20 protein-coding genes are annotated in these 43,616 nt (G+C 70.2%); 14 read left to right on the top strand and 6 right to left on the bottom strand.

All coding sequences use genetic code 11. The features are described from left to right. The 6 genes from HNV26_RS22315 to HNV26_RS22290 form a co-directional block, all read left to right on the top strand. On the top strand, positions 1 to 3,463 hold a 3,463-nt coding region (locus tag HNV26_RS22315; RefSeq protein WP_171452867.1), incomplete at its 5' end, for a type I polyketide synthase. Between the two features lie 18 nt (positions 3,464 to 3,481). Further along, positions 3,482 to 6,562 (top strand): type I polyketide synthase, encoded by a 3,081-nt coding sequence (locus HNV26_RS22310; RefSeq protein ID WP_366816921.1) that lies wholly within the window; start codon positions 3,482 to 3,484, stop codon positions 6,560 to 6,562. A 34-nt stretch (positions 6,563 to 6,596) separates the two neighbouring features. Beyond that, positions 6,597 to 7,874 (top strand): glycosyltransferase family 4 protein, encoded by a 1,278-nt coding sequence (locus HNV26_RS22305; protein ID WP_171439462.1) that lies wholly within the window; start codon positions 6,597 to 6,599, stop codon positions 7,872 to 7,874. Next, positions 7,871 to 8,623: a thioesterase II family protein gene (locus tag HNV26_RS22300; protein WP_171439461.1), complete on the top strand. Its 753-nt coding sequence runs from the start codon at positions 7,871 to 7,873 to the stop codon at positions 8,621 to 8,623. Before HNV26_RS22305 ends, HNV26_RS22300 begins: the two co-directional genes overlap by 4 nt. A 25-nt stretch (positions 8,624 to 8,648) precedes the next feature. After that, complete coding sequence (locus HNV26_RS22295; RefSeq protein ID WP_140862772.1) at positions 8,649 to 8,972, top strand: hypothetical protein; 324 nt, start codon at positions 8,649 to 8,651, stop codon at positions 8,970 to 8,972. Between the two features lie 22 nt (positions 8,973 to 8,994). Then, on the top strand, positions 8,995 to 9,861 hold the full coding sequence (locus tag HNV26_RS22290) for a cupin-like domain-containing protein (protein WP_141588874.1): 867 nt from the start codon (positions 8,995 to 8,997) through the stop codon (positions 9,859 to 9,861). Positions 9,862 to 9,876: 15 nt separating this feature from the next. On the opposite strand, the gene HNV26_RS22285 is transcribed toward HNV26_RS22290, so the two are convergent. Then, complete coding sequence (locus HNV26_RS22285) at positions 9,877 to 11,316, bottom strand: hypothetical protein (RefSeq protein ID WP_171439460.1); 1,440 nt, start codon at positions 11,314 to 11,316, stop codon at positions 9,877 to 9,879. Between the two features lie 56 nt (positions 11,317 to 11,372). Beyond that, the gene (locus tag HNV26_RS22280; RefSeq protein WP_171439459.1) at positions 11,373 to 13,637 is read right to left on the bottom strand and encodes a lantibiotic dehydratase; all 2,265 of its coding nucleotides are present in this window, start codon (positions 13,635 to 13,637) and stop codon (positions 11,373 to 11,375) included. A 143-nt stretch (positions 13,638 to 13,780) separates the two neighbouring features. Between HNV26_RS22280 and HNV26_RS22275 the strand changes: the two genes are divergently transcribed. From HNV26_RS22275 to fdhF, 4 genes are all read left to right on the top strand, one after another. Continuing rightward, positions 13,781 to 14,467 carry a glutathione S-transferase gene (locus HNV26_RS22275; RefSeq protein WP_171439458.1) on the top strand — a complete coding sequence of 229 codons (687 nt, stop codon included), beginning with the start codon at positions 13,781 to 13,783 and terminating at the stop codon, positions 14,465 to 14,467. A 32-nt stretch (positions 14,468 to 14,499) separates the two neighbouring features. Next, a complete protein-coding gene (locus tag HNV26_RS22270; RefSeq protein ID WP_171439457.1) occupies positions 14,500 to 15,738 on the top strand; it encodes a GNAT family N-acetyltransferase in 1,239 nt (412 codons plus the stop codon). 281 nt (positions 15,739 to 16,019) lie between these two features. Further along, positions 16,020 to 17,471, top strand: coding sequence for a complex I 51 kDa subunit family protein (locus tag HNV26_RS22265; RefSeq protein ID WP_216612604.1), 1,452 nt, complete (start codon positions 16,020 to 16,022; stop codon positions 17,469 to 17,471). Further along, positions 17,459 to 20,200 (top strand): formate dehydrogenase subunit alpha, encoded by a 2,742-nt coding sequence (gene fdhF / locus HNV26_RS22260; protein ID WP_171439455.1) that lies wholly within the window; start codon positions 17,459 to 17,461, stop codon positions 20,198 to 20,200. Before HNV26_RS22265 ends, fdhF begins: the two co-directional genes overlap by 13 nt. 83 nt (positions 20,201 to 20,283) lie before the next feature. Here the strand turns inward: fdhF and HNV26_RS22255 are convergent, their stop codons facing one another. After that, positions 20,284 to 20,706, bottom strand: coding sequence for a CBS domain-containing protein (locus tag HNV26_RS22255; protein ID WP_171439454.1), 423 nt, complete (start codon positions 20,704 to 20,706; stop codon positions 20,284 to 20,286). A 129-nt stretch (positions 20,707 to 20,835) separates the two neighbouring features. After that, positions 20,836 to 23,418: a cation-translocating P-type ATPase gene (locus tag HNV26_RS22250; protein ID WP_171439453.1), complete on the bottom strand. Its 2,583-nt coding sequence runs from the start codon at positions 23,416 to 23,418 to the stop codon at positions 20,836 to 20,838. Between the two features lie 223 nt (positions 23,419 to 23,641). Here HNV26_RS22250 and HNV26_RS22245 point away from each other — a divergent pair, with 223 nt between their 5' ends. Both HNV26_RS22245 and HNV26_RS22240 read left to right on the top strand, forming a co-directional pair. Beyond that, a complete protein-coding gene (locus HNV26_RS22245; RefSeq protein WP_171439452.1) occupies positions 23,642 to 26,497 on the top strand; it encodes an ELWxxDGT repeat protein in 2,856 nt (951 codons plus the stop codon). Between the two features lie 220 nt (positions 26,498 to 26,717). Then, positions 26,718 to 28,175, top strand: a complete 1,458-nt coding sequence (locus HNV26_RS22240) for an ELWxxDGT repeat protein (RefSeq protein ID WP_171439451.1) — start codon at positions 26,718 to 26,720, stop codon at positions 28,173 to 28,175. Between the two features lie 288 nt (positions 28,176 to 28,463). Here HNV26_RS22240 and HNV26_RS22235 read toward each other — a convergent pair whose 3' ends face one another. Both HNV26_RS22235 and HNV26_RS22230 read right to left on the bottom strand, forming a co-directional pair. Continuing rightward, positions 28,464 to 31,661: a type I polyketide synthase gene (locus HNV26_RS22235; RefSeq protein ID WP_171439450.1), complete on the bottom strand. Its 3,198-nt coding sequence runs from the start codon at positions 31,659 to 31,661 to the stop codon at positions 28,464 to 28,466. A 55-nt stretch (positions 31,662 to 31,716) separates the two neighbouring features. Beyond that, positions 31,717 to 36,240 (bottom strand): type I polyketide synthase, encoded by a 4,524-nt coding sequence (locus HNV26_RS22230; protein WP_171439449.1) that lies wholly within the window; start codon positions 36,238 to 36,240, stop codon positions 31,717 to 31,719. A 515-nt stretch (positions 36,241 to 36,755) separates the two neighbouring features. Here HNV26_RS22230 and HNV26_RS22225 point away from each other — a divergent pair. Beyond that, positions 36,756 to 41,336: a type I polyketide synthase gene (locus HNV26_RS22225; RefSeq protein ID WP_253816904.1), complete on the top strand. Its 4,581-nt coding sequence runs from the start codon at positions 36,756 to 36,758 to the stop codon at positions 41,334 to 41,336. Between the two features lie 59 nt (positions 41,337 to 41,395). Then, on the top strand, positions 41,396 to 43,616 hold a 2,221-nt coding region (locus tag HNV26_RS22220), incomplete at its 3' end, for a non-ribosomal peptide synthetase (RefSeq protein WP_171452866.1).

Below are 43,616 nucleotides of genomic sequence, written 5' to 3'. Positions count from 1 at the left end.
CATCCCCCCCACCCTCCACTGCCGCACGCCCAACCCGAACATCGACTGGGCGCGCAGCCCCTTCTTCGTGAATGCCGCGTTGAGGGACTGGCAACCGCACGACCACCGGCGCCGCGCGGGCGTGAGCTCCTTCGGCATTGGTGGCACCAACGCCCACGCGCTGCTGGAGGCGCCGCCGCCCCCAGCGCCCTCCGGTCCGTCACGGCCATGGCAGCTGCTGGTGCTCTCCGCGAAGAAGCCGGCCGCGCTCGACGCGCTCACCCAGAACCTGGGCACGCACCTGGAGGCGCACCCCGAGCAGTCCCTGGCGGACGTGGCCTACACCCTCCAGATTGGCCGCAAGGCCTTCCCGCACCGGCGCGTGGTGGTCTGCGAGAGTGGCGAGGACGCGGCCACGGTGCTGTCCGAGGTGAACCCCGAGCGCGTGTTCACGGACGTGGCCAAGGACGGTGGCCGTTCCGTCGTGTTCCTCTTCCCCGGCGGTGGCGCGCAGCACCTGCGCATGGGGCAGGAGCTGTACGAGAAGGAGCCCGCCTTCCGCGACGCCTTCGACGCGTGCGCCGCCATCTTCCAGCGCCGCGGCGGACCGTCGCTTCGCACGGTGCTGTACCCGGCAGGCGACGCGGACGCGGGCGCGCCCCTTCCCCGTCCCTCCGTGGGCCTGCCCGCGCTCTTCACGGTGGAGTACGCGCTGGCCAGGCTGTGGGAGTCCTGGGGCATCCAGCCCGAGGCGATGATTGGCCACAGCATGGGCGAGTACGTGGCCGCCTGCCTCGCGGGTGTCTTCTCGCTGGAGGACGCGCTGGCGTTGGTGGCCGAGCGTGGCCGCCTCTTCGAGCAGCTTCCCTCCGGCGCGATGGTGAGCGTGGCCCTGTCCGAACAGGAGCTGCTGCCGATGCTGGGCGAGCACCTGTCCCTGGCCGCCGTCAACGGACCATCGCAATGCGTGGTGGCCGGCGACACCGCCTCGGTGGATGCGCTCTCCGCCGACCTGGCGACGCGGGGCATCGAGCACCGCCGCGTCCACATCGACGTGGCCGCGCACTCCCACCTCATCGACTCCATCCTGCCGGCGTTCGCGGCCTTCGTCGGGCGGCTGAAGCTCCAGACGCCGACGCAGCCCTTCGTCTCTGGCGTCACGGGGACATGGGTGACCGAGGAGGAGGCCACCGACCCGAGGTACTGGGTGCGCCACCTGCGGCAGACGGTGCGCTTCGGTCCAGGCGTGCGTTGCCTCCTGGAGAACCCTTCGCGCGTGCTGCTGGAGGTCGGTCCCGGGCGGACGCTGGGCTCGCTCGCGCGCCTGCAGGTGGAGCGCGGCCAGCCCACCGTGGTGCTCACGTCGATGCGGGCGCCTCGTGAGCCCGGCTCCGACATGCGCTTCGTCCTCACCACGCTGGGCCGGCTCTGGGCGGCGGGCGTGCCCATGGACTGGCGGCGTCTCCAGGCCGGAGAGCAGCGCCGGCGCGTGGTGCTGCCCACCTACCCCTTCGAGCGCAAGCGGCACTGGCTGGAGCCGAACGCAGCCGGCATCGCGATCGCCAGCGACGTCTCGCTCGCCCGGCGCAAGGACGCGGCGGACTGGTTCTATCTGCCCTCCTGGAAGCGCACGCTCGCACCGCGCGCGAGTACCGCCGCGCCCCAGAACTGGCTCGTCTTCACCGACACCGGTGGGCTGGGAGACGCCTTGGCGACACGGCTGGCGGAGAGCGGCGGCCGGGTCATCCGGGTGTCGCAGGGCTCCGACTTCCGCCGAGTGGATGACGGCGCCTTCGAGGTGGACCCCGCCCGACCGGAGACCTACGCGGCGCTGCTGAACGCGCTCGCCGAGGACGCCTGCCGGCCCGAGCGCATCGTCCACCTGTGGAGCGTGGACTCCGCGGGAGAAGGACTGGCGGGCGTGGATCACGCCCAGCGCACCGGCTTCTTCAGCCTGCTCTTCCTCGCACAGGCCCTGGCTGGCCATGGCGCGTCCGGGCCCGTGCAAATCACGGTGGTCTCCAGCGGCGTGCAGGCCGTCACCGGGAATGAGGTGCTGGCTCCGGAGAAGGCCACGCTCCTGGGCGCCTGCCGCGTGCTGCCACACGAGGTGCCGGGCCTGTCATGTCGGTCGATCGACGTAGAGGCCCCGAGCTGTAGCAAGACGCTCCAGGCCCTGGTGACACGGCTGATGGGTGAGCTGGCCACGAGCTCCTCCAGCGGCGCCGTGGCGCTCCGAGGCCCGAACCGCTGGGAACAGTCGCTCGAACAGGTGCGCATCTCCGCGCCCGCAGCGGATGCGCCGCCGCGCCTGCGTCCCCGAGGCACGTACCTCATCACCGGCGGCCTGGGCGGCATCGGCCTGGTGCTGGCGGAGTCGCTCGCGCGGCAGGTCCAGGCCCGGCTGGTGCTGGTGGGCCGCAATGCCCTGCCGGAACGTGACACCTGGGACACCTGGCTCACCGAGCACGGTGAGCAGGACCGGGTGAGTCAGCGGATTCGCCAGGTGCGGGCCCTGGAGGCGCTGGGCTCCGAGGTCCTGGTCCTCTCGGCGGACGTTGGCGACGCCGAGCAGATGGCCGAGGTGCTGCGCCGGGCGCGTCAGGCCTTTGGCGAGCTCCACGGCGTCATCCACGCCGCGGGCGTGCCCGCGGGCGGCCTTGCCCAGCTCCGCACCCAGAAGGCCGTGGAGGACGTCCTGCGCCCCAAGGTGTCGGGCACGTGGATCCTCCACGCGCTGCTGCGCGACACGCCCCTGGACTTCTTCGTGCTCTGCTCGTCTCGCACCGCCTACACGGCGGAGCCCGGGCAGATTGACCACTGCGCCGCGTGCGCCTTCCAGGATGCCTTCGCGCACCAGGCCGCGGCGACGGGGAGCCTGCCGATCATCTCCCTGGGCTGGGACACCTGGCGCGAGGTGGGCCAGGCCGTAACGACGCAGATGCCGGACGGCGCCAACCCGATGCGGGAGGCGATGCTGGCCCATGCCCTGACACCGGCCGAGGGCGTGGACGTCTTCGAGCGCGTGTTGGCGCAGGCCCCCACCCACGTCGTGGTGTCCACCGAGGACCTCCGAGCGGCCATGGCGCGCAGCGCCTCGCTGCTCCAGGACTTGATGGGCCCCATGGAGACGGACGCCGCGCCGGCGGCCGAGCGCGCGGCGCCGGCCAGCATGGACGAGGCGGAGCGCGAGCTGGCGGACATCTGGCAGCGCTTCCTGGGCGTGGAGAGCGTGGCGCTGCATGAGAATTTCTTCGAGCTCGGCGGGAACTCGCTGATTGGCCTGAAGGTCATCAACGAGGTGAAGCGCCGCTTCGGCAAGGAGCTGCCGGTGGTGTCGCTCTTCGAGAACCCCACGCTCAGCGCCATGGCCCGGCTGCTGACCCGAGGGCAGGAGCAGGCCTCGGCCACCACCAGTGACCGGCGAAGCCGTGGAGCCAGGCGTCGGGAGCTCATCCAGCAGCGGCGCCAGTCGGGGAACTGAGCGCAAGAGGGGGACAGCGTGTCGGACAGCAACACGGGGATGGAGATCGCAATCACCGGCATGGCCGGGCGCTTCCCAGGCGCGCGCAACCTGGAGGAGCTGTGGCGCAACCTCTGCGACGGCGTGGAGTCCATTGAGCCGCTTTCGGACGAGGCAGTCCTCAAGGCGGGCCTGCCCTCCGAGGTGCTGAAGGATCCGCACTTCGTGAAGGTGGCCTCACGGCTGGACGACGTGGCGGGCTTCGACGCGGCCTTCTTCGGCTACACGCCGCGCGAGGCGGAGGTCATGGACCCGCAGCAGCGCCTCTTCCTGGAGTGCGCGCTGGAGGCGTTGGAGGACGCGGGCCATGGCGCCCCGCCTCCCGAGCTGCTGGTAGGTGTCTTCGGCGGACAGGCCCTGAGCACCTACCTGCTGCTCAACCTGCTGGGGAACGCGGAGCTGATGCGCACGGTGGACCCGCTCCAGCTCAACCTGGGCAACGCGGGCAGCTTCCTCACCACGCGGGCCGCCTACAAGCTGGACCTGCGCGGCCCCAGCTTCAACATCGAGAGCGCGTGCTCCACGTCGCTGGTCGCGGTCCACGTCGCCTGTCAGAGCCTGCTCAATCAGGAGTGTGACCTCGCGCTCGCGGGCGGCGTGTCCATCAACCTCCAGATCCAGGGCGGCTACCGCTACGTGGATGGCGGCATCCTGTCGCCGGACGGACACTGCCGCCCCTTCGACGCGCAGGCCAAGGGCATCGTCTTTGGCAGCGGCGCGGGCGTGGTGGCGCTGCGCCGCCTGGAAGATGCGCTGGCGGATGGCAGCCCCATCTACGCAATCATCAAGGGCTCCGCGGTGAACAACGACGGCGCCGCGCGCGTGGGCTACACCGCGCCGGGCGTCGAGGGCCAGGCCGCCGTCATCTCCGAGGCCCTGGGCAGCGCGGGCGTATCGGCCGGGAGCATCGGGTACGTGGAGGCGCACGGCACCGGCACCGCCCTGGGAGACCCCATCGAAGTGCAGGCCCTCATCCGCGCCTTCGGAGACGAGGCGGCCGGACCGCGCACCTGCGCCCTGGGCTCCATCAAGCCCAACCTGGGCCACCTGGACGCGGCGGCGGGCGTGGCGGGCCTCATCAAGACGGCGCTGGCGCTGAAGCACCGCAAGCTGCCCCCCAGCCTCAACTTCGAGACGCCGAACCCCAACATCCCCTGGGACGCGAGCCCCTTCTACGTCAACACGAAGCTGCGCGAGTGGAAGGCACCCGCCCGCGAGCCTCGGCGTGCCGGCGTGAGCAGCTTCGGCATGGGCGGCACCAACGCCCATGTCATCCTGGAGGAGCCGCCCGCTCGCGCCCCGGTTCCGTCCACGCGCCCGCACCAGTTCCTGGTCCTGTCGGCGCGCACGCCCACGGCGCTCGCCGCGCAGGCCTCCCGGCTGGAGGAGCACCTCCGCGCGCACAAGGGCCTGGAGCCCGCGGACGTGGCGTACACGCTCCAGGTGGGCAGACGGCGCCACCCGCACCGCCGCGCCATCGTTTGCCAGGGGCGTGAGGACGCGCTCACGGCGCTGGGCGACATCAGCCGGCAGCTCTCCGCCACCGAGGAGCGCACCAGCCGCCCCACCGTGTTCATGTTCCCTGGCCAGGGCGCGCAGTACGCGGGCATGGCGCAGGGCGTGTACGAGAACGAGCGTGGGTTCCGCGCGGACGTGGACGACTGCGCCACCCGGCTCATCCCGCACCTCAAGCTGGATCTGCGCGACGTCCTCTTCCCCCCCGCGGACCGCGCCGAGGAAGCCCAGCGGCAGTTGCAGCAGACGCGGTTGGCCCAGCCGGCCCTCTTCATCATCGAATACGCGCTCGCGCGGCTGTGGATGTCCTGGGGCGTGCGGCCCGAGGCCATGGTGGGCCACAGCATCGGTGAGTACGTGGCCGCGTGCCTCGCGGGCGTCTTCACCTTGCCGGACGCGCTGGCCCTCGTGGCCGCGCGAGGCCAGCTGATGCAGGACCTGCCGCCGGGCGCCATGCTCTCCGTCGCGCTGTCGGAGGCGGAGCTGGTGTCGTCGCTGGACGCGCGGCTGTCCGTGGCCGCGGTGAACGCGCCGTCGATGACGGTGGTCGCCGGCCCCGACGACGCCGTGGACGCGCTGAAGGCCCGGCTGGACGCACGTGGCGTCCAGTCGCGTCGCCTGCACACCTCGCACGCCTTCCACTCGGCGATGATGGACCCCATCGTCGCCCCCTTCACCGAGCAGTTGCGCCGGATGAAGCTGTCCGCGCCGCAGATTCCCTTCCTCTCCAACGTCACCGGCACGTGGGTGACGGCCGCCGAGGCGAAGGACCCGGCCTACTGGGCCCGCCACCTGCGTCAGCCCGTCCGCTTCGCCGCGGGGCTCGCGCAACTGCAACCCGCGCAGGTGCTCCTGGAGGTCGGTCCCGGCCGCACGCTGACCACCTTCGCGTCCCAGCCTGGCGCGCTCCGGCAGGCGCCCACCACGGTGACATCGCTCCGTCATCCGGACACGCGGCAGGCGGATACGGCCGTGCTGCTCGGCGCGCTGGGACAGCTCTGGCTGTCCGGCGTGGATGTGGACTGGGAAGCCTTCAACGGCGAGGCACGGCGCCAACGCGTCGGGCTGCCCACCTACCCCTTCGAGCGCAAGCGCTACTGGGTCTCCCCCGACGGGCACCGCGCCCTGGCATCCGCGCCGTCCGCGGAGCGCGCCCCCGAAACGGCGGAGCCCGGCGAGGCCCCCGCCGCGGGCTACTCCCGCCCGGCGATGGCCGTGGCCTACGTGGCGCCCGACACCGAGGACCAGCAGGTGGTGGCGCGCATCTGGGAGGACGTGTTGGGCGTGCGGCCGGTGGGCGTCCACGACGACTTCTTCGCGCTCGGTGGACACTCCCTGCTGGCCACCACGGTGGTGGGACGGCTGCGGGACACCTTCGGCTTCACGGTGCCGTTGCAATCGCTGTTCGAGGCGCCGACGGTGGCTCGACTGGCGGCCCTGGTGGCCGAGCAGCGCAAGAGCCCCGGGCATGACGACCCGGAGGTGGAGGCCCTGCTGCGAATGCTGGCCGAGCTCACCGCCAAGGAGGGCGCGGTCAGCCGTTAGCCGCGCGCCTACACCCCTTTTGAGAGACAGCCCCATGGCACCTCCTATCTCCCCACCCCTGAAGGCGCTCCTCCTGGCCATGGAGTACACGCCGAACGTGGCCGGCGGTGTGGGCACCTATGTCTACGAGCTGGCCCGCGGGCTGGCGCGGGGCGGGTGCAAGGTCACCGTCCTGGCGTACACGCCCGGCGAGCCCGCCGTGCTCCGCGAGCCCAACCTCACCGTGCACATGATGCCGCCCAGCCGCGGCAGCCTCTCCCAGGCGGGAAAGCTCTCCCTGGTGGGCGGCATCCGCGTCTTCAACGACGACCTGATTCACCGGGGCCGCGAGCTCATCCACGAGGAGAAGCCAGACCTCATCCACTTCCACCAGTGGCACACCCACCGCGCCGCGCGAGCGCTGGCCCACGAGGCCGGTGTGCCGGTGCTAGGGACCAGCCACTACATCTCCGAGCCCGCCGAGCGATGGTGGGGACAGACGCCCGACCCGGAGATTCTCGAGGAGGAGCGCAGCTTCTACGACGGGTCGACAAACGTCATCTCGGTGAGCGACTCCATGAGCGAGCTCATCCGGGAGACGTATGGGATGCCGGCGTCGCTGCTGCACACCATCCACTGCGGCATGGACGCGGGCCCATTCCTCCAGCCCTCACACGCCCCGGAGGACTACGCCCGGCTGCGCGCCACGGTGGCCACGCCGGAGGACCCGGTCGTCCTCTACACGGGCCGGCTCCATCCCATGAAGGGCATCAGCGCCATCTTCGCCGCCGCCGAGCGCGTGCTCGAACGGCGCCCCAACGTGCGCTTCCTCCTGGCCGGCGGCACCGACTCGCGTGAGTCCACGCAGATGGTGCAGACGCTGACCCAGCGCTACGCGCACCTGCGCCACCGCATCAAGCTGCTGGGCAAGCTGCCACGCCAGCAGCTCGGGCTGCTCCATCGAATCGCGGATCTGGCGCTGGTGCCGTCGCTCTACGAGCCCTTTGGCTACACGGCCATCGAGGCCATGGCCTCCGGCCTGCCGCTGGTGGCGACGCGCTCCGGAGGCCCGTCGGAAATCGTGGACCACGAGAAGACGGGCCTGCTGGTTCCCGTGCTCCCCGGCGCACCGGGAGGTCCGCGCGAAGTGGACGTCGAGTCGCTCGCCGCCGCACAGCTCAACCTGCTGGAAGACCGTGAGCGCGCGCGGCGCATGGGGCTCGCCGGCCAGCAACGCGTGGTGGAGCTGTTCAGCCTTCCGCGCATGGTGGCCGCCAACCTCGCCGTGTACCAGAAGCTCGTCGGCGGACAGGGTCGCGAGGTGCGGTCATGACGGATTGGTTGGCCTTCCACGTCCCCGCACCGGCGTCCTGGGTGCGGCTGTTCTGTCTGCCTCACGCGGGCGGCAGCGCCTCCCTGTTCCGCACCTGGCAGGCGGAGCTGGGGCAGGACATCGAGGTGTGCCCGGTGCAGTTCCCCGGCCGGGAGAACCGCCTTCGCGAGCCGCCCCTGCGCGCGCTGCCGGACGTCATCGCCCCCCTGGTGGACGTGCTGGCGAAGCACACGGACAAGCCCTATGCCCTCTTCGGACACAGCATGGGCGCGCTGCTCGCATACGAGCTGACGCGGGCCCTGCGCGAGCGCGGGCTGCCAGCGCCGCTGCACCTCTTCGTCGCCAGCTACCGGGCGCCGCACACGCTCCAGGTCCACACCCCGGCCACAGCCACCCATGACATCGACGCGTCCGAGGCCCGGCGCCTGGGTGAGTCACGCGCCGTCTCGGGCGAGATGGCGGAAGAGCTGCTGACCTTGATGCGCGCCACCATGCTGGCGGACACGGCCGTGTGCGAGGGCTACTCGTGGAAGCCGGGCCCCGTCCTGGCGTGCCCGCTCTCCGCCTTCCGCGGCTTCGACGACTACGTGCCCGATGACGCGACGGAGGCGTGGCGCCAGCTCACCTCCGGTCCGTTCGCCACCCAGACGTTCCTGGGGGACCACTTCTTCCTGCGACAGACGCCGCGCGGCCTGCTGCAGCACATCCGCCGGAGCCTCACCAGGCTGCGGCCCGCATCGACTCGCTGACCCCATTTTCAAAGGAGTCTTCCCGATGAAGTACCTCGTCTACGTCAAGGATCGCACCTCGGGCCCCCAGCCCCAGGACCCCATCGCCCTCAACCGCGCTGTCCGTGACTGGGTGGGCGCGCGCCTCCAGGACGGCACCTTCGACTGTGCCTACTACGTCCTCCCGAAGATGGGCCTCTGTATCCTCAACGCCGACTCGCATGAGTCGCTGCTGACGCTGCTGCGCGCCTGGCCGTCCTTCCCGTTCCAGGAGTTCGAAATCCACATGCTGGCGGACGTGCGCCACGGCATCGACAACAACTTCGAGCGCCTGCAGAAGGCTCAGGGCCAGAGCGAGAGCGCGGCCTGACGCACCACCCGGGAGAGCTGCCATGAGCACCGCCACCGCCCAGAAGGGCGCAGAACCCCTGGTTCCTGAGCGCATGCCGCTCGACAACCGCCGGGCCTTCTACGAACGCATCGAAGCGAACAACAAACCCGTCATCCTCACCGACGCCATGAAGGGCTGGCCCGCGGCCGAGCGGTGGACCTTCGACTACTTCGCCACGAAGTACCGCGACGTGAGCGTCCCCGTGGAGTGGCTGCAATACAACGCCAAGGACACGGGCGGCGTGGAGCGCGTGGGCCGCGTGCGGAAGATGAGCATGCAGGAGTACGTCGACACGCTGAAGGCGAAGGGCGGCGAGACGCCGGGCTACCTCATCGGCAATGACCTGTTCCGCACCCTGCCGGAGCTGCACAAGGACGTCCGCTTCGACGACTACGCCGTCCAGCGCAAGCTCACCGAGCAGCTCTTCTTCATGGGCCCGCGTGGCACCTTCACCCAGCTCCACCTGGACCGCGCCCACAACCTGCACGCCGTCATGGTGGGCCGCAAGCAGTGGCAGTTGTATTCGCCTAAGCGGGACGCGGAGCTGAGCCCGGCGAAGCTCAGCCACCCGTGGTCCGTCGTGAGCGCCCACGACCTGACGCCCCACGGCGGCAAGGCGGACCAGCTCCCCGGCGGCCTCGTCCCGGACTACGACTTCGTCCTGGAGGCTGGGGAGATTCTCTACCTGCCCTATGGCTGGTGGCACCGCGTGTACACGGTGGAGGACGCCATCGCCACCAACTACTGGTGGTGGACCTGGTCGATGCTGGCCAGGCTGGGCCCGAAGCTCATCCCCTCCATCGCCCTGAGCGCGGTGGGCCGCATCCGCAAGCAGCAGAAGCTGGGCCGCGAGTACCGAGAGCAGTAACGCGGCCCCGCGGCCTCACTCCAGTTCGATGAGGGCGCCCACGATGGCGCCCTGCGCGACGTTCACCACGCCGGTGCCCCGCTGCATGGGGCACATGCGGAGGAAGTGCCCGCCGTAGGTCTCTCCCAGCACGAAGAGCCCCCAGACGGCGATGTGGGGAACCACCGTGCCTTCCGGTCCCAGCGCGTGGAGGGGCATCGGGTGCACGCGCTCCTGCACCACCCAGCCGCCCACGTCGAGCGCCTTGCGCACGGCCGTGTCCCAGTCTGCGGCGGAGGTCGTCCCGCCCACCAGAACGGACTCGCCGCCGTAGTCCCGGCCCGGCTTGAGGACCAGGGACTCGCGTTGCGAGGCCAGCAGCTCCGGAACCAGGTACCGCGCCCCGTCCCGCTCGACGTGCGTCCGTTCCACCCGGCAAGACCAGGGCACGTTCCGGCGCACCAACTCCTGCTCCGCCTCGGACAGCGCGGGCGACGTCACGTGCTCCCAGAGCAGCGCGAGGTTGCGCTTGTCGTCGAGCACATCCTGCGCCGGGCCGTTGAGGAGGCTGACCGCCCGGGCATCGAACGCGGCCTGGGCTTGCGTGACGTAGGTCGCTCCCGCCATCGCCAGCCTGTCTCGCGCGTCGTACTCCACGACGGCGTGCAGCCGCTTTCCCCGGAGCGTGAGGTGGGCGCCGGCCTCTGACGCCACCGAGCCATAGGCGGCCAGGAGAACCTCGCCGCGCGCACCTTCGGGCTGGAGGAGTTCCTGGAGCTGGGCGGTGAAGAACCGGCTCACCTGCTCCGCCGGGCCTGCTTCCGGCAAGGTGCTGGGGGAGAAGAGGATGCCGATGTTGCACTCCCCTTCCCAGTCGATGTCGCGCCGCACGGTGTCGACAACGTTGGAGAAGAAGTCGCGCAGCGTCCGCGGCTGCCGGACGCGGAGCCGCTGCTCCATGGCGAAGCGCTGCATCGCGGGCTGCGCCAGCACCTGTTGGACGTGGATGGCCGTCTCCCAGCCTCCGACACCCGCGGTCAGGTTGAACTCCACGCACTTGAAGGCCGTGCCGTCATGAATGAAGTCACCACGGCCAATGGCTCCGCGGGCGTCATCCGTCCGCGCCAGCGCCTCGAGCGCCGCGTGCGCCCGCTCATGCGGCAGCCCGTAGAACGCCGCCGCGCGATCCGTGGCCCCCAGCAGGCGCCGGGGGGCTCGCTTGATGAGCCGGCAGAGCGCCGGGGCGACCTCCCGCATCTGTCGCGCGAACGGGCCCTCCACGAAGGTGGGCCATGCATGCAGCTCATAGGTGATGAACGGCGACGCCTCGTGCGGCTTGAACTTGTGGCGCGACAGGGCCTCGGGGGCGCGCTCCGTGAACTCCAGGAACGCAGCGGCGGCAGGGGAAAGCTGGCCGTGCAGCGCTTTGACGTCTGGAGGGAATGGTCCGCCGGGAATCGGCTCGGGCGCGCTCATGGGCGTACGGCTCCTTCAATGAACAGGGGTGAGACCGTTGAAAGACCGCGGGCTGGTCAAGACATCTCGCAGACCAGCCGCAGCTCGCTCGTGTAGCGGCGCTGAGCCGCGTCGGTGAGCCAGAGGTGCTCGGGGTCCGGAAGCATCTCCGAGAACTGGACGCGTGAAGCCGGCGACTCCTCCGCCGTGCGCCGCACCAGCTTCGCCATCATCTCCACCAGCAAGGGGCTGTCGAAGTCCACGAAGCACGGCTTGCGCTCCGTCGCCACCTTGAAGAACGCGAAGCGCGGAATGCCCAGTCGCTGCTGCCAACGCCGGGCCTCCAGCCATTGCGTCATCGGGTCCGCGAGTCCGGCGAAGCCCAGCTCGGAAGCAGGCGCGCTCCAGCGCTCACGGGCGACGACCACGCCATCCACCGTCACCCGAGGCGAGTAGTCATCGGCCAGCGCCAGGTCGAAGATGCTGGCGCAGCGCTGCTCCAGGAACACGGCCATGAACTCCATCAGGCCGAAGCGGCGCCCACTCACGCGGTCGAGGACCTCCAGCGTGCCGGCACGCCGCTCCACCACCATGTCCCCCACGCGGAGCGCGCGAGCACCCGGCTGGGGCGGCGGCTCCTGCCCGGAGAGGTAGTAGAGGCTGTCTCGCGGGAAGAGGCACGGCAGCGTCCGCTGGCTCCACTCGGACTTCGGGAACACGGGCACCACGTCGGCCCCGGTGGAACACCGCTCCGCGAGCGCGAAGAGCTCCTCGGGCGCTGGGTGCTGTTCCACGAAGAGCGAGGAGATGCTGTTGCACAAGTGCAGTTCGCCCAGCACCAACTGGTAGTCCCCGGCGCGAACGGCCTCCTCGCTGGCCGCGTCAATCATCACATCCGGCGAGGCGTGCCAGCGGCTTCGCCACGCCGGGCCCGCCTCGCCGAAGGCCTCGAGCACGCGGGGCCGGAGCGAATCGACGGTGCGCGTCTGGCGGCGGACCTCCGGCTCCAGGGCAAAGAGCTCACGCCAACGCCGGCGATGCTCGGCGACGGCCTTGGCCACCGGCATCAGCTCCGCTTCAGAGGCCGGGTCCTTGAGACCCTGAACGAAGGCGAGCTGGAGCGCCGTGAGCGACACGGGTGCGCCGCCTTCGGACAACCGGTCGAAGAGCGCATCCAGGCCCGCGCGCGTCCCCCGTGTCACCTCCCCCACCAGCCACCGCGCTCCGGTCAGCACCAGCTCCAGCACGGCTCCGAGCCGGCCAATCACCGGGGCGCCCAGCGCCAACGCGCCATCCCGCTCACAGTCCTCGTAGATGAGCGTCCGCGAGGCATACGTCTGGCCCGCCGCGCGCGTCGGTGGCGCCCCCGTCACCTCTTGAAACACAGCCTCCAGCTCCGCGACCGCGGCATCCAGGGCCGCGGGCGTCCCCGCCGCGGCTTCGACAGCGGCTCGCGCGCGCTCCAGGCGCTCCAGCGGCGCCAGCGCACGGGCTCGCGCGTCTGCATCCTCGATGGCCATCAACGCACCGCGCAGCACCACCTCGGGCCGGATGACGAGCGGCACCTCCCAGCCCCAGACCAGGACACCGAAACCCACCGCCTGTTCCAGCGCCGTGAAGATCTCATCCTGCGAGGCGAAGACGGGCGAATCACCGGCCGTGAGCTCCCGCGCGATGCTCACGGCGCTGGCCGAGCCATCACACCGAGACAGCAGCAGCGCCTGCTCCGGGCCCAGCTCCACCGGCGTCGGCATGGGGCCGTGAAGCACGTGCCCCTCCAGCCGGAAGTAAGGCAACAGCCGGGGCGGCGCCCAGCAACGCAGGGACGCGTCGCGCGCCAGGGCGGCGCTGAGCGCATCCAGGCACCACGTCTCGAAATAGACCGCGCGCCGGGAGACGAGCCGCGGTCCGGGCGTCCAGCGCAGCCCTTCATTCGACGGCGTGAGCCGGGCCCAACCCACGGGACCAAAGAAGCCGATGGTGTCGTTCTTGGTGCTGTAGCGCTGGACGTAGGAGGCCACCAGCCGCTCACGCTGCCGGGCCTTGCTGTTCCGAGCGGTGGCGGGAAGGCCCGCCAGCGGCTCCACGCCCGTCTTGTAAGCATGGCGGTTCTGCCACAGGAGGGCCTCGCGCAGGTGGGACTCCCCCGCCAGCGAGCGCAGCGCCGCGCTGATACCCAACAGGTCCGAGTCGAACGCGGTGCGCAGTGCGTCACCGGGTGTCTCAAGCCCTGACGCGAGCCATGTATCGGCGGCGGAGGCCGCCGTCGGCGCCGCGAGCCGAAGCGCATCCTGAGCGGGGAAGCCGGCGCCACGCAGCGCGGCCCACGGCCACAGGGCCATTCCTGGTGCAAGGGAGACGAGCGCGGGTGCTTCGGGCTTCGCGGAATCCAGAGGCTCGGATACACCAGTCAAGGAAGTCTGCCCCTTCCGAATAATACGTTTACTCTAGTATAGAGCCTCTCCCTTCCAACCACGAACCCTGTATGAACGCTCAATCATCATTGCCGCGCCTGTCGTATTTCACGGGCCGAGGCGTCGCTGAGAAGATCCGCCTGCTGCTCGCCGAGTCCGGAACGGAGTACGAGGACATCGACCTGGGCACGTATGACGTCAAGGCCAAGGAGAAGACACCGGCCTTCGAGGCCATCAAGGCGGCTGGAATGCTGGCCTTCGACAAGGTGCCGCTGTGGGAGGAGCCGGACGGCTTCCGCGTGGTGCAGAGCCTGGCCATCATGCGTCACGTCGCGCGCACCCGCGGCCTCTATGGGAAGGATGCGCGGGAGACCGCCGCCTGCGACATGATCATCGACGGCGTCGAGGAAGTGACGGCGCGTGCGCGCAGCCTGACCTCGCTCACGCCGGAGCAGCTCTCCGAGCAGCTCCCCATCATCCTGGGCGAGGAGCTGCCGCAGTGGCTCGGGCACTTCGAGCGGCTCTTGAAGAGCAACGGCAGCGGCGACGGCTTCTTCGTCGGCCCCTCCCTCACCGTGGCGGACACCAGCGTCTTCGGCTTCCTGGAGCTGCTCGTGGACAACGGCCTCCAGGATCTCCTGGAGAGCACCTACCCTGGGCTGTTCGGGTTCTTCGAGCGCATGAAGCAGCGCCCCAACCTCGCGCGGCACCTCGCCAGCCCCAAGCGGCACCCCGCCGTCCAGCTCCTCAACGGCTGAGCGGATCCGCGCCCGACGAAGCCCCCCCGGCCATGACGCTTACCCTGAAATTCCACGACTCCGTCAGCCACCTGAGCGACGCGGAGCTGGATGCCCTCACCTCCGAGTCGAGCGTCTTCTTCGGCCGGCGCTGGTTCCGCATGCTGGACGCGGTCGACCTGTCCGCCATGGCCCGGGGGGAGCTGTCCCTGCGATATGCCATTGCGTATCAGCAGGGCACTCCCGTCGCGCTTTGCCCATGTTTCATCACCCGTAGCAAGACCATCTACACGCCCTACTCGCTGGAGCATTTCCTCTTCACCAGTTGGAAGAAGGGCTTCGCCAACGGGCCGGCCTGGAGCCGGGTGGCCATCGCAGCGGCGGACCTCTACCGCAACGTGGCCTGGCGCACGGGAGCAGGCTTCGATGGCGGCGTTTTCGTCACCAGCCCGCTCAGCATGCGGAGCAGCATCCACTGCGCCGCGCAGCCCGTGGACATCGCGAAGCAGGCTCGCGAGCTCATCCTCCAAGGGCTCCGGGAGCTCGCCACCAGCGAACGGCTGCCGCTCTATTTCTACGGCGTGGAACGGGATGACACGACGCTGAGAGAGGCGCTCACCTCCGCGACGTTCCAGGAGATCTTCATCTACGACGACAACGTCATGGACGTTCCAGGGGACAGCTTTGACGCCTACCTGGGGCAGTTCAAGAGCGACGTCCGGCGGGTGCTCAAGAAGGAGATGGCGCACGCTCGGGATGCGGGCGTTCGCTTCGAGCGCGTCTCCCGAATGGGTGAGATGGCGGAGCAACTGGAGCGGTTCTACGAGGTGACCTACTCCAAGTACGGCAGCGAGCACCTCCGCCACCCTTCCACGTTCTGGGCGGCGCTCGACCAGCACGTCTCGCCCGAGGCCGAGGCCGTGGTCGCCTACCAGAACGGCGACCCCATCGGCTTCTCCCTGCTGCTCCACAAGAACGATGAGATGTGGTTCTACCGGGTCGGCCGCGCCGAGGCCGGGGCCTCCGAGACGCCGCTGTACTTCAACCTCGCCTTCTACGAGCCCCTGCGCCGGGCCTATGAGCTCGGCGTCAAGAAACTCTGGCTGGGAGCCAGCGGGTACGAGACGAAGCGGCGCCGTGGCGCGCGCAGGCATGGGCTGTACAGCTACCTGTGGATTCCGGGGCGCTGGTCACGCACGGTGCTTCAGCCCTACGTGTCGGCCTACTCCCGCGTGGCCATGGCCATGGCTGCTGGTGGCACGCAGAACGGTCGCATCCGCAAGACGCCCTGAAACCTGGAGGCGCGGTGGTCCCGGGTGCGGGAGCGGCCTCAAGCGGGAGCAGCGAAGGGCCGTCCCGGCCGCGCCCTGAATCTGGGGGCCAGCCTGGGCCACGGCCGTCTCCGACACGAGGGTGAGGGGCCGTCCTCTTCTGCGCGGCGCGACGGAAGAGCTTCCGGTGATGGACGTGGCACCGCGCCCGCGAGAGCGGCCGGGTTCCCGCTCCCCTAGCCTGCCCCGCGGCGCGCGGCGCCATCACGCGCCGCACCGGGGAGACGCGCATGCGGCCTGGAATGGCAACGCCCGATCTCGAGTCCTTCTACCACCTGGGGCACGAGCCCCTGGGCGACCGGGCCTGCCAGGGCACTGCCTGCTTCGTAGCGCGTCACCTCCAGCCGGAACGCTGGCGGAAGGCCCTCCACGACGACACTCGCGTCTACTGCCTGGGCAGTTGCCATGTGGCCCCCGCCACCACCCATGAGACTGCCCGCCCCACGGCGCGGGTGCGGGCGCCGCGCGCCATCGCGCTCGAGCGAGTCGTAACGGGGGGAGCACGCGCCCTGGCGGACTACACGCGCCAGGGCGGCTATGCGGCCCTGATGCGCGCGCTGAGCGCGACGCCGGAGGCGCTCGTGGCCCAGGTGGAGCGCTCCGGGCTGCGCGGCCGCGGAGGCGCGGGATTCCCCACCGGGCGCAAGCTGCGCGCGGTGGCCGCCGCGCCTGGCGAGGAGAAGGACGTGGTGGCCAACGCGGACGAGGGCGACCCCGGGGCCTATATCGACCGCGTCCTCCTGGAGGAAGACCCTCACGCCGTGCTGGAGGGGCTGCTGCTCGCGGCCTACGCGGTGGGCGCCCGCCGGGGCCACATCTACGTGCGCAAGGAGTACCCGCTGGCCGCGTGCGTCCTGCATGTGGCCCTGCACGAGGCGCGCCGGGAGGGCCTGCTGGGCCACCACATCCTGGGCAGCGGCTTTTCCTGCGAAATTTCGCTGGAGGTGGGGCGAGGCAGCTACCTGTGTGGCGAGGAGACGGCGCTGCTCAACGCCCTGGAGGGACGCCGGCCCTTCGTGCGCGCCCGGCCTCCCTACCCCGCCCAGGCGGGACTCTTCGGCCGGCCCACCCTGGTGCAGAACGTGGAGACGCTCGTCAACCTCCCGTGGATTTCACGACATGGAGGCGAAGCGTACGCGGCGCTGGGGATTGCAGGCAGTCAGGGGACGAAGGTGCTGTCGCTCAACTCCCTGTTCCACCGCCCGGGACTCTACGAGGTGGAGTTGGGCACGCCCGTGCGCACCGTTGTGGAGGAACTGGGCGGCGGGCTGCGCACCGGGCCGCTGAAGGGCGTCCTCATCGGTGGGCCGCTGGCGGGAGTCCTCCCCCCGCACCTGTTGGACACGCCGCTGGGCTTCGAGGAGCTCAAGGCCGTGGGAGCGTCGGTGGGGCACGGCGGGGTGGTGGCCTTCGACACGCACACGTCCATCGCCGCGCTGGTGCACCACGTCTTCTCCTTTGGGGCCTACGAGTCATGCGGCAAGTGCACTCCCTGCCGGCTGGGAGCCCGGCACATCGAGCAGCGCTTCGCGCGCGTACTGGAGACAGGCCCGGTGTCCGGCGCGGACGGCTGGGAGGACGTCGTGGAGGCGCTGCGCCTCACCAGCCTGTGCGGGCACGGCACGGGGCTGGGGGAGTTCGCCCAGAGCGTGCTGCGCTACTACCGCGAGGAGGTGGAGGCATGCTTCACATAACCGTGGATGGACAGCCGCGCGAGTGCGCGCCGGGCACGCTCCTGGAGGCCCTGGACGCGCTGGGCGTCACCGTCCCCGCGCTGTGCAACGACCCGCGCCTGGCCCCGGTGGGGGCCTGCCGCACCTGCATCGTAGAGGTGGAGGGCTGCGGGCGCCCCGTGGCCGCCTGCACCACGCCGCTGACGGAGGGCATGGTGGTGCACACGCGCACGCCCCTGGTGGAAGCGCAGCGGCGGGTGCTGCTGCGGCTGCTGGCCTCGGAGTATCCGGCCGAGGCCATGACACGGCAGCCGGACAAGCCCTTCCACCGCGCGCTGCGCGAGTACGGCCTCGAAGGTGAGCTGCGCGGGGCGCACCGGCCATCGCTGCGGGACGACTCGCACCCCTACATCCACGTGGACATGTCCCAGTGCATCCACTGCTACCGCTGCGTCCGCATCTGCGACGAGGTGCAGGGGCAGTTCGTCTGGCGGGTGTGGAACCGGGGCGCCGGGACGCGCATCCTCCCGGATGGGCCCAACCTGCGGGAGAGCAGCTGCGTTTCATGCGGAGCCTGCGTGGACACCTGCCCCACCGGCGCGCTGGAGGACCGGACGCTCCTGGACCAGGGCGGGCCCGAGCGCTGGACGCGCACCACCTGCCCCTACTGCGGGGTGGGCTGCGAAATGGACGTGGGCACTCGCGGCGAGCGCATCGTCACGGTGCGGCCCTCGCGCGAAGGCCCCTCCAACCAGGGCCACCTGTGCTCCAAGGGCCGCTATGCCTTCGGCTTCGGCGCGTCGCCGGACCGGATCACCGTGCCACTCTTGCGCGAGAACGGAGGTTGGCGCCGCGCCTCGTGGGACGAGGCGCTGGGCTTCATCGCCCAGCGACTGCGGAACCTGCGGGCGGTGCATGGGCCGGACGCGGTGGGCATGCTGGGCTCGGCTCGGGCCACCAACGAGGACAACTACCTGGCGCAGAAGCTGGCCCGCGTGGTGCTTGGCACGAACAACGTGGACTGCTGCGCGCGCGTGTGCCACGCCCCCAGCGCGGCGGCGCTGAAGCGGATGCTGGGTACGGGCGCGGCTACCAACTCCTTCGAGGATATCGAGCACGCGCGCACCCTGCTGGTGGCCGGCAGCAACACCACCGAGTGCCACCCCGTCGTCGGCGCCCGGTTGAAGCAGGCGGTGCTGCGCGGGGCGAAGCTCATCGTCATCGACTCGCGGCGCACCGAGCTGGCGCGCTACGCGGACGTGCATCTCCAGCCTCGAGCGGGCACGGACATGCCGCTGCTCAACGCGCTGGCCCACGTGGTGGTGACCGAGGACCTGTGCGACAGGGCCTTCCTGCGCGAGCGCGTGGAGGCGGTGGATGACTTCCGGGCCTTCATCGCCGCCTGGACGCCCGAGCGCGCCGCGGAACTGTGCGGGGTGGACGCGGCGGCCATCCGCCAGGCGGCGCGTCTGTACGCCACGCATGGCCCGTCCATGATGGTCCACGGGCTGGGCATGACGGAGCATGTCCAGGGCACGGAGTCCGTCATGGCGCTCATCAACCTGGCGCTGCTGACGGGCAACCTCGGCGGGCCGGGCACCGGGGTCAACCCGATGCGCGGGCAGAACAACGTGCAGGGCTCCGCGCACATGGGCTGCGAGCCGGGCCACTTGACGGGCTACGTCCCGTTGGAGGCGAACCGTGCGCGCTTCGAGGCCGCCTGGGGAGCGCCGGTGCCCGTGGCACCGGGCCTGGACCTGATGGGGATGATGGACGCGGCGCGCCAGGGGCGGCTCAAGGCGCTGTGGGCCTTCGGCTATGACGTGCTGCTCACCAACCCCGAGGCGCGCGCCACCCACGAAGCGCTGGAGCGGCTGGAGCTGCTGGTGGTGCAGGACCTGTTCCTCAACGAAACGGCGCGGGCTCATGGCGACGTCTTCCTTCCCGCGTGCACATCGTTCGAGAAGGACGGCACCTTCATGAATGGCGAGCGGCGCGTGCAGCGGGTGCGCCGGGCCCTGCCGCCCGCTGGAGAGTCGCTGCCGGACTGGGAGATTCTCTGCCGCGCGGCGCGTGCCCTGGGGCACTCCGAGGGCTTCGCCTTCCAATCCCCGGAGGAGATCTGGGAAGAGGTGCGGCGCGTGTGGCCAGCGGGAGCGGGGCTTTCCTATGCCCGGCTGGAGATGCGAGGACTGCAGTGGCCCTGCCCCGACGAGGCGCACCCAGGCACGCGGCTGCTGCACACCCACCTGTTCGCCAGCGGCTCCCGGGCGGCGCTGCGCCGGGTCGACTACCGGCCCTCTCCGGAGGTGCGCACGGACGACCATCCATTCGTGCTGATGACAGGCCGGCGGCTGTACCAGTTCAACGCGGGGACGATGACGCTGCGCACCCCCCACGCGCTGCTGCAGCCCGGCGACTGGCTGGACATGGCTCCGGCGGACGCGGAGCGGCTGGGGCTGGAGGATGGCGCGCGCGTACGGGTGTGCAGCCGCCATGGAGCGGTGGTGCTGCCCATGCGCCGGGCCGAGGGCCTGCGCCCCGGTGAGCTCTTCACCACCTTCCACACCGCCGAGGTCTTCATCAACGCCGTCATCGGCCCTCACCGGGACGGCTACACCCACACGCCCGATTACAAGGTGACAGCCGTGCGGGTGGAGCGAGCCGGCAAGAGCCCAACAGCGTCCGGTGGGCCCACGGAGCGCTCCGCGCCCCCCGCGACTCCGGGAGGACGAGGAACAGCGGAGTAAGGGGCCGCGCCATCACCTCGCCGCCGAGCACGGGCAACCCCTTCATCCAGACGCCCAGAGAACCGACGCGTGGCGCGGGAGGCTCAGGGCCCCTGGTTCTCGCGCACGGCGGCCGCCGTCTGGTCCAGCTCCGCGGACAGCAACACCAGCACATCGTCGAGGGAGATCAGCCCCACCACCCGCCCCTTCGCGTCCACGATGGGCAGGCGCCGCACGCCCTGCTGCCGAAGGGCGAAGAGCGCCTGGTCGATCGAGTCCTCCACCTGGACCACGGCGGGCTCCGGCGACATGACGTCCGAGACGGCGATGGCCGCCGGATCCTCCCGGACGGCCACCACCCGGGTGACGATGTCCCGGTCGGTCAGCAGGCCCACGGGGCGCAGGTCATCCTGGACGACCACGAGCGCCCCCACATGGCGGTCCCGCATGGCCGTGGCAGCCTCCGCCACGCTCTGCGTGGGTTGGATGATGGCCACCGATTTACGACAGAACCTCGCGAGCGACATGGCACCTCCCTGGACGCCGCGGGCGTGCCCCTGGCCGCGCCGTTTGATGGCGGGAGCGCCCCGCACGCGTCATCCTGTCAGGAAGGCAGCGCACGAAAGGGACTCGGTGCAACCCACCCGGCTGGAGCGTCACGGCGAGCGCTTCCTCCAGCGTCGAGCGGCGGCGGGATTGCCGGGGAGGCCCTCCCTGCCGTGAGCCTGGGAGGGGCTGGAGCCCCGAGCCGCGCCGTCTCGCGCCGGATGGGCGGCGGCGCGCGGGCGCGAGAGCACCAGGGGGAGCGAGGCCACCGCCACCCCCACGGCGACACGCGCCCAGTCATCCGGGTGCAGCGGGCGCAGCATCAGCAGGTGCGCCAGGGCCGGCACCTGGATGAGCAGCAGCGACACACCTGTCGTCAACGCGCAGACCCACCGTGCCGTGCGCGTCCGCAAGCCTGTGAGCACGGCCGCGAACACAGTGCTCGCGAGCGTGAGGGAGGCCATCGCCACCGCGCGTCCATGCTCCACGTCACGCCCCACGCCCAGGCTCCGGTCGTAGCTCCACACGAGCCCCACGGTCATCAGCCCCCCCACCAGCGCGAGCGTGGCCCAATCCCCCGCCGAGAAGAAGCGCGCGGAGCCCCGGCGCCGCATGGGCGCCAGGCGTCCCGGACGCGCCGCGGCCTGGAAGGCCAGCATCGCCGTGGGATGGATGATCAGCTCCAGCCAGACGATATGGACGGGCAGGTATAGAAGTGGGTACCCCGCCAGGGGCAGCAGCGCGGCCGTCACCACGAGCGGGATGTGGATGAGCAGCAGATAGAGGAAGCACCCCTGGAGATTGCGGAAGAGCTGACGCCCCTCCGCGATGGCCCGCACCAGCGTGCCGAAGTCATCATCCAGCAGGACGATGGAGGCCACCTCACGCGCGCTGCGGGTCCCCCGCTCCCCCATGGCGATGCCCACGTCCGCCGCCTGGAGCGCGGGCACATCGTTCACGCCATCCCCCGTGGCGGCCACCACCTCGCCCCGCCGCTGGAGCGCCGTCACCAGGGCGTACTTCTGCGCCGGCACCGCGCGGGCCACCACGTCCACGTCCGGCACGGCTCCGTCCTCGTGCAGCCGCGCCTCCAGTTCCTCACCGATGAGCACCCGGGGCCGCGCTCCACCGAGCCCCAACTGGCGGGCCACCGCCAGGGCCGTCGCCGGGTGGTCGCCCGTCACCATCACCGTCCGCAGTCCGGCCTCCCGGCACTCCCGCACTGCCTCTGGCACGCCCGGGCGCACCGGGTCCTCGAAAGCCACGAGGCCCAGGAAATGGAATCCCCGGTCCGGCTCACCGCCCCGCCAGGCCGAGGCGTCCAGCGACTGGCTCGCACAGGCGATGACCTTGCGCCCCTCGGCCGCGAGCGCCGACACGCGCTCCCCCCATGCCTCGCGCGCCCCGGCATCCAGCGCGCAGAGGTCCAGCACCCGCTCCGGCGCGCCCTTCACGGCGGCGAGCAGGCGCCCCTCCGCATCCTCCACCACCGCCGTCTCACGCCGGCGCTCTTCGGTGAAGGGGAAGGTGGCCCCAACCCGTGGGCGTGCCACGCCGGGCCGCGCACGCGTGGCCGCTTCGAGCAACGCGGCATCGAGCGGGTCCCCGCCCTCCTCGCGTGAAGCGAGCGCCGCGGTCCACAGCAACGCTTCGGCCTGGACGCCCGGCGCGGGCAGCGTGCGCGCCACCCGCAAGCGGCCCTCCGTCAGCGTGCCCGTCTTGTCCGAGCAGATGCAGGTGACCCGGCCGATGTTCTCGACGGACACCAGGCGCCGCACCAGGGCCTGCCTCCGGGCCAGCCGGTACACGCCCGCACCGAGGAAGAAGGTGAAGGCCACCGGAAACTCCTCGGGGAGTGCCGCCACGGCGAGCGTGGCCGCGCTCAGCAGCGCGTCCATCCACCCGAAGCCCTGACGCCAACGAACGAACGCGAGCACCACGCACAGCACGGCGGCCACTCCCATCAGCACCGCCACCAGGTGGGCCACGGCCTGCTGGAGCGGCGTGCGCGCCTGCGCGCCCTGCGTGGCCGAGCGCACGATGCTCCCGTAGAGTGTTTCCCGCCCGGTGAAGACGATTCGCACCCAGGCCGTCCCGGTCAGCAGCCGCGTTCCGGCAAGCCCCCAGTGTGAGCCGTCCACCGCCGGCTCAGCGCCCGGAGGCAGCCGGGACAGTGGCCGCTTGCGCACGGGCAATGCCTCTCCGGTGAGCGAGGACTCCTCGGCTTGCAGGCACTCGCCGCGCACGACCACCCCGTCCGCGGGAAAGTGCTCGCCCGCCTCCACTCGCGCCAGGTCGCCCACCACCAATTCGTCCGCGGTGACCACCTGCTCGCGCCCCGCACGCAGCACGGTGGCGCGCGCGGCCAGCCGGCTCTGCAGGCCGGCGGTAGAGGCGCGCGTCCGGCGATGCAGGAACCCGTCCATGCCGAGCAGCGGGACGATGGCCAGCAGCAACACCAGCCCCTCGGTCCGCGCGCCCAGAACGAAATAGAGCCCGCTCGTTCCCACGAGGAACCAGAGCATCGGGTCTCCGGCGGTCTCGCCCAAGACGTGGAGCCACGAGCGATGGGATTGCGCCAGCACGTCATTGCGCCCATAGCGAGCCCGCCGCTCGCTCACCTCGTCCGTGTCGAGGCCGCGAGCATCGTCCAACGGAGCAGGAAGGCGCCGGATGGGGACGGGGATTCGCATGGCCGCTGTACCAGGACGAAGCTGGAGGCCAGGGCGGAGGTTTGGCAACCCAGCGCTTCGGGCATGCGCCCAAGTGTGGCACGAACCCCCTGTGTCCAGCGGCAACATGCCGGGCGCATGACAGCCATCCCCCTCTCAGGCACTGCTGGCGTGGTAGCGCCTCGCGCCCAGCTTACTGCCCGCGACGCGTTCGAAGCGACGCCCATTGAAAGGAAGGTGGCACATGTCCGCGCGGCCGTTGCTCCAGCGACTGTTCTATTCAGCGCTGCCCCTCGCCGTTGCCTGTGGCCCATTATCGTCCACGCCGTCGGCTCCTCCCGGGCCCGAAGACGCGCAGCACGCGCCCCCGGTGCTCACGGCGACCCGCGCCCAGGATGAGGGGCTGGGGAACCCGTCCCGCGTGGAGGACATCGTGCCGGGACAGCCCGGCTCCGCCCCCACGTCCCTGACGGACGTCGCGGGGACGCTCTTCTTTCTCATCACCGACGCGGCGCATGGCATCGAGCTGTGGAAGAGCGACGGCTCCAGTCGAGGCACCCGCCTGGTGGAGGACCTCACCCCCGGCCCCGAGAGCTCGGAGTTGCACGCGCTCACGGCGATGGGACGGACGCTCTTCTTCATCAGGGCCACGCCCGACTACCGCGCCGAACTGTGGAAGAGCGATGGCACCGCCGGTGGCACCTCGTACCTCATGGACATCGACCCGCTCTACAACGCGTATCGGTCGCCGGGGCTGACTGTCTTCAAGGGCTCGATCTATTTCTTCGTCACCAATGACGCACACGGCACCGAATTGTGGAAGACCGATGGCACCCGCCGAGGCACCGCGCGCGTGGTGGACATCGTCCCCGGGCAGGAGCGCTCCCGGGAGCTGGTGGTGTCTGGAGACTTCCTCTACTTCTTCGCCGCGGACGCGCTATGGCGGACGGATGGGACGACGACGGGCACGGCGCGCGTGCGCCGCTTCGAGTCGGGTGACCCGGACGAGTACCCCTCTTTCTTCTCCGCGACGGACGCGGACGGGACGCTCTACTTCCTCATGTTCTTCAACTACGAGGAGCGCGAGGACCCGCCCGCTTTCGTGACGCTGTGGAAGAGCGACGGCACGACGCGAGGCACGGTTCCCCTCGGGGATGTCCGGACGCCGGACGAGAACCTCGAAGCCTTCGCGATGACGGCCGCCGGACGCCGCGTCTTCTTCCGCTCGACGGACCCGGCCGCGGGCGTGGAGCCATGGACGAGTGACGGCACGCCGGGCGGCACCCGGCGCATCGCGGACCTGCGCCCTGGACCGGCCAGCTCGTATCCCCGGGAGCTGACCGCGCTGGGCTCGGTGCTCTACTTCTCCGCGTACGTGCCGGGGCTCGGCGACGAGCTGTGGCGGACGGATGGCACGCCCGGCGGCACGCGCCTGGTGAAGGACCTCCGCGCCGGAGAGCCCAGCCCCAGCCTCGCCTACCTGGCAGCCGTGGGCGGCCGGCTCTTCTTCACCGCCTACGAGCCCCACAAGGGCCACGAGCTCTGGACGAGCGATGGGACACGCGGGGGCACCCGCCGCGTGGAGGACCTCGCCCCGGGGGCCTTCTCCTCGTCCCCCCGCGATTTCACCCGCTCCGGTTCGCGGCTGTTCTTCGTGGCCCAGGACCGCTACCGCGGCGCCGAGCTGTGGGCCGCGAAGCTCGACTCTGGCGGCCACCTCGCCGGGGCCGAGCGTCTCGTCGAGACGAGCCACGCGAGGCACTCGGGCTCGGGGCCCGCGTACCAGTTGCAGGACATCGTCCCCGGCCTGGGGGACCCGGCGCTGTACTCAGCGGTCGACGCGGACGGGAGGCTGTTCTTCTTCGCGAACGACGTGAGCACGGGCCTCGAGCTGTGGACGAGCGACGGCACGCCCGAGGGCACCCGGCTCGTCAAGGACATCCGCCCCGGCCCCGAAGGCTCCATCTCCGTCTACACCTATGCCCAGGAGCTGGTGTCCCACGGCCGGCGGGTCTTCTTCACGGCGGATGACGGCATCCACGGCACCGAGCTGTGGACGAGCGACGGCACGGAGCGAGGCACCCGGCTGGTGAGGGACCTCCGCCCCGGCCCGGAGTCGAGTCGAGCGGTCCCCTTCGTGGCGGGCGGGGTGCTGTTTGTCTCCGCCGATGATGGCGTCCACGGCAGCGAGCTGTGGCGAAGCAACGGCACGGAGGCGGGCACGGTGCTCGTGCGGGACATTTACCCCGGCGCGACCGGCTCGAGCCCGAGCAACCTGAACGAGCTCCGAGGCGCGCTCATCTTCGTCGCCACCGACCCCGAGTATGGGCCCGAGCTCTGGCGGAGCGACGGCACGCCCGAGGGAACCTACCGCGTGTCGGACACCGACATCGGCTTCGCGTCCGAGCCCATGCGAGTCGTGGGGGACCTGCTCTTCTTCAGCGCCCAGGACTGGGGGCGCGGCACCGGAGAGGAGCTATGGCGGAGTGACGGCACGCCCGAGGGCACCTTCATGCTGGGCGACCTCGCGCCGGGGCTCCAGGGCTCCTACCCGGCGACTGTCACCGACGTCGGCGGGACCGCCTTCTTCTTCGCCTACAACCAGGTCTATGGCCGCGAACCCTGGGTGAGCGACGGCACGCCGGAGGGCACGCGCCTGTTGAGGGATGTGAACCCGGGTGACGCCTGGTCGGTCTCCTATCCGGGCTTCGGCGCCGCCAGCGAGGGCACGTTCTTCTTCGCCGCATCGAGTCCGCTCCACGGCGAGGAGCTGTGGAAGAGCGATGGGACCGAGGCGGGCACGGTGCTCGTCCGGGACATCAACCCCGGCCCGAGCTCCTCCCTCCTCTGGCTGGAGCTGTACGGCGTGGAGGACCTGCTCCTCTTCGGCGCCGATGATGGCGTCCACGGCGCGGAGCCGTGGGTGAGCGACGGCACGCGGAGGGGGACGCGGATGTTGCAGGAGCTGGTCCCGGGCGTGAAGGGCTCCATGCCCTTCCCCCGGTACTTCATCCGCTCCGGCCAGAACGTCTTCTTCCACGCCGACGACCTGTCCACGGGCAAGGAGTGGTGGGTCGTCCCTGTGCGCGATCTGGACTGAGCCTCCGTGCAACAGGTCCTCAACCCTCAGCGGGTTGGGGCTCCTCCTCCGTCAGCGCCTTCGCCTCCTGTAGATGGCGAAGGCGCTGACGTCGTGATGGGCCTGCGTGGACTGTCTCGCGGGCGGCGGTGCCCGCGACCGACGCGCAGGTGAGGAACGAACCCTCCGTCCCCAGAATGCCGCGCCACCCGGCGCATCACGCGCCTTCAAGGAGCAACCCATGATGAAGTCCTTGCGTCCCTTTCCGGTGCTGCTGGCCCTGCTGGCGGGTTGCGCCCCGACGGTGGACGACGAGCCTGACCCTTTCGGGGAAGACACCGGGATGTCTGCGCTGGCCCGGCGTGAGTGGGCGCCCTGTGGCTCCACGCCCAGCAGACTCAGGGACCTCGGCTCCACGAGCGTCTACGTCTACGACCTGGTCCACGGAGAGGGCGTCCTCTTCTTCGCCGCGAACGATGGCGTCCATGGCATCGAGCTCTGGAAGAGCAGCGGCACGGGGGGCGCCGGGACGGCCATGGTGAGGGATATCGCGCGGGGGCTGGAGAGCTCGGGGCCCACGGATCTCACCATGGTGGGGGACCGCCTCTTCTTTCTCGCGGATGACGACGTGCGAGGCCGCGCCCTGTGGGCGAGCGATGGCACCGAGGCGGGCACGTACCTGGTGAAGCGGGTGCTCCCCATCGACGCCAGCTTCGGCGAGGGACAGACGCTGGTGGCCTACAAGGACCGGCTCTACTTCTCCACCGTGCTCCCCGATGGCACGGATGGGTACGAGCTGTGGACGAGCGATGGCACCGAGGCGGGCACCTTCATGGTGGAGGATACCGCTCCCGGCCAGGCCAGCTCCTTCCCGCGCCGCTTCATCGTCCACGACGGATTTCTCTACTTCGTCATCACCATGGAAGATGAGAACTGGCTGGTGCGCAGTAACGGTGGGCCGGGCTTCACCCCCTTGCTCAAGGTCCCCGACGATTCGCGCAACGACGAAGCGCGCATCTTCCGCATGAAGTCGGTGGGCCGGAAGCTCTTCTTCCTGGTGGACGTCAACGACGGCGAGGCCAGCCTCTACGTCACGGAGGGCACTGCCTCCAGCACGCGCCCGCTCCGCTTCTTCCCGGGGAGGTACCCCCACGACCTGGTGGCGCTCCACGGCAAGCTGTACTTCAGCGCCGGCTCGGGGCTGCCCGAGGGAGAGGAGCTGTGGGTGAGCGACGGCACGCCTGAGGGGACGCGGCGGGTGAAAGACCTCCTCCCAGGCGCCGCGGGTTCGGAGCCCACCTCCCTGGCGGTGCGCGGAGGGCGTCTCTACTTCGCCGCGGATGATGGTTCGCACGGACGCGAGCTGTGGGTGAGCGACGGCTCGGCCTCCGGCACGCGGCTCTTCAGGGACGTCGTGCCCGGAGCCGAGGGGTCCTCCCCCGAGAACGTGACGGCCCTCCAGGACTGGCTGTTCTTCAGCGCGACGACGCCGGGACGTGGGGCCGAGCCGTGGGTGAGTGACGGCACCCCCTCCGGCACGCGGGCGCTCGACGAGCTGGCTCCAGGCCCGGCCTCATCCTCGCCGCGCGACTTCATCCGCTCCGGCTGGGACGTGTTCTTCACCGCCGAGGGAAGCACTGGGCGCGAGCTGTATGCCCTGCCCTTCCGTCCCGAGGACCGCTGCGCGCGGGCGCGTTAGCGCGAGGCGCCCGCGCGTTGCACACAGCGGCGCGGCCATCGCCCCGTCCCATGAGCGAGGCCTCACCAGAGACACGCCCCGCCAGCCCCTGTGTCCGTGGCAGACCCGCACGAGCCATCCTCCGAGCAGATGGCTCGTCGCGCGCGGTGCCCCTGCTTCCTTCGCCACATGAGGCATGCCGCCTTGCGGAGGAGGAATCAAGGGCAAGGGATTCAGACGGCTCCCACTCATCCTATTGGCGCTCGGGCTCACGCGGTCAGCGGCGCCTCGGGGCCAGCGGCGGAACCGTCACACGTCATCGTCGTCATCGAAGCGGCGAAGGTCGCGCTGGCGCGCCAGGGTCTGCTTGCGACGCTGGAGCGAAGCGCTCGCCGCCGGCGCCTCTTCACGGCGCTCCTGCCCCACCGCTTCCGCCGGCTTCAGCAGCGCCGCCAGGGACTCCACGGTGACGCCTTCGTAGAGGCTCGATGCAGGCAGGTCCAAGCCCAACTGCTTCTTGATGCGGCCACTGAGCTGCACGGCGATGAGCGAGTCGCCGCCGAGTTCGAAGAAGTTGTCCTGGATTCCGATGGGCGCCACGCCCAGCATCTCCTGCCACAGCTCCACCAGCGACCGCTGGAGTGGCGTTCCCGGCATGACATACGCACTGCGAAGCTGTGGGCGCGGCTGATACGGACGAGCACTGACAGCGTCGCCCCCCGGTTCCGCCTGCGATGCCTGAGGCGGGGTGGCGTCCGGCACCGACGCCACGGGCTGGGATGCAATCGTGCTCCGAGGCGCAGGCTCGACGGCGGCGGGCTCGTTCCAGAAGCGCTGGCGCTCGAAGGGATAGGTGGGAAGTGGCACCCGATATCGAAGCTCCGCGCCATGGTACCCCTTCCAGTCCACGCGGACGCCCGCTTGCCACAGCCGGCCGAGCGTCTCATCGGCCAGCGGCGCCATGCCGGCGGTGGCCCGGTCGTCCTTGGGCGGTGGCATGGAAGCCAGCACGGAGTGCGAGGCCGTAAACGCGGGGTGACGCTTCGCCAGCTTCCCCAGTACCTGGCCCGGGCCGACCTCCAGCAACACGCGCCTGGCGTCGCTGAGGAGCGCGTGCAAGCCGTCCGCGAAGCGCACCGTCCCGCGCAGGTGCTCGGCCCAGTAACGAGGGCTCGTCGCCTGCTCGGCGGTCACCCAGGTGCCGGTGACGTTGGAGACGAATGGAAGCGTGGGCGCCGCCAGCGGCACCGTGGCCACTTGCGCGGCGAACGCGTCAAGGATGGCGTCCATCATCGACGAGTGGAAGGCGTGCGACGTCACCAGCGCCTGGCACTGAATCCCCGCCTCCTGGAGCTGCCTTCGCACCGCTTCGACAGCGGGGTGCGTCCCCGACAGCACGCACTGCATGGGGCCATTGACGGCCGCCAGACTCAGCTCCGCCCCGCCTGCGCGCAGGTACGGCTGAACCTCGTCCTCGGACAGGGGCACCGCCAGCATCGCACCGGAAGGAAGACCCTGCATGAGCCGGCCACGCGCGGCCACCAGTCTCAGCGCGTGCTCCAGCGAGAAGACACCCGCGAGGCACGCCGCCACGTATTCGCCGATGCTGTGTCCCAGCATCGACTGCGGCATCACGCCCCAGGACATCCACAGGCGCGCGGTAGCGTACTCCAGCGTGAAGAGCGCGGGCTGCGTGAGCGCCGTCTGAGCCAACTTCGTCCCGCTGACCTCGGCGGCCTCGGGCTCAGGGTACAGCACCGTCCTCAGGTCCAGTCCGTCCAGGTGGGGCTTCAGCAACTCCGCGCAGCGGTCCACCTCGGCGCGGAAGACGGGCTCTGCCTCGTAAAGCGCTCGCCCCATGTCCACGTGCTGCGACCCCTGGCCCGGGAAGAGGAACGCCACGGAGCGCTCCACCGCGTCTCGCGCCTCCGTAAACACACGAGGGCATTGTGGCTGTGACAGCGCGTCGACCGCATCCTCCGCGCTGCGCGCCAACACGAAGCGACGGTGCAGGAAACGTTGGCGTCCGGCCTGGAGCGTCCAGGCCACGTCCGCCAGATTCCCGCCCCCTTGGTTCTTCAATGACGCCACCAGCCGCGCCGTGACCGCCTCCAAGGCGGAGGGCGTCCGGGCCGACAGAGGCAACAAGTGCCAGGCGCGTCGCGAGGGTGCGCTCGCGGGCAACCGGGGCGCCTCCTCCAGCACCACGTGCGCGTTGGTGCCGCCCACGCCGAAGGAGCTCACGCCCGCGCGCCGCGGCGAGTCTCCCGCGGGCCAAGGCTTGAGCGAGGCGTTGACGTAGAACGGGCTGCTGTCGAAGTCGATGGCTGGATTGGGCCGCTCGTAGTGAAGACTGGGCGGCAGCTCGCCGTGCTTCAGCGCCATCACCGTCTTCATCAGGCCCGTGATGCCCGCGGCCGCGTCCAGGTGGCCCAGGTTGCCCTTCACCGAGCCTAACGCGCAAAAGCGCCGCCGCTGGGTGGTGGCCCGGAAGGCCTTGGTGAGCGCCTGCACCTCGATGGGGTCGCCCAGCGGCGTGGCGGTGCCATGGGCCTCCACGTAGCTGATGTCGTCCGCCTCCAGTGCCGACGCCGCGAGCGCCTCCGCCACCACCTGCGCCTGGCCCTCCACGCTGGGCGCGGTGAAGCCCGCCTTCAGCGCACCGTCATTGTTGGTGGCCGTGCCCTTGATGACGGCGTGGATGGTGTCACCGTCCCGCACCGCGGCTCGCAGCTTCTTCAGCAGCACCACGCCCACGCCGCTGCCGAAGAGCGTGCCCTGCGCCTTCGCATCGAAAGGCCGGCAGTGACCATCCGGCGAGGCCATGCCGCCCTCCGCGTGCCGGTACCCGTTGAAGAATCCCACGTTGACGGACGCACCGCCCGCGAGCGCCATGTCGCACTCGCCATTGAGCAGGCTCTGGCAGGCCTGGTGTACCGCCACCAGCGAGGTGGAGCACGCGCTCTGCACGGTGTGGCTGGCGCCCCTCAGGTTGAGCTTGTACGAGACGCGGGTGGCCAGGAAGTCGCCCCCGTTGCCGATGTTCACCTGCACCGGCTCGAAGGACTCCAGCACGCGTGGGTTCCGCGCAAGGTTCATCAACAGGTACGTGTTGAGCGTTGCGCCGCCGAACACGGAGATGGGGCCACCGTAGTCACGCGGTGAGTAGCCAGCGTGCTCGAGCGCCTCCCAGCTCGCCTCCAGGAAGACACGGTGCTGGGGGTCCGTGATCTCCGCCTCGCGTGGCGGCATCTCGAAGAAGGCCGCGTCGAACGACTCCGGCTCCGGAAGGATGGCCGCGGCCCGCACGAAGGACGGGTCCTCCAGCCGCTCCTCCGGCACACCGGCCGCGCGGGCCTCTTCCTTGGAGAAGAAGCGGATGGACTCCACACCTTCGCGGAGATTGGCCCAGAGCGTGTCCACGTCCCGAGCGCCGGGGAAGCGCCCGGCCATGCCGATGATGGCGACGTCGGCGTCGTCGAACTCCTGCGCGAGCTTGCTGTCCAAGGTGTCTTCTCCAGGTTCTCGTAGGTCGAAGGAGGCTTCGGTGTGGGAACGCGCCCTACTCGCGACGGCTGCGTCGCTCTCTGCGTTGAGCCCCGCGGCTCTGGCTGGACTCGAAGGCGGTGGTCTCCGCTGGGGCCGGCCCCTGCCCCAGCTTCTTCGCCAGGGTGGCCACGGTCGGGGCCTCGAAGACACTGGTGAGGGGCACGTCACGCCCCAGCTCCCGCTTCATGCGCCCGACGATCTTCAGCCACAGGAGTGAATTCCCTCCCAGGTCGAAGAAGTTGTCGTGAATCCCCAACTGCTCCAGCCCCAGTTGCTCCTGCCACACACGCACGAGCGCGCGCTCCACCTCATCAGTGGGTGCCACGTACTCCGTGCCCAGCGCGGGGCGCGAGTGCAGCGTGCCCCCCGCGTCCTTCTTCGCGCCCCCACTTTCGCGCCGCACCCACTGCGCCACGCGCGCGTCCAGGTTGCCCGTGGACACCAACACCTGCCCTTCCAGCGGCGCCTCCACCACCCGGCGGAAGGCCTCCACCGCCTCGTCAGGCGTCATGGCGAACTGGTCGATGCTGGTCTGGACGGCCTTCGCACCTTCGGCGGCATCCACCGGCCATCCATCCCAGTTGGTGCTCAGCCACCGCGTGCCCCCGGTCCGCGAGCGCGCCGCCGCGAAAGCATCCAGGAAGGCATTGGCCGCCGCGTAGGCCCCCAATCCCAGGCCGCCCAGCACCGTGGCGTTGGAGGACACCAACAGCACGAAATCCAACGCGCGGCCCGCCAGCGCCCGGTCCAGTGCATATGTGCCATGCACCTTCGCCCGGAAGTGCGGCGCGCACGTCGCCGGCTCCATGGAGCCAAGTAACGACACCGCGCCATCGCCCGCGAGCCCCGCGGCGTGGATGACGCCATCCAGCCCGCCAAAGCGAGAATCCACCTCCGCCAGGACCGCGCGCAACTGCGCCTCATCCGCCACGTCCGCACGAGCCACCAGCACCTCCGCGCCCGCGGCCTCCAGCGCCCGCACCGCACGTCGACGGCGGCCATCCGCGTCCTGCTCCGCGCCGGAGCGCCCCACCAGGACCAGCCGCGCCTGCCTGGTGCGCGCCAGGTGGTCCGCCATCCGCAAGCCCACGCCGCCCAGGCCACCCGTGATGACATAGACGCCGCGCTGCTTGAGGGGCCAGGACACGGGCGTGTCCGCTTCGATGCGCAGCGGCTCGTACGCCTGCACCTGCCGGTGTGGGCCGCGCCAGGCCACCACCGGATCCGGAGCATCCGACGTCACCTCCCGCACCAATGCGTCCACCGATGGCGTGCGAACGTCCACGTAGCGACACGCCACGGTGTCCAACTCCTGCGGAATCACCTTGCAAAGCGCCGGCAGCGTGGCGCGCTCGGGAGCCACCGTATCGGCGCTCTCCACCTCCAGCGCTTCGCGCCCGACCACCGTCAACTCCACGAGCCCCGGCAGCTCCGCACCGGACAGGGCCTGCGCCAGCCGCAGCACGCCAAAGAAACCGCGCGCCTGGGCCTCGTCGAAGTCCGCCCCAGACACATCGAGGCTCCAGAGGTACACCACGCGCTCCACGTTGAAGCTCCGAGCCTTCAATGCACGCAGCAGCTGGACGTGGTCCTCACGCTCTCGCCCATCCACGGTGAACTCGTGCTCCGTCACCTGACGGAAACCGGGGCCGGGCGTCACGCGAATGACACCGTGGCCCAGGCGCTCCAGCCGCTCCGCCAAGGCCGCCCCCAGGCCCCCCGCATCCTGGTAGACGACCCATCCGCGCGGCGTCACGGGCCCTGCCTTGGGCATCAACGGCGCGCGCTGCCACGAGGGCAGATAGAACCAACCGGCCACGTCCGCGCTCTTGCGCGCGACACCCCGGCGACGCGAGGAGGACACCTCCGGCGCCAGCCAGTAATCCTGGCCCTCGAAGGGATAGGTCGGGAGCGGCACACGCAGACGCCGAGCACCGCCATGCACCGCGCTCCAGTCCACCTCCATGCCCGCCGCCCAGAGCCGGCCGACGGTGGTGGTGAGAAACGCGTCATCCGGCACCGGGTCCTGGGGGTGACGCAGCGAGGAGAGTACCGAGGGGGCCTTGGGCCCATTGAGCTGCAGGCGCGCCAGTGTCCCCAACGTGCGGCCTGGACCCACCTCCAGGTAGACGCGGCCAGGCTGCGCGGAGAGCGTGCGGATGCCGTCACCAAAGCGCACCGTCTGCCGCAGATGCCGGGTCCAATAAGCCGGGTCCACCGCTTCCTCGGGCGTCATCCATGTGCCGGTGACGTTGGAGACGATGGGCAGCGTGGGCGCATTGCGCGTCAGGGTCCCCACGAAGGACTCGAAGCGCGCGAGGATGGGCTCCACCAGGTGCGAGTGCGCCGCCACGTCGATGGGGATGTGACGGAACTCCACCTCGCGCCGGGTCAGCTCGGCGGCCAGCGCCTCGACGGCCTCCACGCTCCCGGCGACCGCGCACTGCGCGGGTCCGTTCATCGCGGCAATGGACAGCGAATCCCCCAGCAACGGGCGAAGCTCCGCCTCGGGCAACGGGACGCTGAGCATGCCGCCACCGGGCAGCTCTTCAAAGAGCTTGCCGCGCAGCACCACCAGCGCCAGGGCGTCCTCCAAGGAGAAGACACCCGCGAGGCAGGCCGCGGCGTACTCGCCCAGACTGTGCCCGATGAGCGCCTCGGGCTTCACGCCCCAGGATTGCCACAGCTGCGCCAGCGCGTATTCCACGGTGAAGAGCGCAGGCAGCGCCAGCGAGGTGCGCTTGAGGCGCTGCACGGCATCCGCGGCATTCGCCGCGTCCGGGAACATGACGGGCCGCAAGTCAAAGCCCAGCCGGAGCCGCAGGAGCTCACAGCAGCGATCCACGGCCTCCCGGAACACCGTCTCGGAGGCGTAGAGGCCACGGCCCATGTCCGGGTACTGCGCGCCTCCGCCGGGGAACATGAAGACGGCCGACGGCGTGCTGTTGCCGGGGGCCAGCGTAAACACGCGTTGCGGGTCCCTGGACTCCAGCGCCGCCACGGCGCGCTCCCGGTCCTCACACACCACCACGCGGCGCAGCTCCATCGGCTTGCGTCCGACCTGAAGCGTCCAGGCCACGTCCGCGAACGGCTGTTCCGGGTGGGCCTGCAAGTGCGCCCGCAGCGCGGCCGTCTGGGACTCCAGCGCCGAGGGTGTCTTCGCGGACAGCACCAGGAGCTGCCAAGGGCGTGCCGCGTCCCCCGGGAGAGTGCCAGGCGCCTCCTCCAGGATGACGTGCGCGTTGGTGCCACCAATCCCAAACGAGCTCACCCCCGCGCGCCGAGGCGTGTCCCCCTCCGGCCATGGCTTGAGCGCGGCGTTGACGTAGAAGGGGCTGCTCTCGAAGTCGATGCGTGGGTTGGGCTTCTCGTAGTGAAGGCTGGGAGGCAGCTCGCCATGCTCCAGCGCGAGCACGGTCTTCAGCAGGCCGGTGACTCCCGCCGCCGCGTCCAGGTGGCCCACATTGGTCTTCACCGAACCCAGCCCACAGAAGCCACGCTTGTCCGTCCCCGCGCGGAAGGCCTCCGTGAGGGCCTGCACCTCCACGGGGTCGCCCAGCGGCGTGGCGGTGCCATGCGCCTCCACGTAGGAGATGGAGTCCGGGGACACCTCCGCCACGGCCTGCGCGCGAGCAATGACCTCCGACTGTCCCTCGACCCCGGGCGCGGTGTAGCCCACCTTCATGGCGCCGTCGTTGTTGATGGCCGAGCCACGAATGACGGCGTGGATGGTGTCTCCATCCTCCAGCGCGTCCTCCAGGCGCTTGAGCACCACCACGCCCGCTCCGCTGCCGAAGAGCGTGCCCTGCCCCTTGGCGTCAAACGCGCGGCAGTGCCCGTCCGGAGAGGTGATGCCGCCGTCCTGAAAGTGGTAGCCCGTGCGCTGGGGCATGTGCACGGACACGCCGCCCGCCAGCGCGACGTCGCACTGGTAGCCCAGCAACGACTGACAGGCGAGATGCGTGGCCACCAGCGACGTCGAGCACCCCGTCTGCACGGTGAGCGCGGGCCCCTTGAGGTTGAAGTGATAGGCCACGCGCGTGGCGAGGAAGTCCTTGTCGTTACCCACCATGGCCGGGAACGTGTCCTCGGCCTGCTGGAACTCCGCCCGAGAGAGCAGATTGAACAGCAGATAGGTGCTCAAGCTGGAGCCCGCGAAGACGCCGGTGGAGACCGTCAACCGGCCCGGGGCGTAGCCCGCGTGCTCCAGCGCCGACCAGGCACACTCCAGGAAGATGCGGTGCTGAGGGTCCAGCAACTCCGCCTCACGTGGGGCGTATCCGAACAAAGCCGCGTCGAAGCGCCCCGGCCGCTCCAGGACAGGGGCTGCGCGAACGAAGTTTGGATTGGCCAGCCAGCCGGGCTCCACGCCCAACGCCTTCATCGCTTCGTTGGTGAAGAAAGTGATGGCCTCCCTGCCCTCACGCAGCAGGCGCCAGAAGGCCTCCACGTCTTCGGCACCAGGCACGCGGGCGGCCATGCCGACAATGGCTACCGCGAGACTCGCGTCCCCCTCATACCGGGTGTGACGACCCATGTCTTCCTACCCCCTGCTTCCTCGCGCACGGCGGATGGAACTCGAACCGCTCGAGCTGCTGCTCCAAGCGCCCCTGGGACGAGACTCGGCGGCGCTTCGATGAACTGAAGGACTGGACGAACTCACGTCAGGGGGACGCCCGCATCCCGATCACCGGATGCCCGACATGCACCTGCCTGCCGCGTGCTCGCCCGCTCTCTCTGAGCACGGCAACTACACTCCAGGTAGCTCATCCTGGTACCAGTATGACATTGCCTACCGTTGTAACCCCAGTCTCAATCCAGCGATAACAGCCTAGCCAACTTACACGGCAAAAGTAACTTGGCGAACCTTATAAGTTTTTACCGATGTAGCGACTTTCAGCTTGAAAGCTGCTTTACTTGAAGCGCTGGGGGGCCTGCTTCGCTGCCTGCTGTTTCGCGCGCCAGGGCCCCGGTGCGCTCCGGAATGGAACCGCTGCGCGCGAGCGTGCGGGACCTCCGACTCCCGAGAACATTTTGGGGACTCAAGAACTCATGGCTGGCGACACCCACTGGAACGGGCTGGAGATTGCAATCATCGGGATGGCGTGCCGCTTTCCGGGGGCCTGTAACGCCGAGGCGTACTGGCGGAACCTCCGGGATGGCGTCGAGTCCATCACCTTCCTCCAGGAGTCGGAGCTGGAGCCTTCCGTCATGGAGGACCCGGCGCTGCGCAAGTCACCGCAGTACGTGCGCGCCGCGGCCCCCATCGAGGGCGCGGACCTGTTCGACGCGGCCTTCTTCGGCATCACCCCCAAGGAAGCCGAGGTGATGGATCCGCAGCAGCGAGTCTTCCTGGAGTGTGCCTGGGCGGCCCTGGAGGACTCGGGCTACGACCCCGAGCGCTATCGGGAGCACATCGGCGTCTACGCGGGAGCCCGGACCAACACGTACGTCTTCAATCTCTTCTCCAACCCGGCCGCGCTGGGGATGCTCGGCGCGTTCGAGGTGGGCCTCGGCAACGACCTGGCCTTCCTCAGCACGCGGGTGGCGCACCGGCTCAACCTGAAGGGTCCGGCCTATTCGCTGCACACCGCCTGCTCCACATCACTGGTGGCGGTGCACCTGGCTGCCCAGGCGCTCCTCGCGGGCGAATGCCGCATGGCCCTCGCTGGCGGTGTAGCCCTCCAGTCGCCTCAGCGCACCGGCTACCTGTATCAATATGGTGGCGTTGCATCTCCAGACGGACGCTGCCGCGCCTTTGATGCGCAGGCGCAGGGCACGCTCTTCGGCAACGGCGCGGGCCTGGTGGTGCTCAAGCGCCTGGAGGACGCGCTGGAGGATGGAGACACCATTCACGCCGTCATCCGTGGCTCGGCCATCAACAACGACGGCGCCCAGAAGGCCAGCTTCAACGCCCCCAGCGTCCAAGGCCAGTCACGCGTCATCCGCAGTGCCTTGCTGACCGCGGAGGTGGACGCGCGGAGCATCACCTATGTGGAGGCCCATGGCACGGGCACCCAACTGGGAGACCCCATCGAGGTGCGCGCGCTCACCCGCGCCTTCCGGGCGAGCACGCAGGACACAGGCTTCTGTGCGCTCGGCTCGGTGAAGCCCAACATCGGCCACCTGGACGCCGCGTCTGGCATCGCCAGCCTCATCAAGACGGTCCTCGCGCTGAAGCACCAGCAGCTGCCACCCACGCTGCACTTCCAGGAGCCCAATCCGCAGATTGACTTCGCCGCCAGTCCCTTCTTCGTCAACGCCACCCTGAGGGACTGGGCGCCGGGCCCTACCCCTCGCCGAGCCGGCGTCAGCGCCTTTGGCATTGGTGGCACCAACGCGCACGTCATCCTGGAGGAGGCCCCCTCCGTCGCCCCCACCGCGGACGCCCGTCCCTGGTACGTGCTGCCATTGTCGGCGAAGACGGGCACCGCTCTGGATGCCGCGACGGAGGCGCTGGCCACCCACCTGGAACAGCACCCGGAGCAGGCGCTGAAGGACGTGGCCTTCACGCTGCAAGTGGGACGGCAGGCCTTCCAGCACCGTCGCATCGCCGTGGTGAAGGACCGCGAGCACGCCATCCGCGTGTTGCGAGGCGAGGAGCCAGAGCGGCTGGTGACGCAGAAGCAAGAGGCACGAGGCCGCCCCGTGGCGTTCCTCTTCCCGGGAGGAGGCACCCACCACCTGGGCATGGGCGCGGGCCTGTACCGCACGGAGCCCGTCTTCCGCGAGGCCGCTGACGAGATCGCCCGTGTCCTGCGCCCGCACCTGGGCGTGGACCTGCGCACGGTGCTCTACCAGGAGCCCCTCCAGGAGGTTCCGGGGCTCTCCCGCAACGCGCTCGCGCTGCCCGCCATCTTCCTGACGGAGTACGCCCTGGCGCGGCTGTGGATGTCGTGCGGCGTGGAGCCGGAGCAGATGCTCGGCCACAGCCTGGGCGAGTACGCGGCGGCGTGCATCGCCGGTGTGCTGTCGGTGGAGGATGCGGCGGCCCTGGTGGCGCTGCGTGGGCAGCTCATGGATGAGCTGCCCGCCGGGTCCATGCTGAGCATCAGCCTTCCCGAGGCGGAGGTGGTGCCGCTGCTGGGCCAGGAGCTGGACTTCGCGGCGGTGAATGCGCCCTCGCAGTGCGTGGTCTCCGGCCCACTGGCGGCGGTGAAGCGGTTGATGGCGGAGCTGACGGCGCGCAGCGTGGAGCACCGCCAACTGCACGTGGAGGCGGCGGCGCACTCGCGCATGCTGGAGCGCATCCTGCCGCGCTTCCACGAGCGCGTGTCCCGACTGACGCTCCGTCCACCCGAGCGGCCCTACATCTCCAGCCGGACCGGCCAGGCCGTCACGGGGGACGAGGTGACGCGGCCTCAGTACTGGGTGGACCACCTGCGCCACTCCGTGCGCTTCCGGGACGGCATGCAGGTGCTGCTGGAGGATTCGACGCGCGTCCTGCTGGAGGTGGGACCCGCGCAGTCGCTGACCGCCGTGGCGAGGCTCCAAGGCGAGCCCGCCGGCGCGCGCACCATCGTCTCCTCCGCGCGTCATCCCAAGGATGACCAGCCGGACGAGGCCGTCTTCTTGAATGCGCTGGGACGGCTGTGGCTCGCGGGGGTGGAGGTGGACTGGAGCGGTGTGCACGGGACGGAGACGGTCCGGCGCATCCCCCTTCCCACGTATCCTTTCGAAGGGCAGCGGTATTGGGTTGCTCCACTGGACCGGTCCGCCGCGCTGCTGGCCTCGCAGGCCGTGAGCGCCAGCAAGCTGACCGATGTCGCGGACTGGTTTCACCTGCCCGCGTGGCGGCGCACGCCCCCGGGCACGATGGCGCCCTCCGCGCTCGCCCAGCCTCGGTGCTGGGTGGTGTTCACCGACGGAGGCCCGTTGGCCTCGCGGCTCGTCTCCCGGTTGGAAGAGGCGGGACAGTACGTCGTCACCGTGCACGCGGGCGCCGCGTTCTCCCATGACAGCGATCGGCGCTTCACCGTGGCACCGGGCGCACCTGGGGACTACGTCGCGCTGCTAAGCGCGCTGGAGGACCTGACACCCCGGCCTGAAGTGTTCGTCCACCTGTGGAGCCTGACGCCGCAGGGCGAGCGCGAGTCCGAGCTGACGCGGTTCCAGGCTGCGCAAGCGCTGGGCTACTACAGCGTGGCGAACCTGGGGCAAGCCCTTTCCGGACTGAAGGATGCACGCCCCCTACGGGTGGAGGTCATCTCCAACCACCTGTTCGACCCGGACGGCAGAGCGGAGGCGCTGCCGGAGAAGGCGCCCCTGCTGGGCCCCTGCCGGGTGCTGTCGCAGCAACACGTGCACATCACCGCGCGCGGCGTCGATGTCATCCTCCCTGGTGCAGAAGGCGTTGCGGCGCTGGCGGCACAGCTCGTCGCCGAGCTCGTCACGGAGGCACGAGACGTCCGGGTGGCCTTGCGCGGTTCACGCCGCTGGGTCCAGGAGCTGTCTCCGGTTCGGCTGACGGAGACGGCTGCCTCCGCGCGGCCTCTGCGTGAGCGCGGCGTGTACCTCGTCACCGGGGGCCTGGGCCGCGTGGGCCTGCTGCTGGCCAGCCATCTGGCACGCACGAAGCAGGCGCGGCTGGCGCTGGTGGGCCGCACGCCGCTGCCGCCCCGCCGACTCTGGGACGATTGGATCTCCACCCAGGGTGAGGACGACGACGCCAGCCTGCTCATCCAGCGCGTGCGTGAATTGGAGTCACACGGAGCAGAGGTGCTCGTCCTGAGCGCCGACGTCTCCAAGCCGCACTGGATGCAGGAAGCCCTGGCCGAGGTGGACCAGCGCTTCGGCGCGCTCCACGGGGTGCTGCACTGCGCGGACCTTCCCTCCGCGACGAACCCGAACGCGGAGGCGCGTTTCCGCGCCAAGGTGCGCGGCACGTACGTGCTGGAGGACGTCCTGCGCGGCCGGGCGCTGGACTTCGTGATGCTGTTCTCCGCGTCGGCCGCCGTGCTGTCGCCGTTCGGCGACACGCCTTCGACGGCGGCCAACCTCTTCGTGGATGCGTTCGCGGCCCACCGCAGCCGAGGCACAGGAACGCCTTGGATGAGCGTGGCCTGGGACCCGTGGCCGCGAGCGGCCGGCGCTAGCGATGCACGCGCTCCTGACCTCGAGCCCTATGCCATGACCAAGGACGAAGCCACCGAGGCCTTCCAGCGGGTCGTCACCGGCGGCCTGGATGGCCCGGTGGTGGTGGCCACGGGAGATGTGTCTCGGCGACTGACTGCGTGGCTCCAACGGGCGGTCGCTCTGCCCAAGGTCGCTCGCAAGGTCCGCACCGGAGACGAAGAGCTTCCCGCCAATGAGCTGGAGCGCGTCATCGCGGGCCTGTGGCAGGAGGTCCTGGGCGTCGAACAGGTGGCGCGGCACGACCACTTCTTCGAACTGGGCGGGCACTCGCTGCTCGCCACGCAGGTCGTCGGGCGGTTGCGCTCACGGTTGCAGCTGGACCTGAATCTGGCACTGCTCTTCACGTCGCCCACCGTGGCGGGTCTGGCGAAGGCAATCGCCGACCTCCAGGCGCGGCAACAGGAATCCCTCTATCGCGAGCTGCTCGACCGGGTCACCCGCGTCTCCGAGCAGGAGCTCGCTGAAGAGCTTCGACGCCGCGGCGTGAAGGCCGCGTGAACGGAAGCTCCAGCCCCCGCTGGAGCACCCGATCTCCCACTTTCTGGATATCGACTTCGATGACTGACATCTCTCGGGCCCTCGAGCAGCTTTCTCCCTCGCAGCGCGCCCTCCTCGACCTGCTCCTCCAGGAGCAGCAGTCGGCGCAGCCTCACGCGGCGGCGCCCGTCCTGGTCCGGCGCGAAAGCAACGAGCCCGCTCCGGCGTCCTTTCCTCAGCAGCGCTTGTGGGTCCTGCATGAGCTGGATCCCAGCAGCATGGCTGCCTACAACGTCCATGTGAGCGTGGAGTTCTTCGGGCGGCTGGACCGGGCCCTGCTCACCCGTTGTGTGAACGAGGTGGTGCGCCGTCACGAATCCCTGCGCACGACGCTGAGGAGCCACGGCGGAGATCCGGTGCAGGTGGTCGCCTCCTCGCTGGAGCTCACCCTCCCGGAAGAGGACCTGTCGGCGCTGTCCCCGGAGGCGCAGGGAGATGAGGTACGCCGCCGCATCATCGCGGAGGCCAACTTCGAGTTCGACCTCTCCGCCGGGCCGCTGTTGCGAGTCGGCGTCCTGCGGCTCGCCGCGCAGCACGCACTGGTGCTGTTGACCCTGCACCACTCCGTCACAGACCAGTGGTCCCTGGGCGTGTTCCTCCAGGAGTTGATGGCGCTCTACAACGCCTTCGAGGAGGGCCTGCCTTCGCCCCTGCCGGAGCTGGAACTCCAATATCCAGACTACGCGCGGTGGCAGCGAGAGCAGCTCGAAACGCGGGAGCTGGCCGGTCAGCTCGATTATTGGCGACGGCAGCTCACGCCGCAGCCTCCCGCGCTGGTCGTGCCGTCGGACCATCCCCGACCGGCGCTGAAGACGTATCGCGGCGGGTGGCACCACTTCCGGCTCGAGCCAGAGCTGGCCCGGAAGCTCAAGCAGCTGGCGCAGAAGGAAGGCGCCACGCTCTTCATGGTGCTGATGGCTGCCTACCAGACGCTGCTGCACCGCTACAGCGGCCAGCAGGACTTCGCGGTGGGCTCACCTGTCGCCAACCGCCGGGCGCCCGAGCTCGAACCGCTCATCGGCTTTTTCGTCAACATGCTGGTGATGCGTGCGGATGCGTCGGGGGACCCGACCTTCCGCTCGTTCCTCCACCGAGTGCGGCAGGTCTGCCTGGATGCCTACTCACACCAGGACGTGCCCTTCGACAAGCTGGTGGAGGAGCTGCAACCGCCCCGCGACCCCAGCCGCAACCCGTTCTTCGAGGCCGTCTTCGTCCTCCAGAACGTGCCTCAGCCGGCCCTGCGGATTCCGGGCCTGCTCGCGCGCTACGTGGAGTTGGATCTGGGCGCGTCCCAGTTCGACCTGCTGATGGAGCTGCGCGAGGACCGGCCGGACCGGTTCATCGGCCGCATCGAGTACTGCGCGGACCTGTTCGACGCGAAGACCGTCGAACGGATGGAGCGCCACTACGTCCGCCTGTTGGAGAGCGTGGTGGAGAACGCCGACCAGCGACTCTCCGAGCTGCCCCTGATGCGCACCGAGGAGCGTCAGCAACTCCTGGTCGACTGGAACGCAAAGTCCACAGCGTTTCCGCGTGAGACGCCAATTCACTCGCTCTTCTCCGAGCAGGCGGCTCGCACGCCAGACGCCGTGGCGCTCGTCAGCGGGGAGAGCATCGTCACCTATGCGGAGCTGGACCGCCGCTCCAATCAGCTCGCGCATCATCTGCGCACGTACGGCGTTTCCCGAGGCACCCGCGTGGGCCTGTGCCTGGAGCGCTCTCCGGACATGGTGGTGGGCCTGCTCGCCATTCTCAAGGCCGGCGGCGCCTACGTGCCCATCGACCACCACTACCCCGCCGAGCGCATCTCCTTGCTGTTTCAGGAGGCCGGCATCGGCGTGCTCGTCACGACGAAGCCATTGGCGGAAGGACTCCCTGCATCCAACAGCAAGCACGTATGTGTGGACGCAGATGCGGACCTCATCGCCGCGTTGCCACATGACGCGCCTCCCTCCGTGGCCGTGGGTGGTGATGACCTCGCCTACGTCATGTTCACCTCCGGCAGCACCGGCCGGCCCAAGGGCGTCTGCATTCCTCACCGAGCCGTCGCAAGGCTCGTCCTCGCCAATCTCTTCATCCACTTTGGCCCTGACGAAGTCTTCCTCCAGCTCGCTCCCGTCGCCTTCGACGCTTCCACCCTGGAGCTCTGGGGCGCCCTGCTTCACGGCGCGCGCCTCGTCCTCGCTCCGCCTCACACGCCTTCTCTGGACGAACTCGCCGCGCTGCTGACTCACCACCGCG

This window comes from Myxococcus xanthus, from assembly GCF_013116825.1.
GTDB lineage: Bacteria > Myxococcota > Myxococcia > Myxococcales > Myxococcaceae > Myxococcus > Myxococcus xanthus_B.
The sequence above is the reverse complement of the archived record's forward strand: the minus strand, read 5'-3'. Positions and strand labels throughout refer to the sequence as shown.

Coding starts and splice junctions, on each gene's coding strand:
- HNV26_RS22230 (WP_171439449.1), bottom strand. CDS start 36,240: ATGGGTCGTCACACCCGGTATGAGGGGGACGCGAGTCTCGCGGTAGCC.
- HNV26_RS22255 (WP_171439454.1), bottom strand. CDS start 20,706: ATGTCGCTCGCGAGGTTCTGTCGTAAATCGGTGGCCATCATCCAACCC.
- HNV26_RS22245 (WP_171439452.1), top strand. CDS start 23,642: ATGTCCGCGCGGCCGTTGCTCCAGCGACTGTTCTATTCAGCGCTGCCC.
- HNV26_RS22275 (WP_171439458.1), top strand. CDS start 13,781: ATGAACGCTCAATCATCATTGCCGCGCCTGTCGTATTTCACGGGCCGA.
- HNV26_RS22290 (WP_141588874.1), top strand. CDS start 8,995: ATGAGCACCGCCACCGCCCAGAAGGGCGCAGAACCCCTGGTTCCTGAG.
- HNV26_RS22240 (WP_171439451.1), top strand. CDS start 26,718: ATGATGAAGTCCTTGCGTCCCTTTCCGGTGCTGCTGGCCCTGCTGGCG.
- HNV26_RS22250 (WP_171439453.1), bottom strand. CDS start 23,418: ATGCGAATCCCCGTCCCCATCCGGCGCCTTCCTGCTCCGTTGGACGAT.
- HNV26_RS22295 (WP_140862772.1), top strand. CDS start 8,649: ATGAAGTACCTCGTCTACGTCAAGGATCGCACCTCGGGCCCCCAGCCC.
- HNV26_RS22265 (WP_216612604.1), top strand. CDS start 16,020: ATGGCAACGCCCGATCTCGAGTCCTTCTACCACCTGGGGCACGAGCCC.
- HNV26_RS22280 (WP_171439459.1), bottom strand. CDS start 13,637: ATGGCCCTGTGGCCGTGGGCCGCGCTGCGTGGCGCCGGCTTCCCCGCT.
- HNV26_RS22225 (WP_253816904.1), top strand. CDS start 36,756: ATGGCTGGCGACACCCACTGGAACGGGCTGGAGATTGCAATCATCGGG.
- fdhF (WP_171439455.1), top strand. CDS start 17,459: ATGCTTCACATAACCGTGGATGGACAGCCGCGCGAGTGCGCGCCGGGC.
- HNV26_RS22270 (WP_171439457.1), top strand. CDS start 14,500: ATGACGCTTACCCTGAAATTCCACGACTCCGTCAGCCACCTGAGCGAC.
- HNV26_RS22285 (WP_171439460.1), bottom strand. CDS start 11,316: ATGAGCGCGCCCGAGCCGATTCCCGGCGGACCATTCCCTCCAGACGTC.
- HNV26_RS22300 (WP_171439461.1), top strand. CDS start 7,871: ATGACGGATTGGTTGGCCTTCCACGTCCCCGCACCGGCGTCCTGGGTG.
- HNV26_RS22305 (WP_171439462.1), top strand. CDS start 6,597: ATGGCACCTCCTATCTCCCCACCCCTGAAGGCGCTCCTCCTGGCCATG.